Consider the following 45,963-nt stretch of genomic DNA (forward strand, 5'->3'; position numbering starts at 1 on the left):
CCCTGGGCAGCAACCCGGCCTCCAGCAATGGGCGCAGCAGCCCTATCGCCCCCGTGGGATAGCAACCGGGATTGCTGACCCGCCGTGCCGTGGCGATGCGTTGGGCCTGCTGCGAGTTCATCTCCGCGAAACCATAGGTCCAGTCTAGATGGGTGCGGTGCGCCGAACTCGCATCGATCACCCGAACGGCGGGGTTTTCGATGCTCGCTACAGCGTCGCGTGCGGCTTGGTCGGGCAAGCAGAGAATCGCGATGTCGCAGGCGTTGATGATTTCGGCGCGACGTTGCGGATCCTTGCGATGTTCGGGGCTGAGCGTGATAAGCCGCAGATCGGTCCGGTCGCGTAGACGTTGATGGATTTGCAACCCGGTGGTGCCTTGGTCGCCGTCGATGAATATAAGAGGACTTGCCATGGAATGCTCTCGGACATAGGAAATCAGGAGTTCCAATCTTCAGTGAGGGGCTAAGATAGGAAAAGTTGAATTTCTAAACGATGAAATTCAGCTTTTCTGAACAAGGAGTGACTCATGCGCGAAATCAGCCTGGACCGTCTGCGCACGTTGGTGGCCATTGCCGACCTGGGTTCGTTTGCCGAGGCGGCCCGTGTGCTGCACCTCGCGCCACCCACGGTCAGTTTGCATATTGCCGACCTGGAGTCGCGGGTTGGCGGAAAGCTGTTGTCGCGCACACGTGGGCGCATTCAGCCTTCGGCGATTGGAGAAACGCTGGTGGAGCGCGCGCGGCGCCTGTTGGCGGATGCGGAGCAGGCGCTTGAGGACGTGGAGCGTCAGGTGCAGGGCTTGGCCGGGCGTGTGCGGCTGGGTGCCTCCACAGGGGCCATCGCACAGTTGATGCCGCAAGCTTTGGAGACGTTGGGCCAACGCCACCCCGCTATCGATGTGCAGGTCGCGGTGCTCACGTCGCAGGAAACTTTGAAGAAGCTTGCCGAGGGCTCTTTGGAGATCGGTCTGGTCGCGCTGCCACAGACCCCGGTGAAGGAATTGCGGATCGAGCCATGGCGGCGGGACCCGGTCATGGCCTTCTTGCCGGCTCGCTGGGAATGCCCGGATGTTGTGACCCCCGGTTGGCTGGCCGCCCAGCCATTAATTCTGAATGACAAAACTACTCGGCTTTCGCGCTTGACCTCGGAGTGGTTCGCCAGTGATGGACGGCAGCCCACGCCGCGTATTCAACTGAACTACAACGATGCGATCAAAAGCCTAGTGGCGGCCGGTTATGGTGCGACGTTGTTGCCGCATGAAGCCTCCACGCCATTGCCCGATACCAGGATCGTCATGCGGCCATTACAGCCCTTATTGTGGCGTCAACTTGGTATTGCCCACCGTGGTGGGGACGTCGAGCGGCCTACGCAACATGTGCTGGATGTGTTGTGGGGGTTGAGTGCGGGCTAGGGCGATGTTGTCAGAGAAAGGACCGCTTTCGACCCGGTCATACGGTGATTGAGGTCCCAGGCGTCAGCTACCGCACCTGAAGCCGTCGTTCATCGCTCCAAAGCCGGTGCCTGTCTCCGTTCGCCCAGGCCAGGGTGTCGTAGTACTTGTGCAGCAGCTCGGTAATGGCGGCGGTGTCGTCGGTCATGGGGTTTCCTTGGGGTTGGCGGTGAGGACTGCCTGGACGCGTGCTTGCAGCGCGGGCAGCACGTCTTGTTGGAACCAGGGGTTGCGCACCAGCCAGCGATTGTTGCGCGGGCTAGGGTGAGGCAGGGGGAACGCTTGCGGCCAGTGCTCGCGCCAGGCTTCGACCACCCGGGTGAGCGGCGTCTTGCCAGTACCGAGGTGGTAGTCCATGGCGTAGCTGCCCAGCACGATGACCAGCGACAGGCGCTCGAAACGCTGCATGAAGGCTTCGCGCCAGGCGGGGGGCGCACTCCGGGCGTAGCGGCAGGTCACCGCTTTTGCCGGTGCCCGGATAACAGAAGCCCATGGGCAGAATGGCGATGCGGGTAGGGTCGTAGAAGGTGTCGCGGTCCACGCCCAGCCAGGCGCGCAGACGCGCGCCGCTGGCGTCGTCGAAGGGCACGCCTGAGGCATGGACCCGGGCCCCCGGTGCTTGGCCGGCGATGAGGATGGGCGCACTCGGGTGAAACTGGAAGACCGGCTGCACGCCGTGTGGCAGATGCGGTGCGCAGCGCGTGCAGGCGCGGACGTCGGTCAGAAAGGCGTCGAGTGTCGGCATGGCGCGCTTCCGGAAAGGGTGGCTCGCGCAGGACGGAGGTGCCATCCTGCGCGAAGCGTAACCCGGCAGCAAGTCAGTGCTGGGTCAGTGTCGGATAGCCCTGGATGAATACGCGGTCGGTCTTGGCCGCCGGCACATGGCAGCCCATGCAGTCGGCTTCGTAGCTGACGGCGACATTCTTGGCGGGGGCGTCGGCCTTGAACAGCGCCCAGCCCCAGCCGTCGCCCCACAAGGGGTTGCTGGCGAAACGGCCTTTGGCGTCCTAGACCATCACGAACCACACGGCCGCATCGGAACCCCAGACCACAGGGTTGCCAGTGGTCATGGCGCTGGTTTCGAGCTTGCGGATCTCTTTCACCAGCGTGGCGCCGTCCAAGAACTTGCCGGTCTTGCGGTAGTGCTCGGCCGAGGCCTTTTCGGTGTACACATCGTGCAAGCCGCGAGAGGCGGATTTTTCGTCCAACACCGCATATGAGCCCAGGTGGACGAAGTTTGTGCGGAAGTCTGTGGGGCGGCTGATGCCGCCCTGGCTGTCCACATAGGGCGAAAAGTCGCCGGCCGTGACGGCCAGTGGCAGGACGAGGGCGCTGGCGAGCAGAGCGCCGGTGAGTGCGATTTTCATCGTGTTCTCCTTATATGCCTATGGAGATCAGACGGCGACCACGGGGAAATCCACCGTGGTGTCGGCGATGTGGTTGGTGTAGTTGGTGAGCGTGTTCAGCGCGACGTTGGCGATCACTTCCAGTATCAGGCCGTCGTCGAGCCCCGCGCGGCGGTAGTTGGCCATGGCGTCGGCCGACACCACGCCGCGTTGCTCGACCAGCGCGCGGGCAAAGCCGGCGATTGCATCGTCAAGTGCGTTGGCCGCCTGGCCGGTGCGGGCCGCGGCGATGGCCTCTGCCGACAGTCCGGCACCTTTGCCGATCAGGGTGTGTGCGCTCAGGCAATACTGGCAGCGATTGGCTTGACCGGCAGCGAGCGCAACGATCTCGCGCTGGGAGGCATTCAGGCGGCCGGTGCCCAGCGTTTCGGACAAGCCGAGGTAGCCATTGAGCGCCGCCGGCGCGTGGGCCAGCGTGGCGAACAGGTTCGGCACCATGCCAAGCTTGGCTTTGACGGCCTTGAGTGTGGCAGCGGTAGCGGCGTCAGCGGTGTCGATGGTCAGGGGGGCGATTTGGGTCATGTCTATCTCCGTAGTGGGTGAGGTGCAAGAGCACGTGGGCATGATCGCCCTTTGTTTGGTACGATATGGCACGTAAAGTATCAAATACGTAACCTATCGTCTTATATGGAGAGTGGAATGGCGGATCGACTGGCCGGCTTGCTCCGGCACTACTCGCTTTCGGCGCGCGTTTTTCACAGCGGCGCCTTCTGTGGGCAGCATCATTACGCGGCGCCGCATGGCTATATCCATCTGGTGCGGCGCGGCCCGATTACGGTGCGTTCGCCCGTGCATGAAGATCTGCTGGTTACCGAGCCGAGCCTGCTGTTTTATCCGCGCGTGGCGTCGCATCGTTTTGTCGCCGCCCCCGGCGATACCGCTGAGCGGTTGTGTGCGGAGGTCGACCTGGGCGCTTCGACGGGCAATCCGTTGGCCATGGCCTTGCCGTCGATGCTGCTGATTCCGTTGGCGGACTTGCCCGGCCTCGGGCCGACGCTAGAGTTGCTGTTTGCCGAAGCCGAGCGCGACCAGTGCGGTCGGCAGGCCGCCATCGACCGCTTGTGCGAGTTGCTACTGATCCAGTTGCTGCGTTATCTGATGGATGGGCGGCTTGGCGCCACCGGACTGCTGGCGGGCCTGGCCGACCCGAAACTCGCGCGCGCCATAACCGCCATGCACGATGCGCCGCAGACCGCGTGGTCGCTCGAGGCGCTGGCGGCGAAGGCGGGCATGTCACGCGCGCGCTTCGCCGCCGCGTTCAAGGACGCGGTGGGCGTCACGCCGGGCGACTATCTGGCCGACTGGCGGATGAACGTCAGTTGCACCCTGCTCAAGCAGGGGCGGCCGGTGGCGGTGGTGGCCGACCGCGTCGGCTACGGCAGCCCGAACGCTCTGGCGCGCGCCTTCCGCGTGCGCATGGGCTGCGCCCCGCGCGACTGGCTGGCGCAGCAGCGCGGTGACGCGGCGCTCAGCGGTTCGTGAGTTTGAGTTCGATTCGCCGGTTCTTGGCGTAGGCGGCGCCGGTGTTGCGCTCGTCGAGCGGGTGAAATTCGCATCACGCCGGAACAACTGGCGGAACTCCAGGTGGCGATCCGTCAACGGCTGGTCAGTCTGTTCGTGCGGCGCGGCCGGCTGGACAAGGCTGAGTCAGTGGCGCAGGTAGCTGGATGACGCTGTCCCGCCCTGAGCCGACGCTCACAGGCGGGGATTTCCAGTGTCGTCATTGTCGGCTATTGGCCGGCAGCAGCCCGTCGTTGCCTGATGGATCCAACCCCTCCGCTGCTATAGTGCAGTCGGCTTCTGACGTTCAGTGCAGCCGTCTTCTGAAAACGACAGGTTGAACGCCAAAGAGGGGGCGGGAGCGCTGCAACCGGAGCAGCGTCAGAGCCTCCAGAATCGCCCACACAACGCGGAAGCTGTCAGTCAGGGGGCAAGCCTACCTTGGCACCAGAAACGCGCCCAGGAGGCCGCAGGGGGCGATTTTGGCCGCTGCAACTGTCCAACCTTGGCCGGGCCTCGCCGGGCCGAGTGGGGCGGCCTTCGACCAGGGCGGGCCGGCGACCGTCCGTCGGGCATGGAGGGGACGATAGAGAAAACGGACAAAATCGTACGCTAAGCGTGCGGCCTGTCAGGTTGAGGCCCTAGAGGTTGCAGGCGAGTCGTCAGAAAATGCTGGAATCGGCCCTATTCTGACACTGCCCAAGGTTCCGGCCTGACGCCCAGTTAGGGCATAGCTCAATATGACACATGGCTGCAAATCGCTAATTTACCAACTATAAAGAGCTATGCTCTCAAGAAGCGGTTGCGCTAACCGATACAGTATAAATTAGGCCCCAAGTATTATTTTATTTGCGCAAAGGTAATGATTATGTTTTTCAATAAAAACAAACAACTGCTGGACACAGAAAATAAGCTCTCAGAACTACAGTGGCAGCTTGATTCAATAAATCGAAATGTCGCGGAAATCAGATTCAGGCCAGACGGGAGCGTAATCTATGCGAGCAATATCTTTCTAGAGATGCTTGGTTACAAACTCGAAGAAATAGCAGGGCAGCACCACAGAATTTTCTGCGAAAAGAATTATGCTAGCACAGCTGATTATTCGCGCTTCTGGCAGAAATTGGCTGACGGCCATCCTCAATCAGGTTTATTTAGGCGGCTGCGCAAAGACGGTAACTTAATATTGATTGAGGCTACTTATATTCCAGTTCAAAATCAAGATGGAAAAGTTATTGAAATCATTAAGATTGGCTCAGATGTCACTCAGAGAGAAAACGAGTTACTCTCACTAAGAGCCGTCCATGCAGCCATCTCCCGCTCGATGGCGGAGATCGAGTTCACACCTAACGGTGACATTCTGCATGCAAATGAGAATTTCCTCCGTGCTATGGGTTATCGCCTCAGCGATATCAAGGGTCGACACCACCGAATGTTCTGTTTCGATAATTTTTATCAAGAAAATACAAATTTTTGGCAGAGTTTAAAGGGAGGAACTTTTCTCAGCGGGCAATTTGAGCGCAAGACCGCATCGGGAGAGACCATCTATCTTGAGGCCACCTACAACCCCGTCGTTGATGAAGCCGGCCAGGTTGTGAAAGTGTTAAAATTTGCCACCGACGTCAGCTCGCAGAAGCATAAGGCTGATGAAATCCGTCAAGCCGCAGAGCTTTCCTTCACCACCGCCGAGGAGACATCTCAAATTTCCGTGCGGGGCATGGAGTCCCTTGCTAGTTCAATTGAATTATCTCAGAGCACACTTAATTTAATAAACGGTGCGGTTATTTTGATTACACAGCTAAATGCTCAGGCTAAAGATATCGAGAAAATTGTTACCACCATCCAAGGCGTGGCAGAACAAACTAACTTACTAGCACTTAACGCCGCAATTGAAGCTGCCCGAGCGGGTGAAATGGGCCGAGGCTTTGCTGTAGTAGCCGACGAGGTTCGTCAGTTGGCAGCTCGAACTAGCAGTGCCACCGTGGAAATCCAGAATGTGGTAACTGCTAACGGAAAGCTTACTCAGCAACTGAATATAGATATGAACAGCATCGCTAGAAGCGCCGAAGAAAACAACGATCAGATCGCAACTGTAACAACTATTATGCGTGAAATCAGTGACGGTGCAGACCATGTTGCCCGTACCGTATCGACGTTGTTCAAAGACAATAGCTAGTGTCCAGTTTTAGGCAAAATCAGGATCGGAACTTCGAGCCGCAGCGCTACAGAGCCAGAAGCCCAAACTTGGTGACGGCCATCGTGCTATGGAACACGATGTATCTGGAGCGCATCACTTGGGGCTGGTCGAGGCAAGTCGGTGGACGGCGAGCTGCTGCAATACCTGTTGCCGCTGGGCTGGGAGCACATCAACCTGACTGGCGATTACGTCTGGCGGCAGAGCCGCAGGCTGGAGGTCGGGAAGTTCAGGCCGCTACGATTGCCCGGAAAACCTTAGCGTACGATTTTTTCCGAATTCAGCGGGCACCCCTAGAGGGTTCTGGGAATGGAGGTAGGTGCAGGTGGAGGCAACAGCGTGATGATCAAGCTAATCGTCGCAACGGCCAGCATGAGCAGTTGAATGATTCGGTCGTACATGTGAAGGCACTCCTGGGCCTGGAAGATGACTGGAAGCTTGCCGTCACGACCGATTCGAAATCCTCTTGGGTTTTTTCCGCTCGAATCTGATTCGTCACGACGCTGGCCAGGTCAATCATCACCCGCCCAAGAACCCACACATTCCACAAGGTTTCCGATTAACCACGCTCTCCGTGATAGAGGCAGCAACCTGGCAATCCCTGACACATGCCAGCTCAAAGACCATCCAGAAATAAAGAGGGCGCTCTACGCTGCAATCTGAGCCATTCGTAAGGGTGAGATGCACCAGATTCCACGTAGGAGCACGCCCATTAACAAGAGCGGCACCGCACCTAACGGAGATATTTAAGGATGGGATGAAGGTGGCACGGAGGAGAGCAGGTTATGTAGTGCAGGCTGGAGGATCAGTGTGTCGAATCACTCCCCATGAACACCCACCATCTGAATAACTAATCAGGCAACGGCGGAAGCAAAGCAGCCCCGGTAGGGGCAGGTACCTGATATACAGCATCCTTTACACCAGGTTTAATTGGCTCAGCCCCATGGTTTGGACCGGCTGGTTGTGCTGCTGGGGTGGTCTGGGGCGGCTGCTTAGGGCGAAGGGGAACAACCGACGGCGACTGTGCTTCTGTGATGACCGCCTTGTACTTGGCCACCGTTTGGCGAGAGACGCCTGCAGTCAGGGCGATAGCCGTGTAGGTAAGATGAGCCCCTTTAGCGATCAACTGCCGGCAAGCCCCACGGATCTTGTTTGCGGTCTGGTTTTGCCTGACTGCATGGGTCCGTTTGGCGGCGAGGCTCTGGCGCTCCTCGAGTGGCAGCGATCGATCAAGCTCCATCACACCACGATGATAGTCACCACTTCCGCGGTAATGGGACCAGGTCCATCGGGCAATCGATTTAGCCGTGGCGCGCACTGATGACAAGGGCAGGTCGTTGCAACGCTCTCGCGTGCGAAAACGGTTGTCGTTGTGACATTGCGCAAGGACCCGAGAGTAAAACGACTCGAAGTAACCTCCAGCTCGCTCAGCATTGACGATGCTGTATGCGTAGAAACGGACACGTTCGAACAAGGTGCAATGCCTGGAGTGGGACACTGCATCCATGTCGGGTCCTTTGGACCACAAAGGCATCGGCCTGGCCAAGTCGAGTTCTTCAGCCAGATCGCCCAAGTCGTAGACATGATTGTGCAGCTCGGTGGTGATCCACCAAGGATGACCTGGTGTCTTGGCAACTGGACCACTGTGGTAATCGGGGTCAGCCTTGAGCAGTGCGGCCATGCTGTCGTAGACAGCCTTCATGTACAGGATCGGCTTTTCACGGGCTCGCTCGGTGGTACACACCGGAGCAATCGCATAATAGAGGTGCGAGTTGCCTGAGTTTCGGTTACGGACAATGAAGTTGGGGGGGGGAAGCCCATGCTCCTCCCAAATCAGGGAGTTGGTATGGTCGAGATCGAAAACGAGCCATGACACACGGCCAGGACGATTCACCTGCATGTAGGGGTAGCGGATCGCGTATTCACGCGGCCGTACTCTCATCGCCGTTTTATTGTCACTGCAGCGTGCGAGATAAGAAGCCTCTTCGAGGATACGGCTCATCGCTGACGCCGGCTGGTAATAACCCGGGTGCGCAGGCGCCGTCGAAGCTGCCGTGATGAGGTTGCTCACCAGCAGGCCTCAATGAAGAAGCTGACAAATTCAGGGCGAATTAACCCGTGCCGCGTATTGCGCAGCAGAGTGCAGGTGTCCATACTCGAATTACCTGAAAGGGGCCCTCACGTCATCGATCTGCCAGGACCAGATGTGTGGGCTCTTTTTTTTTGCCCGGCAACGGTGGCCGGATCCCTCTTTTAATCGCTCGACCTTTCGATAAAACCTTCCTAAAAAGTGGCATTCGTTGAGCAAGTTTTGGCGAAGGCTAGAGGCTCAGTTTCGCCCCGTCAACCCGCTGAAACCCGCGTATTTACTGGGTTCCCTCCAAATTTCAGAACCGTTTTTCTAATTAGAATGGGCTGCGTTGTCTAAGCGGGTAGCCGCATTGATCCCGAACCCCCTCCCCACGACTGCCCTTGTATGTCGGGGGATCCGAACGCTTCGTACGTCGGTGAAATACGAAATTTCGCATCGGCGATATACGACGTAACTGTCGGTGATGTACGAACCGAAAAATCGGCGATATACGAGCCACAGCAAGTGAAAAAAAACAGCATCGGCGATATACGACTGGCATCGGTGATGTACGAATGCAGGCCACTGCCCCAGGGCGGGTTTTGATCACCCGAAATTTGACCTGCAAGCCCCTGTTTTGGGGGGGTTGAAGGCCAAATCCTGCGCACATTTCATCGGTGAAATACGACCCATACCAGAAAATATCGGTGAAGTACGAGTCGTAATGAAATCACAATGCCATTACTGGCAATTTCGTATTGTAGGTATGCCGTAAACCTAGAAAGCATGCGGCCCCCGTTATTACGGGTCAGGCAAAAGGTTTTTTTGTGTTGACCGATTCCGCATCATGGTTAGAATACGGAAAACGGAGGGCCAGACATGACCAACATCAGGGACGCAGCAGCGCCGCATCTCGAACATCCTGGATCGAGGGAGGATCTCGGACGTGCAGCATACGAACAAGAGCTGATAGAAATCGCTGAAAAACTGCATCAAAACCAGGATGCAGTCGATCCAGTTGCACGTGATCTGGAAGATCGCAAGCAGTTGGCCAGCCATACGTCCAGCATCGTCAAATCAAACCTGGTCCTGTCTTGGGGACTTGCAATTTCGATAGGCCTGAACTGTGTGTTCGGCTGGTTTGTGATGCACCCACACTACGTGTACTTCGCAGCCGACGGCCTCCGGATCGTCAGGCTGGTTCCTCTTGAAGAGCCGTACATCACCGACGCCGAGGCGATTCAATTCGCACGGGATGCGCTGAACCGCTCGATGACGATCAACTTCACCGACTACAGGCAACAGCTTGAAGACGTACGTGGCGATTGGACCAAGCGCGGGTTTGCACAGTATTTGGAGCAGCTGCAGTCAGCAGGCTACCTGGACCTCGTTAAATCCAAGCGCATGAACATGACGGTTACCACTGAAACCGGCGTGCTAGTGAAATCCGAGATTGTTGACGGTGTTTTCGTCCGCCATATCGAAGTTCCGATCGAGATCAAGCTGGTCGGCCAAACCACCGACCTTCAACCCAAGCGATTCATCGCCAAAGTGCCTGTCGCACGTATTCCCACACTGGATTCCATCGTGGGCGTAGGGCTGGACGGCATTGTCACCACGCCCCGGTAAGGAGGAACCCATGATGATGAAATCAGTCTTCGTCGCGTCAGTCTTGACGCTAGCGATCGGCACGGCTCAGGCAGAGCAACAAGGCAATGGTGCGCAAGCCCAACCTCAAGGCCAACCCACGCAAGGCCAACAGCAACCCATTCAAGCGCCGAACGGGGGGCAATGGGTCCGGGTTGAAGGTCCTAGCAGGCAGTCGGGCTTTCCCGCCGCGCCAGGTGCTCCACAGCCTGGCGTGAATCCTCAGATGCAGAGTGCTTTCCCACAGACCAACTACGGGCCAGCAAATTACGCCGTGGCAGGGCAACCCGCTGGAGATCCTCAACAGCAAAACGGTACAGCTCCACTGCCTCCCCTGAACCCGCCTGAAAATGATCATTTCGACGAGGCGATGGAGGTCGCTCAGCCATTCACCCCTGAGCAAATCAAGCAAATGCGACAGGCGTTGGAGAACACGCGAAAGGCGAAGGCCTGGCAGCCAGTACGGGGAATCCCCCGTATTTCCAGCGTATCGGTTGATTTGAGTCCTGGCGCATCGATGCCTGTGTTGCGCGTGGTTCCCGGTGAGCTGTCCAACCTCATCGTGCTGGACTCAACGGGAGCTCCGTGGCCGCTGGCCGCTACGCCTCGTGTTTCCAACCCCGATCTCTATAGCGCGGAATGGCTGCAGGGTACCCATACAGTGGTGGTGTCGACTCCATCGGCTTACGAGACCGGCAGCCTAGCTCTGTACTTGGAAGGGGCTACAACACCGGTGATCGTCAAAATCGTCAGTGGCGAACCCGATGGGAAGAAGGACCGAGCCCGTGTGTATGACGCTCGGCTTGATCTGCGTGTTCCAGGCCGTGGCCCGCTGGCCAAGGCGGCTGTGATGGGCCCGGGGAAGATTGCCCTCTACGACGACCTCCTGCAGGCCTTTCTGGATGGGATTCCACCAAAAGACGCCAAACAGGTGAAGGCGCAAGGCGCAGTGCCTTCGCATACCCAGATCTGGCAATACGACGGGAATCTCTACGTCCGTACTCGCCAGGATTTTCAAACTGCATTCGATAACACCCTCGCTGCCGGCGACGGTACTCGTGTGTACCGCTTACCCGTGACTCCCTTCATCACCCTCTCCCAGATGGGTCAAAAAGTCACCCTCCAACTCGACATTTACTGAGGTAGCGCATGAGCACTCAAGCTGACATTGGAAGGCAGACCAAGGTAACCATCCTCGCGGCAGTAATTGCTGTCGCAGCCCTCGGCTATGCCGGTTACACCTGGCTCAATAGCCGCCATCAAACCAGCTCCAACCTCGGGGTAATCAACGGTGATGGCAAGGGGGGCACCACTGAAGAGAGTGAGGCCTATCGCCGGGTCTTGGAGAAATACAACCACAACAACGCCAAGCAGGCAGAGTCGAACGGGCAGTCCTACATGTCCGTCATGTCAACCGCCCAAGCGAACCCTGCGGGAACTGCGGATAAGGCAGGTTCGGGCCAGCAGCAACAGCCTCAGGTCAACTATTACTACCAAGCCGCGGCACAGCCCCAACAGCCCGTCGAGCGCAACAAAGAAATGGACAAGCTTGTCGCGAATCAGGTGGGTGCCTTCATGACCGGCTGGACGGTGAAAACCCATGGGACCGGCACCACGACCCAGGAACAGGCGTACTCGCAGTCTATCAAACCCGCGTCCCTGACTAGCGCAGGAGGTGCTGCTGGTACCGCGAGTACTGCGCAATCTACGAACTCGCGTGCTGGCAAGGCACAGGACCAGGTTGTCGTGGACGGTTTCTTCCTAACGCCTGCGCTGCTTAAAACCGAGCTCGACACTGACGAAAACTCGATGGTTACAGCTGAGATCCCAGGTGGCCGACTCGCAGGCGCCAGGGTGTTCGCGATGGGCTACAAGCGCCTCAACGAAACCATTGATATGACCTTTACCTACATGGAGTGGAAGGGCCGTAGCTACAAGATCACAGCCAAAGCGGTTGATCCTGAAAGCATGCGTACGGCGCTGTCGGGTGATGTGAACAACCGCTACTTCAGCCGAATCATTCTACCTGCCCTGGCTCTGGCGATCGGCAAAACTGGTCAGCTGTACGAGCGCTCCGCCTCGGAGAACATCATCACGAGCGAAGGCGCCGTGATTCAGACATATCCAACGACGCCTAGTGGGAAAGCCGTCGCGGGCACCTTTGCCGGCGGTATCGGCCAACAGGCCGGGCAGGTGCTGGCCAATGACGCCGCCAACATGCCGCAGAAACAAGTGATCCGTCCAATCAACTCCACGATCGGTGTTCAGTTCGTTGGACCAGTGCTGGCCAGTGACCAGTTGGAAAAGGACGCGCTGATGGCGAACCAGAAAGCTGAGCTGAATACCCTCGGCCAACCAGGTGGCCAGCCTCAGCAACAGTATCGCCTCTCACCAAATGCCGCAGGTGCAACCAACTCAAACGGGTTCGGTGGGTACCAGGGTGTCTCGCCAGGATATGGCCAGCAGTACATGGGCCAGCCAACCATCATCGATCCAACTCGCTACTGAGTTAGGGCAGGGGACTTTCACATGACTACACAAGCAGCGGAAGAGTTGGACATTTTCAAAACTGGCGCTCAGTCGGGTAAACCGGTTGAGGCGCCGAAAGCCGAAGAGCAACAGTCCAAGAAAACATCTCCGGCTAACGCGATCCAGGGCGACCGTAAGAAGCGTATCGTCAATTTCGTCAACCGGATTGAAGCCTGGCATTTCTTGGTACTGGCGGTAGTGCTGGCAGTCCTCTTCGTGATGGTGCCCAAGCTGTTTCCGAAACATCAAACCAGCGCGCAACAGCAGCCCACTCCAGTGCAACAAGACGCTGTGAACAACGTTTTGACGGCCCCTGAACCGGAGCCTCAAGAGGCAGTGGTACCGGCAGCGAGTCCGGAACAGTCCGCTCTATCTGCCGAACAGCTGAAAGGCCTCAATGAGCAAGTGGGGAGCCTGAGCGGAGTAGTGGTCGGTCTGCAAAAAACCATCAGCGAATTAGAAGCAAAGGTCGCTCTTCTCGAATCGGACAAAGCGGATGTGGGCAAGAAAGTTGTCCATTCGCCCGCTGTACGCCGTCAAGCTCAGGTGAGCCAACCATCGGCAATGGCTGGCTACACCCTGAATACCGTTTATTCAGACCAAGCCTGGATTCAGCACGGAGAAAAAACTTTCGTAGTCCAGGTGGGCGATCTCGTAGACGGCGTGAAGATCACGGGGATTGACCCTGTGGCACGTCGAGTCACCACTACTCATGGCGTGATCCGCTAAGGAACCGAATATGGATCTGGCAAGCATGATCATCTCAGCGGCCAACTCATTGGTCGCCGTACTGTGGGGGTTGCTCTGGTCCTTGAGCGCTCTCGCTGGGATGGTTTACGCGGGAACCGTGCTGCGTCGGATGCAGCTTGCCACCATTGAACCTGGCCACCGTCCTATCACGCTCGGCAGCACATTCGCGGTGCTCGTGATTGGCGCTGCTCTGTTCAACATGTCCGGGATGATCAGTACAACCTGGACGAGCTTTGGTAGCGGCTCTACCACCTACGGGGCCATTTCCTACAGCGGAGCCGATAGCTTTGGCAGGTTCAAGGATGCTGTAAACGCGGTGCTGACCCTTGCTTCATTTGCAGGCGGTTGCTTCTTCTTCAAAGGGTTGCTGCTGATGAAGAAAGCTGCACTAGAGGGAGAAAGTTCACAGGGGGGCGACGACGCCATTTGGCGTGGCCTCACCCACATGATTTTCGGCGCTGCGTTGACACATGTCGACAAGGTGATCGAGGCCTTCCAGGCCACCTTCCAACTCTACTGGTAACAAAACAAGGAGCGTCATCATGAAATTTAACCCTATCGAGTTTGCTGTTGATGCTGTGCGTCGTGGCCATATCCGCCTGGTGACCAAAGCTGAGGAATACAAAGCCAACCCCATGCAGCGGGGCCTCATGTTCATGACTGCTGGCATCACCATGTCCACGTTGCTGGTCACCAAAACCGCTTATGCAGACGGTCTCGCCGGTATGGCTCAGAAGGGCAGTGAACAGGGCGACGACATCAAAGAAAGCCTTGGTCCAATTTTCCTGGCGCTTGGGTTCGCCGGCGCTGCCTTCGGTGGCATGAACATGTGGAAGAAAACCAACGACGAGAACTCGCGTATTACTGGCAAGCAGATCTGGGGCCCGATGCTCGCCGGGGCAGCGCTGGGCGGCACTGGTTTCATGATGACCACTGCCGGCGAGACCGTGGGTATCAGCGGTAGCGAATTCGGCAAAGTTCCTAACTGATCAAGACCACTTGGCAGCCCGAAACATGGCTGCCTTGGAGACTGCATGAGCGACGTGAAACAGGTTCAGACAGTACCGGAATCGGGGCTTGGCCAAAACTTCGAGAAACCCGTTCTTCCGCTGATGGCCATGGCCACGAAAGCGCGGGTTTGGGGGGATGCCACTCCAAACGCGATCGAGCCCAACCCGGAGCAACTGACGGCCGAAATGCGGGCGACCATTACCCGTCAGGCGCAGGGGCAGTGCTATTTCTGCGGTGTACGCGCTCGTGCCGGTCATGTTCACAACATTAACCATAACCATCAGGATCTGCGGCCGGAAAATCTCCGGCTTGTAGATCCGCTGTGTCATGGGTGGCAGCACCTGGGTGAAATCGACGACGGCCAAGCCTTCATCGCCTACCTCCCGGGCTTGTCTCCCCAGGATGCGAATCATCTGCAGCGAGCCACCATGATCGCCTTGGAAACCGGGGACGAACAAACGAAGGCGGACGCGAAGAAAATCCTCAACTGGATGGCTTCCCATCGGGAATACACCGAAAAGGCCTGGGGCACTCACTCGCCCAAAATTTTCGCTGAGGCGATGACTCGCCTCGGCAAGGTTGACGCCGATGTTAACTCCCTCGTTTTCCAAGGGTTGAGCGTCATTTTCAATCCCGCTCAGTTCAGCCAGGTCGTTAAGGGTTGGGCACAGGATGCGTATGGCGCAGCTCCCACTTCTACGTGGGCCCAAGTACATCACGATGTGATGAACGCGCCGAGCTAAGGAGGCAGCATGGGACTTCTCGATAAGTGCGTAGACGCACTGGAAGGTACCTTGGAGTACCTCGCAAAACACTTCATTCACAAGGACATGACCAGTTACTGCGAACTGGCCACTGCTGTGGGGCTGACCGATGCTGATATCGAGAAATCCCCGGATCTGAAGGATCCCTACACCTTGGTCAACAGTGACTACTCGCTGCTGACAGTATTCGATCTGCAGGGCACGTACCAGATGCTTTCTGAAGCTGAGTTTTCAGAGATGCTGGAGTCCCTGCGCATCCGCATGACCGGATATATGCGTGAAAAGGGCCATAGCCTGACGTTCAGCTTCGAGCGTGATCCTGAGCGTGCTACCGATGAGCTTATGCGCCTCGCCGAACCCTTGTTGAATACCGCCCGACGAATCGGCCTCAAAAGCGAGGACATCATTCTTGATCGAGTGAAGCGAAACGCTCCGCATTGTGCGTGGGAGCAAAACCTGCTGGTCGTCTACACGCACCTCACGTCCTTGAGCAAGGAAGAACAGGATCGCGAACTCGGCGAGCTGGCTAAGAAAGCCTCGAAGCACAAGCTTCCGCGCCTCACCTATGGGCAAAATCCCGCATTTGCCCTTGCTGCTCTCAAGTACCGCCATGACACGATGATTGATCGACTCATGGACGACTTCATCTCATGTGGGGTCGAGGGCAAAAAGGGCATCATGATGAAGCCTTTGAGCGCCCACGAGGCAATCAAGCGCATCAGGATCATGTTGAATCGGGAAGGGACGTCGCAGAAGTTCCGACCCCAGATCGTCGGCGATCGCTTCATGCTTCGCGGCTCGGCTGACGCCAAAGACTATTCGGAGCTTGTACCCCCGCGCCTCAGCTACCAAATCTGCAGCAACGACGTTGAGCCCATGGGTAACTACGTCAAGACCGACAGCCTGTGGCACGGATCGCTTGCAATGGAGCTTGGCCCACAAGACGTCGTTCACTTCGCAAAGCTGTTCGACGCAGTGGGCAAAAAGGATCCGTGGCGGATTCGTTTCGATATCTCGCCGGGCGGCCTTTCAATGATGCGAGCGCGCAAATTGATGGTCGGCTTTGTCGGCGTGTTGCCTGATAACAGGGCGATCCGTGATTCTTTCAAGGACTTAGAGGCCATATCGAAAGATCAGGCGGTCATGTCGATGAAAGTGATGGCCTCTTCCTGGAGCAGTACCAAAACAGATCTCGAAACCCGGCTTTCACGCCTGGAGAAGGCAATCCAGTCCTGGGGCACCTGTCAGGTGCAGAAAACCCATGGTGACCCCATGGCCGCTCTCGCGTCTTCGATCCCAGGCTTCACCACCAAAAACACCGCTAACCGTCTTCTACCACCGTTGAAAGAGGCCATGAAAATGTTGCCTTTGCAGCGGCCGGCGACGCCGTGGCCCGATAATGGTTCGTGGATCACTCGGACTCCAGACGGAAAGATTTTTCCGATTGGGCTCGGCAGCTCGATCCAGGACACGTGGATTGAGCTTGTCTCTGGTATTCCTGGCTCGGGTAAATCGGTCGCCGCAAACTGCATGCACAACGCGACGTTGCATCGTCCAGGTGCGACCCAGCTCCCATTGCTAACGATCGTGGATGTTGGGCCATCCTCCTCAGGTCTGATTCAAATGATCCAGGATTCGCTTCCTGATCATCGGAAGTCCGAGGCGGCGTACCTCAGACTGCAGAACAATCGCGACTTCGCATCGAATCCGTTCGACCCCCAGCTTGGGGCGCGTCAGCCCACTCGCCGCGAGCGCGAATATTGCGTCGACTTCTTGAACTTGCTCTGTGCCAGCGTCGCCACTGATGGCCAAGGCGGGGCAAAAGCTCGCACACCATCCGACTGTGCCGCAGTCAACGAAATGTTGATGACCCTTGTATATGACGACAAAGCGGGGCGGGGGGCGAATCAGTATGAGCCGGATGTAGTGCCTGCGGTTGACAAGGTACTAGCCGAGTCGGGAATCAGCGCTGAGCATGATGAAAAGTGGTGGAGCGCTGCAACCTGGTACGAAGTGACTGACATGCTGTTCGCTGCAGGCTATGTGCGTGAAGCAACCTACGCTCACCGCCAGGCTTCCCCTGTCCTGCCGGACTTCACTGCCATGCTGAACAACGAAGGCGTGCGTCAAACCTTCGGTGAAATCAAAACCGCCGCCGGCGAACCGCTGCTGAAATACATGGGCCGTTGCTTCACATTGGCATCGACGACCTATGCCGTTTTTTCCGGTCGTACACGATTTGAAGTCGACTCGACGACACGAGTCATTTCGGTGGACCTCAATGACGTGATTGGGTCGAAGACGCCTGAGGGCTCGATCAAAACGTCCTGCATGTACATGTTTGCCCGCCACCTGGGGGCTAAGAACTATTTCTTGCGCGAGGAAGACATCCGCCTCGTAGCTCCGCCGCTGTACCTCGATTACCACCTTAAACGTGCTGAGGATGTGGCTTCGCAGCAGAAGACCATTGCCTATGACGAATGGCACAACACCGAGGGCATGGATACCCCAGTGCAAACGCTGGTGAAGGACGGTCGTGAAGGCCGAAAATGGGGTATCCGTATCATGGTTATTTCCCAGTACCTGCGCGACTTCCCACTTGCTCTGCTCAACGCGGCCACTTCGGTCTACGTGTTGCGAGGCGGCAACGTGGATGACGAAAACGTGCTGCGCGAAACCTTCAAGGTATCTCACGAAACAATCCAACAACTGCACCTGCAGTGCACAGGTCCAGGGCGCAATGGCGCGAACATGCTCGCCCTGTTCAAGACGAACCAAGGCACGATCACCCAGATTTTGACCAACACAACTGGTCCGCTTGAGCTCTGGGCAATGTCCACCACCCAACAGGATACGGCGCTGCGAACCGAGTTGTACAAGCGGATCGGTCCTATGGCTGCTCGCCAGGTTCTCGCCAAACGCTTCCCTCTTGGCACTGCCAAGTCACACATCGAAGCACTCGAATACGCGTCCACGTCCAACGCCAAGCTGAGTGTTGTGAAGCAATTGGCAGAGGATCTGGTTACCGCGTATTACGCCGAACAAAGCCCCCGAGGAGAACACGTATGAAGACCATATTCCGCATTACTCCTCTTGCCGTGGCTCTCCTGATCGGCTCCGCAGCTTCAACCCCCGCCTACGCGCTTTGCGACGGCTGCGTCGTAGGCGCGATCGGAACCTCAACGGTCACTCTGACCGGGGCGATCGCCGCTACAACAGCCTCAGTGAACGCCATGAACTTGTCGGTTAGCCAGCTGCTTTACCAGGTGGGTACCGCGACTACCCAAGGCGCAAGCAAGGTTGCTAATACCATTGAAACTGCTGCTCGGGTTCAACGGGAGTTTGACGCGAATCAGGAGCGTAGCCGTCGCTACGAGAATGCCCGCCAGAACTACTACGTGCCCAACTCGATCTGCAGCGAATCCGGTTCGGGCGGTTTCAATGAAGTCAGGGCGGGGGTTGCAGCAGTAAAAGCCTCTATCCGCACAGGTGGAGGGGGGAAAGCTGCCAGCACCAAAATCAACCAGGCTCTTACTGCTCCAGCCCAGCCGCCCTCGATCGATGCCATGCGCTCGGCAAGCATCCATGCTGACTACTGCGATACCGATGATTACGCTGCATATGGTGGAGCAACAGCCTGCCCAGCCGTTTCGACTACCATGCCCGGGGCCGACAAACGCCTCGACTCGTTGACTATCGGCGCCGGCAAGGATGGCAAGGACCAGGACCTCACCTTTACTCAGGCGCAAACCGACGCAGCCAGGATGTACACGCAGAACTCCGCGCGGCGTTCAGTGGCTCCCCAGCTCAAGAAGGGGCAGGCCGAATCTGACGCTGGTGTCCAGTACATCGGCCTGATGAACCAGTACAACTCGATCATCTCCGCTGCGACGGATCCTCAAGATCAAATGATCGCCGCAAGCCAACCACTGGACTCAACTAAAGATCTGCTTAAAGAGGCACGGTCCTCAAAATCGGCTGAGTCTTACTACCAAAAGATTGCCTCGGCAGAAGCTAAGCGCACGGGAACCATGTCGGCCCGCGAATTCGAGTATTTCGAGGTGGGGCGTCGCTACGCAAACACAGAGTACCAGGCTGATCTGCAGAACATGACAGGCGATAACCTGGTGCGTGAGCAGATCCGCGTCCAAACGCAGACCAACTGGTTGCTACTCGAACTGCGCAACGATGTGACCCGCGGGAACATCATCAACGGTCTGAACCTGGCCAGCTCTGCACGCCAGGAATTCGAGCCTGTCTTGGGTGAAAAATACCGGGCTGTTAACGGTCGCATGGGGGGGGCCAACTGATGAGTGAAGAAAAGCTGCAGTCTTCCAAGGTCCGTCGGGGGCTGTCCATCGGGCTCCACCTAGTAATTCCGTTCTGGGCCATGCGTCAGACTTATCGACTGGCCAAAAACGAAGTCTCCAGGTCCAAGGAGCATTTAGAGGTCATTCGGCAATTGTCGGCCGAAGCAAAGGAAACACTGCGCGACCGTCGTGAGAAGGCTGATAGTGAGCAGCTGTCATTCAGCGAGGCGATGAAAAATCGCAAGCCTGGAGCCATGTCCATTCCTGAGCTCTATCGCTACTTTCTGTCTCGCAAGCGGGCCTGCCAGCTGGCAGCCTTGGTCTTGGGACTCTTCGCAGTGCTCGGCATTTTGCTTGGAGTCCATTTCGACTCGTCGAAAGGGGTGGTCCAGGGCTTGCTCTCGATCGCCACGGCAATGCCTCTACTCTTCGCAATGGCTCTGAGCGCCCAGCTGCGGCTATGGCAGCTCAAGACGCAGCGCCTTTCAAAGGAGGAAAAAGGTGGCTTGAAGGACTTCATTCGGGAGAACCGGAACTGGTTCCGGCAGCTGCTCGATCCTGAATACGGCCACGGGAAAGGAGGCCGGCCATGAGAATTCAGCACAAAGCATTTGCCGTGATTGCTGCCATGCTCTGCAGCACCTTGGCTTGGGCTGACAGCACCACACTGGGCGAAATCTCGGAAGCGGCCAAGCGCAGCGGCGATAAATCGCGTGAAGCGCTTGTCTCCATCTATGGCCAGGTCGTGAACAACCCGTTGGCCTCGGCCGGCGGAAGTGGCGACACCATCCTCGCGAATATCTTCCAGGTGTTTAACAGCGCATTGCTTGTCGTGGGTGCGATGTGGGCCTGCTATATCGTATTCCGCAAGCTGACGCGCACTGCCCACGATGGATCGATCTTCGACCGTCAGCAGTCCTCGTCGTGGGGACCTGTGCGACTTGTGTGGGGTGTCGTGTCGCTGGTCCCTACTGCCAACGGTTGGTCGCTCTCGCAGCTGTTGATGCTGTGGTCGGCGTCAGTAATGGGGGTTGGTGTGGCCAACCTCGGCGTCGATGCTGCGATCTCCAGTTTTGAAGATGGCCAATCGATGGTCGTGCAGCCAGTAATGCCCTCAACTGCCGCTCTGGCGCACAGTGTGTATGAAGCCAACCTTTGCTTGCACGGTATCAATGCCGGCATCGCTCAAGCCCAAGCGAGCGGTGGCCTGGTCATTCCGGGCGGCTACATTCAACAGACCGCTACTAACAAAGGGTTCATCCTCAAAAACAACAGCTTTGTCTGTGGTGGAGCGGACATCAGTGGCGACCTCACAGCACAGCCGGCCTCCACGAACATTATCAGCGGCACGATCGATGTAGCCGATATCAGGCAGGCGCACCTGGATGCGCTGAAGGCTATGCAGGCGTCCCTGAGCCAGTCGGCCCAGTCGTTTGTGAATGCCTCTGTCCAACGAGCCAGTGGGTCTAAAACGGCTCTGCCCGACAGCGAGTACGCCATCCAGATCGCAGCGCAGACCTATGAAAACTCGGTGAACAAGGTCGCCGGTACTAAGCAAGGGGACATCAAGCGACTTGCTCAGGAACTCAGCTCAAACATCAGCAAATCGGGATGGTGGGTATTGGGTGCCTGGTATCAGACTTTCGCTCAAGCGAACACCAAACTTTCTGACGCCATGGCCGCAAAAGCAACTGTGTTCGGTATGTCGACCAGCGGAGATCCCTCAGTCGTATCCGTATACGACGAAGCCTACGCGGCCTATAAGGCCCAGCAGGAAACAACCTCCTACACCCCTACGGCAGGCACCAGTGCTACCGGCGACTACTCCAAAGGCGTCGTAGGCGCGGATGCGGGCAACATCATCGGGAGTATGTTCGCTGCGCCTGGCCAGCGAATCGTGAACTACCTGATCGACGTGAATGCCGGCGGCGAAGGGCTGGGTCAGCTCAACCCCCTGATCAAGATGAAGAACCTGGGCGACTTCACGATGGTTGCGGCAGAAACGGCCATGGGCGCCTATGTGACCGCGAAGGCCATCGAGAAGGTCAAGGATGGCTGGAGTGTTGCCGGCGTATTCGCCAAGGTGGCAAACGCCGTGACATCGGTTGGAGATGCTTTGAGCGGCGTGCTTGAAGGTGTATCACCATTCATCATTGGCCTCGTCCTGGCGATGTTCATTCTGGGCGGTACGCTCTCGACATATCTCCCCATGGTTCCATTCATCATCTGGTTCGGGGCCGCGGTCAACTGGCTGGTAGTGGTTGGCGAAGCAATCATTGCGGCGCCACTGTGGGCCTTTACGCATTTGGGTAGCGAAGGGGAGGGCATGGGCCACAAAACCTCCCATGGCTATATTTTCCTGCTGAACGTGATGATCCGCCCTGCACTGATGGTCGTCGGGTTCTTCTTAGGCGGGGCTGCACTGATCGCAGGAGGCACGTTGCTCAACCAGTGCTTCGGGATTGCCCTGGCCAACGCCCAGTTCGACTCTGTGACGGGATTGTTCTCGATCATCTTCTACTTGGCGATCTACTGCAGCATGTGTTTGACCTTGGTCCACAGCTGCTTCAACCTGATCCTGATCGTTCCCGACCAGGTCATTAACTGGGTCGGTGGTCACGCCGCAGCATCGGTGGGCCGTGAGGACAATGAACGGATGCGTAACGCGATGAACATCTTCGGTAGCCGCCTCGAGCACTTGGCGCCCAAAGGGGGAGCAGGGGGCGACAACAGACGCACTAAGGGTGGCGATGGGATCAAGGGATGATCAAATTGGGGGCCTTCGGGCCCCTTATCAATTGAGGATTGACCTGTCAATGGGTCATGGTAGAATGAACCTAACCTAATTCCGTATTGTGTATCTCATACGGACTTTTGAGGGGATCGATATGAACATTATCTGGTGGGTCCTTCGTCCTTTTTATTGGCTCGGTCTGTTGCCAGTAATTGCAGTATTCCTGATCGCTTGTGCCCACTTCTCCAGGGACACAGAGGTATCGCTAGGGATCATGGCCATCGCGCTGGTCTATTTCGGGCTCGGCTACCTGCTGTTCTCGGTGGCTCCACGTTATTTCAAATCGCGCCTCGATCGCATGGTCGAGAAGGTCAAGCTGACGGGCTTCAGCCCGAGCCATGAAGCCGTCTCGGTGATGTTCAACCGCTACGTCGGCTTTGATGCCGCAGCAAAGAAGGCGTTGTATGTAGACGTCAACTTGAACAGCGCGACCTTGATTGACTTTGATCAGGTGTCCAGCTGGGAGCTGGTACCCGATAAAAGCCCGCTCTTGCTGTTTAAGTTAGTCACTCGCGTTCCGAACCTGCATGAAATCGGGGTACGCATAAAGGCGAACCAGTTCGGGGCCTGGAAGTCGGATATGCACACTTTGTTCGGCTGACCAAAAAATTCAACGGAATTGATGCTTTATGAACCTGAAAATGACTGCTGCAGCATGTGTTGTGATGGGGCTCCTGACTGGATGCAATGACAAGGAAGCACCTGCACCAGTATCCACCCCCAAGCAGAGCCAGAGCACACAGACGCCGCCCGCGGCACCGGAAAAGCCTGCACAAGTGATCGACACTTCTGTACCGCTGAACCAGTACCAGGACTTGGCGAGTAACAACGGCAAGCCACTCACGTTCCTGGTGCTTGCTAAGGCGCCTGGGGCCACGACGGAGGACAAGATGGGCTACCTCTCCGCCGACTACCTGGCCACCAGCGACGCCTTCAAGCGCAAGGACATTGAGTCAGCCCAGTGGCCGGCATTCGAGGCCTCGCTGAAATCCTATGCTGCCAATGATTACTACTCACTGCCGATCTCCGGGTTTGGGGTGTCGAGCGTGTTGAGCATGCAGAACGTTTCTGTCGGTCCATACGATTTCAATACGCATTCGTTCCCACTCACCAGCTACGGGCAGTACTGCTGGGCAAATCCTGTTCGCAACGCTCAAGGAATGAACCTGCAGGTTAAGCCATCGGCGTTCCCATGCAGCCTGCAAGTCAATGACCCTGCCCAAGCTCGGATCATCGAAGAAGCCCGGGCAAAAGGCAGCCTTGACCTTCGAGGCACCTTGTACCTGTACATCCCGGAAGCTGATGGCAACACCGCAGTCGGTCAGGTCGTGCGCGGCTCGATCGACCTGGTCGACCAACAAACTAATCAGGTTATGGCGAACTTCACCATGTGACGATCCAAAGCGAAGGAGGTGGCCTATGAAGCATTTAGTGACTCGCGAGCCGTGGTGGGCTCAACCGCCCAAACCTGGGCAAAGTGACAAAGACTGCACATGGGGCTACCTCGAACGCTACGACGATGGATCGTTTTCGTTCGACCAGGCCAATCGCCCAAGCGATGAAGAAATTCAAAACCGAAAGGGATGCCGGGTGCCGCCGCACTCTACGTCGCCCTCGACCGGGATTTTACAAGGCAAGGAGACTTCGATGAGTGCGAGCTCGATTCAAGAATGGCAAGGCGTCCTGCAGGACATTGCTGAACAAAAACGGCATCGCCTGACGGGCAGCGAATACAAAGAGGTCATCGCCGCGATCGAGGCGCAGCCCAAGGACATTGAAAGCCAGCACATAGCGCGTCAGTTGGTGGCCAAGCTGGCTCAGCACCAAGGGCACGAATCCGAAGCTCCCTTTCGCGATCAAGGCCTGAATCGGGTGTTCAACGTTGAAAAGTTGCCGGCAGCGCCTGCAGAGGGCGACGAACGCCTGCGGGAACGCGTCATCGCCGGTACCACCATTTTCAAGTCACGTGAATTCGATCATACGTCCGAGCCTTCAAAGCTCAACGAACGCGGGGAGCCTGGCCGGCTGGTCCACGGAAAACGCCTCGACGTCTTCCACAATACCGAAGGCCCGGGCGACAAGTTCGAAGTGTTCCAGGTGCGAACCTCCACGCACATTCCGTACAGCACTGGAATCCCAGGCAAACCAGTGGATGGTGAGCGCAAGCCTCAAGGAGTGTTCCATAGCTTTGAAGAGGCTGGGAAGAGCATCGACAAGACAGTGGGGGTGATGAGGCATTCTGAGCTGATCAGACAGCGCCAGGCCGAGCATGGCATTCACTGGAAGGAAGCCCCACCAGCGCCGAAAGCCCGGGCTCCACGGCCAGCATAACCATCCAGAGAGGGCTACGGCCCTCTCGTTCATTTGGAGCAAGCATGTGATTCTACAATTCAAGTTTTTCAACACCGAACAACAAGAAACCGCTCTCTTCCAGACCGAAATTGATCTGAACGGGTTGGTTGCTGTTTCAGAGTCAAAACGCGAAATGATTCGGGAAAAAGGGAAGTCTTTTGCGCAGAGTGCAGTTCCGTTCTGGGCCAGCGAACTGGTCAAAGCAATGGAAGAAAATGATGAGCAGGCCATGGGGCGTCACGCCATTCAAGCCGCTATGGCCGCGTGGTTGGCTGACTCGGTGTTCGACGGAGCTACAAAGGCTGATTACGAGTCGAGCTACCTGGAGTTCAACGTTCACCCGACGGGAATGGTCGTACTGAACAGACACCCAATGGCGAGGTACAAGGCGCCCAAAGGGGCGCCTTCCCCTTAAAGGATGATGAAAGGGCAGGCCGCGCTGTGGCAGATGGTTTTGCCCTTTGCTTGCACCGGTTCTGCTCGGTCGATGTCAATGAGACCTTGACCCAGCGGGACTTTACAGACCACTCCGTCGACCATGATCAACGCGCTTGATTGGCAAGCTTGGTCCGAGCGGGCCTGAAGCAGATGTGCATAGGCATTCTTGATGTCCTGAACGCCCTGCAATAAAACGCAACGATGAGTATTCATGATTTTCTCCTCACGCTGCGCCGGCAATTTCTGCCGCACGCCGGGTAACGATGATCACCGGAATGGGAAGGGACAGCTCGTCCCGTACGATCAGGGCTTTGCTCTGGCTGTACATCGCGCTGGCCAGCTGACGGCGGGCGAGCATTGACCCGATGCTCGACTGAGTTGATTGGGTAGTTTTGCCATTACATGGTACGACCAGAGATTCACCAGGCTTCAACTCAGCCAGTGCTTGGGAAACATTGCCGCATGAGATTTTGAGTTCCATCGCTTGCTCCTAGAGAGGGGTAGCCGCCCCGTTTGAATGTTGCATGTACGTACGTACGTACGTACTTATAATAGATCTTGTTGCACGACTTGTCAGCCAAAAGAGAGAAATCTCTAGAACCAATTGGCATCACCGCTCACGGAAGGAGAAGGGAATGAAACAAGCAATCTCGGTAGGGGGAGGATTGGTGCTGTTGCTACTAGCAACAGTCAGCGCTGCAGCAGAGGAGAGCGGACCGGCGCCTATCGCAGCGAACCTTACCGCACAGTTCTATGACGTTGCCGAGGAGGTCGTGGAAGTAAATGTACTGCAGCAAACAGCGCTGACTGCGACAGTCGTTGCATCGGCGCCTGGGGGTCATACCTGTACATTTCAAATGGTGCCGGCCCCTGCAGAAACAGCGGCTCCACATGGCTGGCTGATCGCACACACCAGCTGCAAGTCCTAAGCTTGGAGGAGGGCAAAGAACGTGAGTACCCGATTAACCGAAACAGCTACCCACGATGACTGGCAGGAATTTGAGCACGGTGGCCAGCGCTGGTCGTTCAACGCTGATGAGCTCGCCCAGCTCGATGTGGAAGACGGGTTCTTCCACTTCGTGGACTACCACCGACTGAGCAAACCGACAGTGGAACGTGTAGCGGCATTCATCGACAGCATGTGAACCATCAGCCCGCCCAGCGCGGGTTGAACTCGACCAGTGAGCAAGTCAGTTAAGGCTGGTGTGGATCGGCAGTGATGCGGATGGTTTGCTCTCTGGCCAATACGCGCTCGATACGTTGAAACAATCCCTGATTCTTTGCCTTGGCTGCTGGGCGCAGCCGATCGGCCTCCTCGATCACAGCCTGCAGTGCTTTTGCTGGATCGGGTTGCTTGCTCGAATAGCCCAACCGTTGCCCAAGGTCGTACCGCAAGTTCTGCGCAGCGCCGTTTACCGCCTGAGTAAGTGTCTCCTCGCCACTCTCGAAACGGTCAAAATCCCTCCCAAATTGCGAGGAAAGCCCCCCCTCGTAATAGTCTTCCAGGTAGTTGCAGTCGAATAAGGCCAGATGAAGCTCCATGATCTCCAGCAATTGCTCATCTCGCCCCGGGAGTCTCATCGGTGACTGATGGGAAGCGATTCGCGATCAGCCCGCTGATTGCTACCAAATAGGCTTTACGCGCCTTGTCTTCTCGTTTTTCGAGTTCAACCCGCACCTCTTTTGCCCGCTCAACGTGACGGTTGAGGTCGCGCAGGAGAACTGCAGCCCGCTTTAGCAGGTCGCAGTCGTCCATATCCAGGAGCTCGCTAAGGCCGATACTGGGAGTACTGAGCTGCTCCAGCTGATTGCAGGTAGCAGTGAGCTGGGCCTGCTGGGTTTTGAGGTCACTACCGCTGCTGTATTTGAGAACTTCGAGGACCTGCGCAGAGGTAATACGTCCGTAGAGCGGGTTCGATTTGGTAGCCATACTTGGCCTCAGATAACCTTGTATGAAGCATCGGCCCAGTCTCGGAAATGGAGAGCGGCTGGGCCAGCTGGGGGGCAAGCAGAACACCAGCTTACCATGCGAAGGTTCTAGCAAACCGGGCTGCAGAGCCGGCGCGAAGTCAGGTCGCAAGCTTCTTCGCGCGGCTGAGGTCCTGAACTCGTGAGGCCGAGATGCCTGCGAGTTTGGCCAACAACGAATGGGGGATAACACCCAACAGGTGGTTGTATCTCGCAGCTCTGGATACGCGCTCATAAGGCTTCACGCCCAGAAAATCACGGCGCTTTTCGATGATGCTGAAAGGCACCCCTACGATGCGGCTGATCTTGGCGATCGACATGCTGTGCAATAGGGACTCGTAACCCAGCAAAGGACCATGGAAGTCCTGCAGAGGGGCTATTTCGATGGGCTGGAGTAGAGGAGCGACTGGCCCGAACCCGAGCGACTCTCTCGCTTGCTGTACGGCATCGAGCGGAACGTCGGACACTCGAGCTATATCTTGATCACTCACGAAGCCGAAAAGGGGCTTGTAGGCTCTCAGAGGGTGTCCAAGGGGTAGGCTTTGCTGCCGCGGTTTGGGCCTAAAGACCGGCAGAATTTTTTGGGACTCCCTGTAGGCTTTCACCATGTGGGACGAGACGCCGCATCGAGCTGCAACAGAACGATCCGAGATAACCCCCAGCAAGTGCGTATATGGAGCGATAGCTTGCGCTACGGTGTAGGGCGGCAGTCCGTACGCTTCTCTACGTCGTTTGATGGCATGCCTCGAAGTGCCCACCTGCAGGGACAGATGGAGATCCTTCATAGTGCCCAGTAGGTGGTCATAGTCCCGTGGTTTACCGACCGCAGCCGGATTTACGATCCTCGGTAGGCTTGCTTCCATTCAATGCTCCAACACTTGCTAAACGCCGCCGGCGTTCCGGTAAAACTCAACTCAGTTGCGCGGCAAAAGGAACATGGTAACAGCCCTCCAACAGAGAATTCATGCCACCCTTTGGGCGGACGCAGTGATCTTTCTGACAATCCAGCACTCCACTCTAAAGGGAAATCTCAGATAGCGAGGTCGCGGATCGTGCAACCACCCAAGGCACCGAATCCGGGTTGGATCGCTCCACAACTGGTGACTTTGACAACTCGGCCTCCGCAAGGTGAATGGAGGTACGAGCTAAAGTACGACGGGTATCGCCTATTGGTCCGGATCGATGGTAACCAGGTGCAGCTTTTCACCAAGAACGGTTTTGACTGGACCGATCGTATGCCACTGCTTGCCAAAGGCCTTAAACGCCTGGCCGTGCATTCGGCCTGGCTCGATGGTGAGGTCGTGATTCAGGAGGACGACGGTCGACCTGCCTTCCAAGCCCTGCAGTCTGCGTTCGCCTCGAAGGCCACTGATGACCTGGTCTATGTGGCCTTTGACTTGCTGTACCTCAATGGTGCGGATCTTCGGGGTGAAGCCGTCGAGCTAAGGAGACAGGTGCTCGAGGCGCTTCTCGAACATTGTCCGATGGAGCGAGTGCGGTTCTCCGCAACCTTGGATGCTGACCCGATGCAATTGCTTGCCAATGCCTGCAGGATGAACCTGGAGGGCATCGTCGGGAAGCGAGACGGTAGCCGATACAGCAGCGCGCGGGACGGTGCCTGGGTGAAGCTCAAGTGTGGCAATCGGCAAGAATTCGTCATAGCCGGCTACACCCGGGCTGCAGGCGGCATTGGCTCGCTATTGCTGGGCCTGCATAACGACGAAGGACACCTGGTTTACGCAGGAAGGGTTGGTTCCGGGTTCAGCGAGCGTACCCTGCAGGCTTTGCTGGTAGCTCTCGCGCCGCTTGCCCAGGATCGCCCCCCTCTGATCGACCCGCCTCGTTTGGAGCGCGCAGGGGTTGTGTGGCTAGCCCCGCAGCAGGTGTGTGAAGTGAAGTTCGCGGAGATAACCCCGGCCGGCAAGGTCCGGCACGCAGTGTTCGTCGGTCTACGCGACGATAAGCCGGCCGACGTCATCAGCCTGGAAAGCGACAGTGAGCCGGTTTGAGTGAACGTCTTGCCATCAAATCGTGCGTGCTTAAAAAAGCCCCGGGGTAGGGGGCTCTGATGGTTATTTTTGTCGCTTGCTGATGATCTCTCGAAGATAGACCTGCCGAAATCTGCTGACCTGGTCTTTTACAGAAAGCGCAGCCTGCTCTTGCAGATATGGGGGTGAGCCCTGCAGTACGCTGTTCACGTAGCTGGTCCACTTGAGGTATGCCTCATCAGATGCTGATTTCACTGGCTCAGATGGCTCGTATGAAACATATTCCTTGTAGTAGTAGCTGCTTACAATCCGGCTCGTAGAGGCGGCGCATTGCGAGAGCTTTCTTTCAGTCTTCCTTGTGTAGTCGTCCGTGATTCTGATTTTCAAGCTGCTGCGCTGTAGGTCACAGTGGAAAAGGCTGCTGTTGATCATGTCGACCAGGTTTTCAGCAGGATTTGAGACAGCGCTTGGCTTAATACTGTCCTTTAGTTGGTCTTCATACGATAGCTTCGAGTACGCGATAGTCGTGTCTATTTGCTGTTGTGAAGCTCCCCTGGCTCTCATGTCGCTGACTGTTTTGTCTAGAGCTTCTTGGGCGATCTGCTCGTCAGATTTTGGTGTGTATGCTGACTGAGAAACGCAACCAGTGAGCAATGCCACGCTGAATGCCAAACTACTCCATGTAAATCGCATGTTGCTGTTCTTCCTTTGTGTGTGTTGGTATTTCTATGCTTTTCGGCAGCTTACGATCGATCCACTGCTTCTTTTCGTTGATGCTTCCTCTCTTCCCATTGCTTCTGCTGAATCTGCTCACCTTGTTTTTCTAACCACTCCACGAACACTGATACTTGGTCAATCGCGTATAAGAATTTCTCTGACGTAACGTTAATGCTTGGTCGGCATAACCACTGCCTCGTTTCGCCATCGTTCTCTTCTATCAACGCACTCTCTCGATCACTGACAAAAAACGGGCTTCGCATTTTTGCGAGCGCGTCATCCGAGTATCGTGGCGTGTCGAACACTAGGGAATCAGGGTGCTGGGTGCTGTTCCGTGCCAAGACAAGCTCTTCGATCAAGCTAAAGTCAAAAGGGCCTTCTTCAAAGGGAGTTGCGCCATGAGCGGCGTAAAAAGCCCTGTAGCCATTTGGCCATCCCTGATTTTTGAAAATCTGCTTCAACGACGGCCCTGGCGGCGTGCCCAGCCTTCGATGCCATTCAGTGAGGTAGAGATGCAGAGATGCTGAAACCATAGATAAGCATGCTCCGCCAAGAACTTCGATCGAGGAGTCAGCTTCCAGCCATTCTGTCAGAAAGGCAGGCTCAACATCTTCCGAATAGGGCGGTATGAAAGGAGCTTCCTCTGCATCAATCTTCCGAATGCGCTCAATGAAGGGGGCGGTTCCATTGATGTAGAGCTGCTTGATGAATGAGAGTCGTTGTTCGAGGAAAAAGCGAATGTCCATTTCTATGCCCTGGCAGGTGATTGGCCAATGCCCGCTCGGTGCAGGCATCGCGGGCAGCTCGAACATATCATGCCAAGGGTTGAGTGAAGAACGTCCTAATCTCATTTTGACATGGGAAGCCGGCACTCACTAGCATGACCCTGGCGTGGACGATCGCGGACCTGCAAGCCCGCTAAGGTAGATTAAAAATGAATTTGCTTGAACTGAGCGATTTGGCCTTTCTCAAGCATACGGACGGCACCGCTGGTTTGCGGGCGTAGGTATTTTAGATCTTTCACATCGATCTTGAGCTTGCGGGCAGCCTCATCCCAATCTGCAGTGGCCAGGTTCAAAAGCAGCAAGGTGCCGGCATTCTTGATGAAGTCAGAGCTGAAATGTGCCGGGGACTGACCAGCCAAAAGAATCGACAACCCAAACTTCCGCATTTCAGTGACGATGATGTTAATTGGATTACTGACATCCTCATCGTTAAACTTCTTGGATTCATCCAGCACAACAAGTCGCCGCAGCTTTCCGCCAGACTCACCTCGTTGCATCATCTCGCGGATGATTGACCGGAGGCGGAAGCGCACGAACATTTTTAATTCGTCCTCAGACTGAGCCAAGGGTTTCAAATTGTAGCGCCGCACCCTTGCATTGCCAAACGGGGGAGGGTTTGGGTTGAAAACGCCAGTAGCGTGAAGATTCTCAAGTCGAGTGATCACACTCAATACAACATCTTTACTGTGGTACTTGATGACATCCTCGAACTCATGGCCAGTCTCAATATTATTAAGGAAGGTCATATGCGCCTCGGCTGCCTTCTCTTTCGCCGTGTTGAGCCGTTTCTGCTGTGCCTCCATTTCCGAGTCGTCGCCTCGCGCATTTGCCTTTGCGAGTTCAGTACGCCGTTTATTCACCGCCGACATGCAGCGGCAATATTCCTCAAAACAGCTCAAGGCTTTTTTTCCATCGCCACTGTCGTCCACACCCATCCATAGTGAACGGAGCTTACGCTTCGCAAGCCGGATCACATCAGGTAGCGTTGGGTAAACACCACGGAGCTCATTCCACTGCTTTGTCTGAATTATGTGGCGAATTTCTTCTTCGGTCGCTTCACGCCGTACCCAGGTTCGAGGATCACCAGGCAGTATGCCGCGGGCGGTGTACGCATCTGTTAGCAAATGCCGAAGCACACCTTCCTGATTACCCCCAAGCTTTCTTGAGGTCGAATTGATCGACTCGATGACGTCATTCACAGCGCGGCGAACACCGCCATAATGCGGATCAGTGTTTAGAATGAGCGGGTTGAACCCGTAGCGTGATGACTCACTAAACATGACGGTCTCTGCGCCAGGGATCTCGATATCACCGTGATAGTCAAAGATGTCGATTTCGACCTCTTCATTCATGTTGGTTACAAACTCGCGAATCCAATGCGTTTTACCAGCACCTGAAGTCCCGGCCACACCAACATGGTGATTAGAAACTCGATCCTCTGACCAAACAACAGGTAACTCAATGTTATCTTTTTTGAGTTTCCAGTAGTCGTTCCCCAATCTGATAGCTGTGGACATAAAAACTCCTTAGTCGTCGAAGGCTTCTTCGGGTATCTCTAGATCATCCCCTTCATCACCCAGCAACTCCTCGAATTCGTCTTCATCACGAATCTGGTGGTAATAGCCGGAGAGACCTTTTGCCTCTGCAGCGTGTACAGCTTTTCGAGCAGCTTGGAACAACACAATGCCGCGTTGTTCTGGGGTCACTTCAAACCGGGTAATACTGTCCATGTGAGCTGCCGTTGCCACAACTTCTTCGAGAACCGGATCATCCAGCTTTGGATAGTAGGCGGATTCGACTCTGCGCAACTGGGCAGTTACGTAATCGACTGAATGGTGATCGGTTGTGCTGATCTTTTCGGCGCTATGCGGGAGCCGCGAATATTCTGGTCGCTCAATTTGAAGGAACCGGTTGATACGTGCCGAAAGTTTGCTAGTTTTTTTGTGCTCATCCGGGATGTAGAAGCTGGAGCTCGGAACAACGCTATCTTTGAAGATGACCATGCCTTCGCCGGCTTGGAGCTTTTTCAAGTCAGGCAGCTCGATCTTGTTACGTTTCTCAATATTGGCTCCCGCTTGAGCGCGGAAAGAGGACTGCATGGCACCGGAGCTTTCATCGTAGCCACCCAAGACACTGTAATACCCTTCACCGCCAGCCTTGCGGATGAAGTCGTAGGTGTCCTCAGGGTCTTCCAATGCGAGCACCCACTTAACCTTGGTATTGGCCAGCATCGAAGCAGCTTCGTCAGCTGCCTCGCCACGTTTCAGACCTTGCATGTCTTGAACTGCAGCAACCATCATGAAGCCCAGACTACGAGCCTGTGCGAACATGACAGCGATCCCTGCAGCAAAGTAGTAAGCCAGCTCATCACTGATGATGAGGTAGGGGTTGGGCGCATTGGTCGCTTTTGTGTCGAGCACCTGCTCTTTCGTCCCCTCCAGTTTGTAGCCGAGGTTTTGAGCCATCATCAACCGAATGGACGAGATGTAGAGCTTGCCCAGCGATGCCGCTTCGGAGGCTGATTTCTCCAGGCTCGGGATCATCACCACAAGCAGCCTATCGTTAAGCAATACATCCATCATGTCGATTTCCGGATACTTGTCGCTGAACACGTGCGAGTAGGTATCCATCATCATCGAGAAAATGCGAGAGAATTGACCAGTCAAATAGCCATGCTGGTTAAATACCTCCGCGTCCCATTTAGAGGGATCGTCCACCAAGTCGGGGTTGAAGCCCGGCAGGCCGGTCTCAAAGTACGCTTTGATAGGCAGGTAGGCAGTCTCGGGAATCAGACCCTGCTGGCCTTCTTTGTATAGCTCGACCAGATTCTTCAGCGCGAGATAATGCCGGAAGGTAGCAACGGAAATTTCAATCTCGCCCCTGGCGCGTTTGTAGCAGAGCGTCCTGATCACTGCGTCGACCATGTTGATCGCTTTTTCTTGCCACTTCGCACCATCGCCACTGGCCGCAGGCAGCAGCGACGCCAAGAGCTGCAGCAAAAAGTCGGCAGCACCGTCACCAAAGGGATTCAGCGAGTTCGACTGCGCTCTAAAGTCCGAGGTCCACTCTTTTCCATTCTCGCGGGCCACCATGCTATCGAATGGGTCCATACCCCCGGTCAAATAGTTGAGGATCAAGAAGTCATCTTCACGGCCTAGGCGCCTGGCAAGAGACCACAGGCAAAATGCTAGGTTGGAGTCAGCTTTGCCGTCTGCGTAGCAAGCTCCCGATCCCCAGCAAAGTGCGTTGAAGAACAGCGCCATGAGCGTTTCACTTTTTCCACTGCCGGTGGTTCCAGGAATCCACATATGCGTACGGCAGTCGGAGTTGTTGAGCCAAAGTTCTCGACCTTCGTCCTCACTCCTTGCAATGCCCTCGGCGTTTGGCGTACGCAAATACCCCAGATACATGATGCCACCAGCAGCAAGGAGCTTGCGAAACGTTCGAGAGCTTTTAAATAAGCCCCACAAGGTTTTTTGTTCGACCAGTTCTTCGTAATAATCAGTTCGATCTTTACCACCGATGTCTTTTGGCATCCGCAATGGCATTCGAAAACGCTGATCATTGAAGGACATAACCATCATGCACATGATCAGTATCCAAACAGGCCACGCGGCAGGTTGATAGACCATCAACCCAATAAGTGCGAGCATCGCCAGCTTGAAGTTATTTGGCCGATGAAGCGAGACCATGAATCGGGTCCAAGCTGACCGGGTGTCTCTGGACAAGCGTCCAGCTTGGATCTCGTGTTGAGAATCGATAGCCATTAATCGTCTCCTACGCGCTCAAGGAAATGCCGATAGCGCGCTCAAATTGCAAGCTAAGCGCTTTTTTGAAGAGAGCCGCATCGCGAATACGGGCTATGACAGCCCGACCGCGTTCCGCTGCTTTAACCTGGGATTCGGGGATCTCGATATCCAGACGGTGCTTAACAAAATCGGTCAGGAAACGGCTGAGCGGTTGCGCTTGATTCAGCATTTCTATCCAATATTCGAGACCGTTTTCTCGCAGGATACTGTCCGGGTCGGTACCTTCTGGAAGAAACAAGAATTGCGCATTTTTCCCGTCGCACATTTCTTCCAATACAACTGCAGAGGATCTCAAAGCCGCTTTTCGTCCCGCTTTATCGCCATCGAAGGCGAATGTAACGGTATCTGCATTTTGAAAGAGCCTACGCATTTGCACATTGGTAAGGGACGTTCCCATGGGAGCAACTGCCCGCGAATCACCAGCCTGGTGGAGGCTTAACACATCGAAAAAGCCTTCGACCACCACTGCATGTCTGTCAGCCCGGATGAATTGGCGGGCGACGTTGAAGGCATACAGCTCCTCGCCTTTATGAAAAAGTTTCGTCTCTGGCGAGTTAATGTATTTAGGCGTTCGGTCAGGGCTCTCAATAACAGATCGGCCTGCAAAGCCAACTAGGGCCCCGCCGTGGTCGTGAATCGGGATCATTATCCGACTTCGGAATCTGTCAAATAAACGGCCATCCTCGGCTTCACATACCAGACCACAATCAATCAGGATCTGCCGGTCGTGGCGCTTCAGCAGGAGGTCTGCAATACCAGTACCTACGGTGCCTAAACCGTACTTACCGATCGTGTCGGAGCTCAACCTTCGCTGTTGAGTCAGGTAGCCATATGACTTTGCATTCCTCTGGATGCCGCCTACATAGAGGGCTTGGGCGTCCTTGAGGGCGCGGTACATGGCTGCCAACTCCGCATTCCGCGCTTGATCAGCAGCTGTATCCAGGCTGGGCTCCGGGAGTTGGATGCCCGAAAATTCGGCAACCGCTGCAACGGCATCAGGGAAGGGCAGGTGGTGATGGTCCATCATCCACGTGATAGCGTCACCCTTCGCGCCACATCCATAGCAGCGGTAGAAATTACGCTCTGGGGAAACACTAAACGACGGCGTTTTTTCCTTGTGGAAGGGGCAGCAAGCGCTAAAGCTTTTGCCCGATTTCTTCAGTGTAATGTCACGCGATATCAACCCCACCAAATCCGCTGCTTGGCGGACTCGATCGAGAAACTCGTCACTGTATCTAACGTACTTCCCCATGAGCGATCCCTACTGAGCTTGCGTCTGTTCCAGCCACTGGGCAATGGCTGCCGCTTGGTTGGGAAGGGCGAGCGGCGTCTGCGCGCCCTGCTGGTTGATCACCGTTGGGGTGCCCAGGAACTGCAGTTTTCTGAAGACTTGGTCATTGGCCCGAACATGGGTAAGGCCTTCCTCGCATACAGGCCCATCGATCGGCCGCCCCTTGGCGATGGCTTTCCACATCGAGGCGCGCTGCTCGATCGGGGCGCAAAGCATCTGTGCGATAGGCTTGGCTGAGCCTTCACCTCCGATCACCGATACAGGGAAGATCTCAACGGTATGATCCGCGGCGAGCTGCTCGAGCTCAGGCTCGAATTTCTGGCAGTGAGGGCAAGAAGGATCAGAGAAGACGTAGACAGTCCCTTTAGCCCCTTCGGATAGCTTCACTGAATACTTGCCGGTAGCCACCCCGGCCTTGATCGCCTCGCGGACAATTTTCGGGTCTGTTGGTTTGGGAAGGCCGGGGATGTTAGAGAGGTCTGGGGCAGGCTGTTGGAATGTCTGTGGGTTCTGTGGGGCAAATGCCGGGGTAGGGGCCTGTGGTGCCTGGAGACCGCTTCCCGACCCATACTGCGCCTCGGTAGGCGCCTGCAGCCCGGTCAGTTTTGCCGCAAACATGTTCAAGCCGAGGGCAAAAATGATTGCGAAAGCGGGGATAACTCCCCACTTTACGATCCCTTTGGCCCGGGAGGTCCAGCGCCGGCGCAACCCATGCGAAACAATAGCGCTCTGGAGTGCTTCAAAGGCGTCAGTAGCCAGTTGTTCGGTGCCAAAGGACTCGAGAACGACCTGCTCCAGCTTCCCACCAAATGCGCTGGTCACGAGGATCTGCTTACCCTCACGCTTCAGAGACAGCCCGCGCTCCAAGGGCAACAACGATACACTCCGTTCTTCACCAGTCGAGCCGAAGTGAATGTGAAGGGTGTTGTCGTAATGACGAATCTTGTCTCGGTTTTTCATTAAATATCTCCAGTATTGAGATCGACGAGACCAAGCTTGGCCAAATACTTTTCAACCCCGTCGATTGCATCTTCGATAAATGGCTCGGTCAACCTATAACCCGTGTCATCGGCGTAACTTTCCCAGTGGGTCTGCGTGTAAACTGCTCCCGCTTCCATAAGCGGAGCTTTACGCTTACCTAAGTTCAGCGCGTAGAACAAAGGGCGGTCCATCCCTTTCAACCAACGAAACTGAGACGATGGCAGTTTTCCCAAGTTACTAGCTTGCTGGTGCATGGCATAAAGCATTGTTCTGGGGTAGGGGTGTTTATTAAGCCAGGTTTGAGCTTCCGGGTGCGCGGCATACTTCTTGAACGTATCGTCAGCCAAGCTCAAATCGGGATAGCCCTTTTTTCCCTCAAAGGTGTTGTGGTGGCATGAACGATTCAGAGCGTCCAGCAGCTCCTGGGCCTTCTTCATATCGCGCCCATCCGATAACAGCCTGGCGCCGAACACTGCAAACAGGGCTCGCTCGGTAGGACTCAGCTCATTCAGGCTTTTGATCCGGCTACCCAAGTCTTTTACCAGCAGCTCCCGGCAGCGCTCCCGGTCGAGCCGTCGGTTGACGATGAGGCCATGCTGCAGAGCCCATTCTTCGGGATGGATCGCGCTGCGGTGCTCCTCAGGATCTTCATTCAAAAGCAGCGTGTGCGGATCGCCGTAATACAAGGATGGGATGATTGCGGGTGAATGGTTAGACATCACCCATGGCAGCGTTTCTACTGTGATAACTCGGCGGGTTTTGTTAGCCGCGTGCCGATGCGCCGCACGGAACCCACGTAGCGCTAATATGACGGGGATGAAAATGAAAAAGTACCCTGAAATATTGAGCAGACGCAGCAAGTCAGCAAACTTTACTTGCGAGGGGTTCATCGCAAGCTGGGCCGCTTCGTATCGCCACAGTCGAATTTGATCTGGCATAAATGACCAATCAAATACACCAAGTTGATGCCAAGCCCACTTCAACCCCCAGTAGCTGATCGTGCCGTGCCAGCGCGACCAGCACATCCAGCCAAACACAACAGGAAGTGCTATCATCACCAACCACACAACTCCCATACCATCAGACTCACCCTGGTTATGGCGCGCCATATTCCCTCCTAGAATCTCAATGAGTTGTTATATACGCGCTGTATATAGGGATATTTGAATTTCGGTGTTCTTGAGTGGTAGTGCCCAACACCGTCCCAAAAACTCCCACCGGCATGATTAATTTCGTACCGCAGGATGTAAGCGCCGGCCCTTGCCGCCCAGCAGAAATCGCTCGTGATGAGCTCGGGCGGGACGCCGAACTCGCTTTGCAGGCGGTTTGCCCAAACCGTGTTGATCTGGAAGGGCCCGTGATCGACCGTCCCGTTCTTGTTCACGCTCTTCAACGGTTCACCGCTGCCGCTCTCGGTAAGCCATACAGCGATTAGGCCACGCAATGGCAGGCTGTAATCCCGAGCAGCTTGCACCATGCAGGCAGGTACCAGGTCTTGGGCGACATCAGGCGGTGGAGCGGGAATTGGAACCATTAGGCAATCCTTCCGTAATAACCCGTGATGGTTTATGCTTTTCCGTATGGTAGCTATTCTACGGAATCAAGGCAAGGCAAACCACACCGGTCGCTGGGTAGGTCCAGACGGCTCCAGACTCAAGGGTAAGGAGGGTTGATGGAAAAAATTCTTTGGATCGCTGAGAAAGAATCCCAGCTATCCCAGGGTGTATTCCCTGTGCTCAATGGACATACTTCTGATCGTGGGGCAGGCTGGACGAAACACGGTAACGACTGGTGCGTATGGCTGGATGGACATGCCTTCCAACAAGCGACGCCTGATGACTATTTGCCGGACGATCTGCCTACAACCGGCAAGGGTCGGAAAATTTGGCGGATGGAAGATCTGCCAATTATTCCACCAGAACAGCAATGGAAAATTCTGCCTGATCCTCGCAAACGGCCCCGGCTCAGCAAGCTGAAAGAGCTTCTGGCCTGGTGTGACGTTGTGTACCACCTTGGCGATCCGGACAGCGAGGGACAAAGCCTGGTCGACGAGGCGCTGGAGTACTACTGCTGCCGCAAGCCTGTTAAACGGGTGTTGATCAACGACTACAACCCCAGCAAGGTCCGCGAAGCACTCGCGAATATGCGTGACAACTCTGATCCGCTGTTCAGAGGATGGCGGTTGTGGGGGCTTGCTCGGAGCCGTTATGACTGGCTTTTGGGCATGAACGGTACACGGGCGATGACCCTTCGAGGGCGCGACATGGGCCACCAAGGATTGCTGCCCGTTGGTAGCGTGCAGAGCCCTTTGCTGTACGTCGTCCGCGAGCGGGACCGAGCGATCGAGTCTTTCAAACCTGTCCCTTATCAAGACATCAGTGCCGTTTTCACAGCCGAAGCGGGGATGTCAATCCGCGGCCGCTGGATGCCACAGGATGACCAGGCTGGCCTGGATGAATCCGGTCGCCTGGTCGACGAAGGGGTTGCGAAATCCCTCCTTGCACGCCTGCAGGATGGCGTGCCCGGGGAAGCCTCAGTCATCGAGCACTCGGTCACCGACAAGAAGAAGAAGCCCCCACTTCCCTTGTCCATGAACGAGCTTCAAATGGAAGGTTTCAGCCGCTTCGGTTATACCGGTGACGAGGTGATGGAGGCCGCGCAGAAGCTCTACGACACCTACAAGGTCATGACATATCCTCGTACCGATGTGCGCTTCCTTTCTGAAGCCCATCATGCCGAGGCGCCCGGTGTGATCGCAGGCATTATCCAACTGCGGCCAGATCTGCAGGCCATTGCTCGTGAGCTGGACCCACAGCGCAAATCAGCAGCCTTCAATGATGCGAAAATGCGTACTCCCACGGGTGAACCCACCCCGCATCACGGCATCATCCCTTCAACCCCGGAAAATCCAGTCGATGTGGCTGACTGGTCGGAACCTGAGCGGAACGTGTACGACATGGTGGTCCGGGCGTATCTTGCCCAGTTTGCTGCCGATTACCGGTATCGGTCGATGGTGTTGCGCATTCGTGTTCAGGTTGGTGAGGTTTTCGGCGCAACTGGTGTCTGCCCAACCGAGCAAGGTTGGAAAGCTGTTTACAAAGAGCCTCCACCGCTGGATGGTGCGCCCGGCGAAGATGAAGGGCCCGAGGGTGAACTGCCTGATGTGCAGATCGGCGATTTGCTCCAGTGGTTGGAGGTGAACGCCACAGGCAAGGTAACTACTCCGCCACCGCGCTTCGACGACAACATGCTCCTCGATGCAATGAAAAATCTGCATCGGTACGTGGACGATGTGGAGTTGAAAAAGCGGCTCAAAGAGGGTGAGGGGATAGGCACTACAGCCACCCGTGCAGGCATCATCGCCGACATGAAGCGACGTAGTCTGTTTGTGCCGGCGGGGGGAAAGGGCAAGAAACTCATGACCAGCCCTGAAGCCAGGAGTTTGATTGACGCTCTGCCCATGCGAGTTAAAGACCCCGCGCAAGCCGGTGCTTTCAAGCGTTCGCTGGATAAAGTCGCAGATGGAGCGATGAGCCTGAGCGACTTCATGCGCTACGCCGAGGAATTCGTTCGTGACGTTGTAGCCACTGCCAAGGACGCCTCTATCATGCCCCTCCCGCCCGCAGCCGGCGAAGGCGCTCCCTGTCCTAACTGCAAAAGCGCTTTGCAAAACCGGGGCAAACGAACCGTATGTTCCAACTGCGAGTTCGTACTTTGGCACGAGGTATCAGGAAAAACTCTCACTCCAGGCCAGATCGAACTGCTGTTGGTGAAGGGTGAAACACCTGTCATCAAGGGCTTCGTGAGTCGTCAAAAACAGTCCAAGTTTTCCGCGAAGCTGAAGCTGGACACCTGCACAGGGAAAACGACGTTTGTGTTCGACTCAGCGCCCAGCGCCCCGGAGCGTCCAGTTCCACCGGCGCCGGCGATGTCTTCAAGCAAGCTTGAGTGCCCACGCTGCTCAGGTGAGATTTCAGCGGTACCAGGTCACTTTGAATGCAAAGCGTGCCAGTTCAAAGTCGGTGCAGTGATCGCCAGTCGGCCGCTGAGTGCTTTGGAAGCGGATGCGCTGTTCACGAGCGGGAAGACGGAGAAGCTCTCTGGATTTCTCAACCGTGAAAAGCGCCCATTCACCGCATACCTCAAACTCAACCGGGATAGCTGGAAAGTCGAATTCGACTTCGGCAAGAAGGTGGGCTGAATGATCACCGATTTCCTTAACGAACATGACCGGCAGCTGCTGGCCCACGAAAAGGGTTTCCAGGATCTGGTGCTGCAGCACATGCGAGCGCTACCTGCGCTGGAGTGGATGAGGTTCAGAACCATCGCCCGGGACAATAGCGCTTGGGGAGATGCCGCCGCGCGAAGCCTCTACAAACACGAGGAGGTGCTGCACGCATCAATCAACCTGCCAACGTTGGGTTTGGGCGACTTGCCCAAATCCTATGCCGCCGGAGCCAGCGTCATAGGCCAGCTCGGGGGACAACCCGTGCTCTATTTTGAGGGCACTGGCTATTACGCATGGGCCTTGGCTCCCGAAACATCGTCAATCCTCGAGGCTTCAATCACTTATCCAGCCTACCCGCCAGGGTGGGCTGAAGGAGATCGTTCATGATTCGCCGCACATTGCCGATCCTGCTGCTGATCCTATTGGCTGGCTGCAACCAGGAGTCAGGGGCATCAAAAGAGCCTGGCGAACACAGGGAAGTTATCCAAGGGATGCACACCCAATTTATTAAAGTCACCGAGGGTCAGAATCAATGGTATGAGATGGCCATTTCGGTAGACGACAGCAACACGTTCCGCATGCCAGTGTTCTTTGCTGAGGACGGAAAATTGGTTCGCGTCGATGACAAGCAAGCTCGCAAGCTGTTTGATCGGTGGCTCAAAGATCGAGCCAAAGGGATAGCAGCGTTCAGTTCAGTAGACGAGCAGGTTGGCTTCAAAGGGCCATTCCTGGCACTCGACGTTAAACGGTAGGGAATCAAATGTTTAACGAGACTGAAATGAAGGTCGTCCCGGCCTACTTCGCCAAAAATCCTGCAGGAATGTCGGTGCCATTTATCGTCTCCCTGATGCTGGTGGATGCGGATCACAAACCTGCTTTGCCGCCGTCGGTTGAGACCTCCATCGATCGCACGGCAGGTATCACAGGCGCGGAGGGGGCGGCATTGGCGAACGTCTATGACACCGATGATTTACGTGCCTTGGCGGTCAACAGCATCAACCGAGCCCATGGCCTTAAAGAGTTGGCCATCGTGCTGTTCCGCTGCCAAAGCGCGCCTACTGCGGAACAACTGATGACCGTGTTGAATGACTGCTTCGAGCTGTCCTTGGTCAAAGACAGCGCCGCAAGGGGACACGATGAATAATCGAATCATGCGGTTATTTGTAGCTGCTTTGAGTGTCGTAGTGGGCCTGGCCATGGCGATCAACTCTCGACTCAATGAACCCAGTCCCACAGCCGAATGGCTTCAGTCTGCGTTATTTTTGATACTTGGCCTCGCCTTGATCACCAAGGCCTTCACACCAAAAAAGAAGGACAATGCCATGCCGGAACAGTGGACGGATCACCAGCTTGCGGCCTTTGAAGCCGCGATGGAAACCATTGGCAACATGATCGCCCTCAAAGCTCGCGACATCCACAACGAGCGCAGCAAGGACGATCCGAACCAGGCGCTGATTGATCAGCTGAGGGCCGAGCAAGCTGAGCTCGTAGTCGAGCGCTCCCGGCTTCGCATTGACGACAATGTGGCGGTAGCGCACGCAATAGAGCGCTACGGGCCGATTGTCAAAGCTTCGGTTTGAAGGGGATACCTCATGGCATCTCCCGATCACGTTGGCCTTACCGTTGCTCAGGCCCAGGCGATAGTGGATCGATTCATGGCCGAATATCGTGGTCACATAGGTGTGACTGCTATTATCAAGGCCACGCAGGAGGAAATTTATGGACCCGACGCCGCAAGAGAAAAAATCGGATACCGAATTGACGCAGCCTACCACCCAGCAAGAGCCATCTTTACCCTTGCCGCTTCCAATATGGGTGATGAAGGGGCCGTCCGACGAGCGCTGCGCCACGAGCTCCTCGGGCATTATGGGCTCAACACCTTCAATCCCGAAGAAAAGCGGGAATTCCTGGATCGCGTTCTTGAAACGCGCGGCGAACCTTCACTAGCCCATATTTGGGCGTACGTGGATCAGCACTACGCCAAACTCCCCGGCATCCATCGTGCAGAAGAGGTCTTCGCGTTTGTCGCGGAGGAGGAGCGTTCATTCCTCGGAAAAGCATGGGACCGCACCCGCAATGCCCTACAAGGCATGTTGAAGGCCGTCGGACTTTCAGACGGTAGGCTTACTATCAGCGAGCTGCGCATTGAAGCTCAGGCAATCGCTGCTGGTATCAAGGAAGGACACCGACAGCAAATGACGTTTCCCAAGGACGACCAGTCGCAATTCCGACTGTCCCCCGAAGACCACGATGCCATTTTTGACGACATCGCCCTCCTGGCGCTCTCCACTACCAAACCTGTCAACCATCCAACCGCCGTTCTTCTCGGGGGACAACCTGGTGCAGGCAAGGCCGGACTCAGCAGCAAAGCACTGGATGAGTTCGGTGGTAACACCATCAAGGTTGATGCTGATGAGCTGCGCAAGCACCATCCGCAATACCTGCAGCTGATGCGGCAGAACGATCGATTGGCCGCCGATCGTACTCATCCGGACGCCGGCGCATGGTCGGTAAAGCTCACCAATTTGGCGATCAAGAATCGGCGGAATCTCTTGATCGACGGGACCATGCGGGATCCCGATAGTCTCGCCAGGCTGTGCTCTCGCCTTCACACCGCTGGCTATCGGGTCGAAGCCCGTGTATTGGCAGTAGATCCCCTCGTCAGCCGCATGAGCATTCATATGCGCTACGAGCTGCAGCGAGAAGCCAACGGATTTGGTCGTTGGTCGAATCGAGATAAGCATGATCAGGCCTACGCAGGCCTGCCTGTAACCGTCGAACGGCTAGAATCAGATAACCTAGTCGATACGCTGCAGGTGTTTAGCCGCAACGGTACCGAGTTGTATGCGCGTCGCCTCTCTGAGGTGGATTGCACTCCAGCAGCTGGCCGACTGCGCATCACTCAAGAACGCGAGCGCGTCTGGACTCCCGAGGAGATTCGCGGTTTCAGTTACAACCTGGAAGTGATCGAGGGAAAGATGCTTGTACGGCGAGCTGCCCCGAGCGAGCATGCTGAGCTGGATGGCATCCGATCGGAGTACCGTCACAAGTACCCGACCGATCTTAGCCAGGGAGATTTCCTGAAAAGGCCGAAGCCGGGCTACTAACAGTACCTTTTAAAAACAGTGAGTTAGAAACGCACATTGTCGTGTCTTCAGTAGTTTGTATAATGACTATTATACAAACTGGAATAGGAGGCGACGGCAATGCCTAGAAAACGGCGGCAGACCCCAGAGAATCAGGGGCAGATGACATTCGATTTCGCTTTTCAAGAGACGGTAAATACCATCGAGGACCTGCAAGCCGGCCTCGATTCCGACGAAGACCAAGGAGACCGCCATTATGATCACCAACCAAACACAGCCCCTGGAAATCTCCGCACGAGTCCTGAGCCAACAGACACTCGCATCGATCCGCCAGTCGCCGTCGTTCAGTCTCCAAGGCTGGAAGATTCTGGATCGCTGGGCGCTGAACAGCCCGGAACGCCTCAAGGCGATGGAGCTTCAGGGCGAGCTGCAACTGCTCAGCCGGCTATTGGAGCAGCAAGCCCTGGAATTGACGGCCATCAACAGCCTGCCAGCGGACAGCAAGCAGGGTCTGACCGAGCACGAGATCTTGCAAATGTTGGAGATCAAAACGGACCTGTAGCCCCCTCTGACTATGCGATTACCGGTGCTGATTCACTGGGCTCTGGCGGTCCAAAATCGAAATTCCGCGATAACGTCGCTGCCATTCAACTGCTGCAGGTGCTGCACAAGGAAGGCCGTGGCGCCACCCCAGACGAACAATCCACGCTGGTCAGATATGTAGGATGGGGTGGACTGCCGCAGGCTTTCGATCATCGAAATGATGCTTGGCGTGCCGAGTACCAGGAACTGGCCTCACTGCTCAGCCAAGATGAGTACGAGAGGGCCAGGCGCTCCACCCAGGACGCGCACTACACCTCAACCACCGTAATCGACGGCATTTACGAGGGTCTGGAGCGACTAGGGTTCAAAGGTGGCAAGGTTCTGGAACCAGCTGCCGGCATTGGCAATTTCATCGGCCTGATGCCGACAGAAATGCGGAGCAACAGTCGCATCACCGCCATCGAGCTTGACCCTCTGACAGCGCAGATCGGCGCTCATCTTTATCCATCATCCACCTTCATCAATCGCGGTCTGCAGGATGTGGCTATCCCAAGCGCATACTTCGATGCCTGCGTGGCGAACCCGCCCTTCGGTTCGCAATCGTTGTATGACCCGCATCACCGCGAATTGGCTGGTTTCTCGATCCACAACTACTTCCTGGCTAAATCGCTCAATACGCTCAAACCTGGTGGTGTGATGGGAGCCGTGGTCAGTCGGTATTTCCTCGATGCCGCCAATAGCAAGGCGCGTGAACATATCGCAGATACGGCCCACTTCCTGGGCGCTATTCGTCTACCCAACACGGCGTTCAAAGAGAATGCCCTGACCGAAGTAACGACGGATATCGTGTTCTTCCAGAAGGCACTCCCCGGAGACCAACCGGAGCGCCGCTGGGTAGATGTCGGTGAAATACGAGATCGCGAATCGGGTGAGCCAATCACGATCAACCAGTATTTCATCGACAATCCCGAGCAGATGGCCGGCCGGATGGCCCTCACCGGGAAGATGCGCCGCGATGCCGCTGATTTGATGGCGGAGCCAGGCCAGGACCTGAGCGCGGCGATCAGCGCCCGACTTCAAGCGTTGCCTGCAGGTGTTATCCGCACCTTCACAGGCGAGCCTCTTGATCATGAAACTGATGGCCAATTAGGTAAACCCGAGGTCGACCTGCCAGCGAATACCAAAGTGGGTTCCTACTTTGTGACCGCTGACGACCATTTGGCCCGTCGCTTGCCAGATCAGCTTGCAGCCCACGACTACCAGTTCATTACCCCGAAAACCGAGCGGGCAGGCCAACGAATTCGCGGCATGATTGAGGTACGTGACGCTCTGCGCGCGTTGATGAATGCTGAGC

At 56.1% G+C, this 45,963-nt stretch carries 46 protein-coding genes and 4 pseudogenes; 31 read left to right on the forward strand and 19 right to left on the reverse strand.

Translation table 11 applies throughout. From position 1 onward, the window contains the following. Positions 1–412: pseudogene (locus APH34_RS24725) on the reverse strand (N-acetyl-gamma-glutamyl-phosphate reductase); the annotation flags it as partial. Between the two features lie 114 nt (positions 413–526). On the opposite strand from APH34_RS24725, the gene APH34_RS24730 reads away from it, so the two are divergent. Then, the gene (locus APH34_RS24730) at positions 527–1,411 is read left to right on the forward strand and encodes a LysR family transcriptional regulator (protein ID WP_003465017.1); all 885 of its coding nucleotides are present in this window, start codon (positions 527–529) and stop codon (positions 1,409–1,411) included. Between the two features lie 183 nt (positions 1,412–1,594). Here the strand turns inward: APH34_RS24730 and APH34_RS29795 are convergent, their stop codons facing one another. From APH34_RS29795 to APH34_RS24745, 4 genes and pseudogenes are all read right to left on the reverse strand, one after another. After that, positions 1,595–1,807, reverse strand: a complete 213-nt coding sequence (locus APH34_RS29795; RefSeq protein ID WP_223866296.1) for a hypothetical protein — start codon at positions 1,805–1,807, stop codon at positions 1,595–1,597. Beyond that, complete coding sequence (locus APH34_RS30090) at positions 1,710–2,240, reverse strand: uracil-DNA glycosylase family protein (RefSeq protein ID WP_077203601.1); 531 nt, start codon at positions 2,238–2,240, stop codon at positions 1,710–1,712. Before APH34_RS30090 ends, APH34_RS29795 begins: the two co-directional genes overlap by 98 nt. A gap of 28 nt (positions 2,241–2,268) precedes the next feature. Beyond that, positions 2,269–2,817: pseudogene (locus APH34_RS24740) on the reverse strand (cytochrome P460 family protein). A gap of 27 nt (positions 2,818–2,844) precedes the next feature. Beyond that, on the reverse strand, positions 2,845–3,378 hold the full coding sequence (locus tag APH34_RS24745; RefSeq protein ID WP_020309197.1) for a carboxymuconolactone decarboxylase family protein: 534 nt from the start codon (positions 3,376–3,378) through the stop codon (positions 2,845–2,847). A 117-nt stretch (positions 3,379–3,495) separates the two neighbouring features. Here APH34_RS24745 and APH34_RS24750 point away from each other — a divergent pair, with 117 nt between their 5' ends. The 4 genes and pseudogenes from APH34_RS24750 to APH34_RS24760 all read left to right on the forward strand — a co-directional run. Then, on the forward strand, positions 3,496–4,338 hold the full coding sequence (locus APH34_RS24750; RefSeq protein WP_049275859.1) for an AraC family transcriptional regulator: 843 nt from the start codon (positions 3,496–3,498) through the stop codon (positions 4,336–4,338). Between the two features lie 886 nt (positions 4,339–5,224). Next, positions 5,225–5,983, forward strand: a pseudogene (locus tag APH34_RS30450) (PAS domain-containing protein); the annotation flags it as partial. Positions 5,984–6,070: 87 nt separating this feature from the next. Next, positions 6,071–6,529, forward strand: a complete 459-nt coding sequence (locus APH34_RS30455; RefSeq protein WP_255260238.1) for a methyl-accepting chemotaxis protein — start codon at positions 6,071–6,073, stop codon at positions 6,527–6,529. A 20-nt stretch (positions 6,530–6,549) separates the two neighbouring features. Then, positions 6,550–6,808: pseudogene (locus APH34_RS24760) on the forward strand (Tn3 family transposase); the annotation flags it as partial. A 589-nt stretch (positions 6,809–7,397) separates the two neighbouring features. On the opposite strand, the gene APH34_RS24765 reads toward APH34_RS24760, so the two are convergent. After that, on the reverse strand, positions 7,398–8,618 hold the full coding sequence (locus APH34_RS24765) for a replication initiation protein (RefSeq protein WP_054903364.1): 1,221 nt from the start codon (positions 8,616–8,618) through the stop codon (positions 7,398–7,400). Positions 8,619–9,497: 879 nt separating this feature from the next. On the opposite strand from APH34_RS24765, the gene APH34_RS24770 reads away from it, so the two are divergent. From APH34_RS24770 to APH34_RS24840, 15 genes are all read left to right on the forward strand, one after another. Then, positions 9,498–10,247 (forward strand): DotI/IcmL family type IV secretion protein, encoded by a 750-nt coding sequence (locus APH34_RS24770; protein WP_009682434.1) that lies wholly within the window; start codon positions 9,498–9,500, stop codon positions 10,245–10,247. 10 nt (positions 10,248–10,257) lie between these two features. After that, positions 10,258–11,406 (forward strand): DotH/IcmK family type IV secretion protein, encoded by a 1,149-nt coding sequence (locus APH34_RS24775; RefSeq protein WP_054903365.1) that lies wholly within the window; start codon positions 10,258–10,260, stop codon positions 11,404–11,406. A gap of 8 nt (positions 11,407–11,414) precedes the next feature. Then, positions 11,415–12,773, forward strand: a complete 1,359-nt coding sequence (traO, locus tag APH34_RS24780) for a conjugal transfer protein TraO (protein ID WP_054903366.1) — start codon at positions 11,415–11,417, stop codon at positions 12,771–12,773. Positions 12,774–12,794: 21 nt separating this feature from the next. Next, the gene (locus APH34_RS24785) at positions 12,795–13,523 is read left to right on the forward strand and encodes a hypothetical protein (protein ID WP_054903367.1); all 729 of its coding nucleotides are present in this window, start codon (positions 12,795–12,797) and stop codon (positions 13,521–13,523) included. A 10-nt stretch (positions 13,524–13,533) separates the two neighbouring features. Then, positions 13,534–14,067, forward strand: coding sequence for a conjugal transfer protein TraQ (gene traQ, locus APH34_RS24790; protein WP_009682438.1), 534 nt, complete (start codon positions 13,534–13,536; stop codon positions 14,065–14,067). 19 nt (positions 14,068–14,086) lie between these two features. After that, positions 14,087–14,533, forward strand: a complete 447-nt coding sequence (locus APH34_RS24795) for a DUF6750 family protein (protein ID WP_054903368.1) — start codon at positions 14,087–14,089, stop codon at positions 14,531–14,533. 45 nt (positions 14,534–14,578) lie between these two features. Then, positions 14,579–15,298: an HNH endonuclease gene (locus APH34_RS24800; protein ID WP_054903369.1), complete on the forward strand. Its 720-nt coding sequence runs from the start codon at positions 14,579–14,581 to the stop codon at positions 15,296–15,298. Positions 15,299–15,307: 9 nt separating this feature from the next. Next, positions 15,308–18,388 (forward strand): conjugal transfer protein TraU, encoded by a 3,081-nt coding sequence (locus tag APH34_RS24805; RefSeq protein ID WP_054903370.1) that lies wholly within the window; start codon positions 15,308–15,310, stop codon positions 18,386–18,388. Then, positions 18,385–19,629 (forward strand): conjugal transfer protein TraW, encoded by a 1,245-nt coding sequence (gene traW / locus APH34_RS24810; RefSeq protein WP_054903371.1) that lies wholly within the window; start codon positions 18,385–18,387, stop codon positions 19,627–19,629. The genes APH34_RS24805 and traW overlap by 4 nt, the downstream gene beginning before the upstream one ends. Beyond that, positions 19,629–20,222: a hypothetical protein gene (locus APH34_RS24815; RefSeq protein WP_009682444.1), complete on the forward strand. Its 594-nt coding sequence runs from the start codon at positions 19,629–19,631 to the stop codon at positions 20,220–20,222. Before traW ends, APH34_RS24815 begins: the two co-directional genes overlap by 1 nt. Then, complete coding sequence (locus APH34_RS24820; protein ID WP_054903372.1) at positions 20,219–22,396, forward strand: DotA/TraY family protein; 2,178 nt, start codon at positions 20,219–20,221, stop codon at positions 22,394–22,396. The genes APH34_RS24815 and APH34_RS24820 overlap by 4 nt, the downstream gene beginning before the upstream one ends. 121 nt (positions 22,397–22,517) lie before the next feature. Continuing rightward, complete coding sequence (locus tag APH34_RS24825; RefSeq protein WP_054903373.1) at positions 22,518–23,024, forward strand: hypothetical protein; 507 nt, start codon at positions 22,518–22,520, stop codon at positions 23,022–23,024. Between the two features lie 28 nt (positions 23,025–23,052). Next, the gene (locus tag APH34_RS24830; protein ID WP_232895390.1) at positions 23,053–23,817 is read left to right on the forward strand and encodes a hypothetical protein; all 765 of its coding nucleotides are present in this window, start codon (positions 23,053–23,055) and stop codon (positions 23,815–23,817) included. A gap of 25 nt (positions 23,818–23,842) precedes the next feature. Further along, entirely contained in the window at positions 23,843–24,754 is a 912-nt protein-coding gene (locus APH34_RS30105; protein WP_177337052.1) for a hypothetical protein, read from the forward strand. Positions 24,755–24,800: 46 nt separating this feature from the next. Next, positions 24,801–25,190 carry a hypothetical protein gene (locus APH34_RS24840; protein ID WP_054903375.1) on the forward strand — a complete coding sequence of 130 codons (390 nt, stop codon included), beginning with the start codon at positions 24,801–24,803 and terminating at the stop codon, positions 25,188–25,190. Here the strand turns inward: APH34_RS24840 and APH34_RS24845 are convergent. Together APH34_RS24845 and APH34_RS24850 are read right to left on the reverse strand one after the other, a co-directional pair. Next, positions 25,187–25,426 (reverse strand): hypothetical protein, encoded by a 240-nt coding sequence (locus APH34_RS24845; RefSeq protein WP_054903376.1) that lies wholly within the window; start codon positions 25,424–25,426, stop codon positions 25,187–25,189. The genes APH34_RS24840 and APH34_RS24845 overlap by 4 nt on opposite strands. A gap of 10 nt (positions 25,427–25,436) precedes the next feature. Then, the gene (locus APH34_RS24850; protein WP_014003952.1) at positions 25,437–25,694 is read right to left on the reverse strand and encodes a hypothetical protein; all 258 of its coding nucleotides are present in this window, start codon (positions 25,692–25,694) and stop codon (positions 25,437–25,439) included. A 154-nt stretch (positions 25,695–25,848) separates the two neighbouring features. Between APH34_RS24850 and APH34_RS24855 the strand changes: the two genes are divergently transcribed. Next, positions 25,849–26,142, forward strand: a complete 294-nt coding sequence (locus tag APH34_RS24855; RefSeq protein WP_054903377.1) for a hypothetical protein — start codon at positions 25,849–25,851, stop codon at positions 26,140–26,142. Between the two features lie 21 nt (positions 26,143–26,163). Further along, complete coding sequence (locus APH34_RS24860; RefSeq protein WP_054903378.1) at positions 26,164–26,358, forward strand: hypothetical protein; 195 nt, start codon at positions 26,164–26,166, stop codon at positions 26,356–26,358. Between the two features lie 49 nt (positions 26,359–26,407). Here APH34_RS24860 and APH34_RS24865 read toward each other — a convergent pair whose 3' ends face one another. From APH34_RS24865 to APH34_RS30110, 3 genes are all read right to left on the reverse strand, one after another. After that, on the reverse strand, positions 26,408–26,755 hold the full coding sequence (locus tag APH34_RS24865; RefSeq protein WP_124180115.1) for a hypothetical protein: 348 nt from the start codon (positions 26,753–26,755) through the stop codon (positions 26,408–26,410). 16 nt (positions 26,756–26,771) lie between these two features. Further along, on the reverse strand, positions 26,772–27,143 hold the full coding sequence (locus APH34_RS24870) for a hypothetical protein (protein ID WP_054903380.1): 372 nt from the start codon (positions 27,141–27,143) through the stop codon (positions 26,772–26,774). 139 nt (positions 27,144–27,282) lie between these two features. Next, positions 27,283–27,648, reverse strand: coding sequence for a hypothetical protein (locus APH34_RS30110; protein ID WP_232895391.1), 366 nt, complete (start codon positions 27,646–27,648; stop codon positions 27,283–27,285). Positions 27,649–28,047: 399 nt separating this feature from the next. Here APH34_RS30110 and ligD point away from each other — a divergent pair, with 399 nt between their 5' ends. Beyond that, positions 28,048–29,190, forward strand: a complete 1,143-nt coding sequence (gene ligD, locus APH34_RS24880; RefSeq protein WP_082422885.1) for a non-homologous end-joining DNA ligase — start codon at positions 28,048–28,050, stop codon at positions 29,188–29,190. A 63-nt stretch (positions 29,191–29,253) separates the two neighbouring features. Here the strand turns inward: ligD and APH34_RS24885 are convergent, their stop codons facing one another. The 8 genes from APH34_RS24885 to APH34_RS24920 form a co-directional block, all read right to left on the reverse strand. Further along, positions 29,254–29,862 (reverse strand): hypothetical protein, encoded by a 609-nt coding sequence (locus APH34_RS24885; protein WP_054903382.1) that lies wholly within the window; start codon positions 29,860–29,862, stop codon positions 29,254–29,256. A 50-nt stretch (positions 29,863–29,912) separates the two neighbouring features. After that, a complete protein-coding gene (locus APH34_RS24890) occupies positions 29,913–30,698 on the reverse strand; it encodes a hypothetical protein (RefSeq protein ID WP_054903383.1) in 786 nt (261 codons plus the stop codon). Positions 30,699–30,814: 116 nt separating this feature from the next. Beyond that, positions 30,815–32,188 carry a hypothetical protein gene (locus APH34_RS24895; RefSeq protein WP_054903384.1) on the reverse strand — a complete coding sequence of 458 codons (1,374 nt, stop codon included), beginning with the start codon at positions 32,186–32,188 and terminating at the stop codon, positions 30,815–30,817. A 9-nt stretch (positions 32,189–32,197) separates the two neighbouring features. Continuing rightward, positions 32,198–34,438, reverse strand: coding sequence for a hypothetical protein (locus APH34_RS24900; protein WP_054903385.1), 2,241 nt, complete (start codon positions 34,436–34,438; stop codon positions 32,198–32,200). 10 nt (positions 34,439–34,448) lie between these two features. Further along, complete coding sequence (gene dnaG / locus APH34_RS24905; RefSeq protein WP_054903386.1) at positions 34,449–35,732, reverse strand: DNA primase; 1,284 nt, start codon at positions 35,730–35,732, stop codon at positions 34,449–34,451. Between the two features lie 9 nt (positions 35,733–35,741). Beyond that, on the reverse strand, positions 35,742–36,731 hold the full coding sequence (locus tag APH34_RS24910) for a DsbC family protein (RefSeq protein ID WP_054903387.1): 990 nt from the start codon (positions 36,729–36,731) through the stop codon (positions 35,742–35,744). Beyond that, positions 36,731–37,861 (reverse strand): hypothetical protein, encoded by a 1,131-nt coding sequence (locus APH34_RS24915; RefSeq protein WP_054903388.1) that lies wholly within the window; start codon positions 37,859–37,861, stop codon positions 36,731–36,733. The genes APH34_RS24910 and APH34_RS24915 overlap by 1 nt, the downstream gene beginning before the upstream one ends. A gap of 8 nt (positions 37,862–37,869) precedes the next feature. Next, a complete protein-coding gene (locus APH34_RS24920) occupies positions 37,870–38,286 on the reverse strand; it encodes a lytic transglycosylase domain-containing protein (RefSeq protein WP_054903389.1) in 417 nt (138 codons plus the stop codon). Between the two features lie 138 nt (positions 38,287–38,424). On the opposite strand from APH34_RS24920, the gene APH34_RS24925 reads away from it, so the two are divergent. From APH34_RS24925 to APH34_RS24960, 8 genes are all read left to right on the forward strand, one after another. Continuing rightward, a complete protein-coding gene (locus APH34_RS24925; protein ID WP_054903390.1) occupies positions 38,425–40,953 on the forward strand; it encodes a type IA DNA topoisomerase in 2,529 nt (842 codons plus the stop codon). Next, on the forward strand, positions 40,954–41,367 hold the full coding sequence (locus APH34_RS24930; RefSeq protein WP_054903391.1) for a hypothetical protein: 414 nt from the start codon (positions 40,954–40,956) through the stop codon (positions 41,365–41,367). Continuing rightward, the gene (locus APH34_RS24935; RefSeq protein WP_054903392.1) at positions 41,364–41,732 is read left to right on the forward strand and encodes a hypothetical protein; all 369 of its coding nucleotides are present in this window, start codon (positions 41,364–41,366) and stop codon (positions 41,730–41,732) included. The genes APH34_RS24930 and APH34_RS24935 overlap by 4 nt, the downstream gene beginning before the upstream one ends. Before the next feature lie 26 nt (positions 41,733–41,758). Then, positions 41,759–42,124, forward strand: a complete 366-nt coding sequence (locus APH34_RS24940) for a hypothetical protein (RefSeq protein WP_198752940.1) — start codon at positions 41,759–41,761, stop codon at positions 42,122–42,124. Further along, a complete protein-coding gene (locus tag APH34_RS29805; protein ID WP_198752939.1) occupies positions 42,117–42,560 on the forward strand; it encodes a hypothetical protein in 444 nt (147 codons plus the stop codon). The genes APH34_RS24940 and APH34_RS29805 overlap by 8 nt, the downstream gene beginning before the upstream one ends. Positions 42,561–42,572: 12 nt before the next feature. Next, positions 42,573–44,087 (forward strand): zeta toxin family protein, encoded by a 1,515-nt coding sequence (locus tag APH34_RS24950; protein WP_054903394.1) that lies wholly within the window; start codon positions 42,573–42,575, stop codon positions 44,085–44,087. A gap of 235 nt (positions 44,088–44,322) precedes the next feature. Next, complete coding sequence (locus APH34_RS24955; RefSeq protein ID WP_009682487.1) at positions 44,323–44,628, forward strand: hypothetical protein; 306 nt, start codon at positions 44,323–44,325, stop codon at positions 44,626–44,628. A 98-nt stretch (positions 44,629–44,726) separates the two neighbouring features. Further along, positions 44,727–45,963, forward strand: a 1,237-nt coding sequence (locus APH34_RS24960; RefSeq protein ID WP_156358123.1) for an Eco57I restriction-modification methylase domain-containing protein, incomplete at its 3' end; no start/stop codon positions are given.

The organism is Pseudomonas sp. NBRC 111131 (genome assembly GCF_001320525.1).
Taxonomy (GTDB): Bacteria; Pseudomonadota; Gammaproteobacteria; order Pseudomonadales; family Pseudomonadaceae; genus Aquipseudomonas; species Aquipseudomonas ceruminis.

Excerpts from the sequence above, each read along its gene's own strand:
- APH34_RS24730 (WP_003465017.1), top strand. The coding sequence starts at position 527 with ATGCGCGAAATCAGCCTGGACCGTCTGCGCACGTTGGTGGCCATTGCC.
- APH34_RS29795 (WP_223866296.1), bottom strand. The coding sequence starts at position 1,807 with ATGGACTACCACCTCGGTACTGGCAAGACGCCGCTCACCCGGGTGGTC.
- APH34_RS30090 (WP_077203601.1), bottom strand. The coding sequence starts at position 2,240 with ATGGCACCTCCGTCCTGCGCGAGCCACCCTTTCCGGAAGCGCGCCATG.
- APH34_RS24745 (WP_020309197.1), bottom strand. The coding sequence starts at position 3,378 with ATGACCCAAATCGCCCCCCTGACCATCGACACCGCTGACGCCGCTACC.
- APH34_RS24750 (WP_049275859.1), top strand. The coding sequence starts at position 3,496 with ATGGCGGATCGACTGGCCGGCTTGCTCCGGCACTACTCGCTTTCGGCG.
- APH34_RS30455 (WP_255260238.1), top strand. The coding sequence starts at position 6,071 with ATGGAGTCCCTTGCTAGTTCAATTGAATTATCTCAGAGCACACTTAAT.
- APH34_RS24770 (WP_009682434.1), top strand. The coding sequence starts at position 9,498 with ATGACCAACATCAGGGACGCAGCAGCGCCGCATCTCGAACATCCTGGA.
- APH34_RS24775 (WP_054903365.1), top strand. The coding sequence starts at position 10,258 with ATGATGATGAAATCAGTCTTCGTCGCGTCAGTCTTGACGCTAGCGATC.
- traO (WP_054903366.1), top strand. The coding sequence starts at position 11,415 with ATGAGCACTCAAGCTGACATTGGAAGGCAGACCAAGGTAACCATCCTC.
- APH34_RS24785 (WP_054903367.1), top strand. The coding sequence starts at position 12,795 with ATGACTACACAAGCAGCGGAAGAGTTGGACATTTTCAAAACTGGCGCT.
- traQ (WP_009682438.1), top strand. The coding sequence starts at position 13,534 with ATGGATCTGGCAAGCATGATCATCTCAGCGGCCAACTCATTGGTCGCC.
- APH34_RS24795 (WP_054903368.1), top strand. The coding sequence starts at position 14,087 with ATGAAATTTAACCCTATCGAGTTTGCTGTTGATGCTGTGCGTCGTGGC.
- APH34_RS24800 (WP_054903369.1), top strand. The coding sequence starts at position 14,579 with ATGAGCGACGTGAAACAGGTTCAGACAGTACCGGAATCGGGGCTTGGC.
- APH34_RS24805 (WP_054903370.1), top strand. The coding sequence starts at position 15,308 with ATGGGACTTCTCGATAAGTGCGTAGACGCACTGGAAGGTACCTTGGAG.
- traW (WP_054903371.1), top strand. The coding sequence starts at position 18,385 with ATGAAGACCATATTCCGCATTACTCCTCTTGCCGTGGCTCTCCTGATC.
- APH34_RS24815 (WP_009682444.1), top strand. The coding sequence starts at position 19,629 with ATGAGTGAAGAAAAGCTGCAGTCTTCCAAGGTCCGTCGGGGGCTGTCC.
- APH34_RS24820 (WP_054903372.1), top strand. The coding sequence starts at position 20,219 with ATGAGAATTCAGCACAAAGCATTTGCCGTGATTGCTGCCATGCTCTGC.
- APH34_RS24825 (WP_054903373.1), top strand. The coding sequence starts at position 22,518 with ATGAACATTATCTGGTGGGTCCTTCGTCCTTTTTATTGGCTCGGTCTG.
- APH34_RS24830 (WP_232895390.1), top strand. The coding sequence starts at position 23,053 with ATGAACCTGAAAATGACTGCTGCAGCATGTGTTGTGATGGGGCTCCTG.
- APH34_RS30105 (WP_177337052.1), top strand. The coding sequence starts at position 23,843 with ATGAAGCATTTAGTGACTCGCGAGCCGTGGTGGGCTCAACCGCCCAAA.
- APH34_RS24845 (WP_054903376.1), bottom strand. The coding sequence starts at position 25,426 with ATGAATACTCATCGTTGCGTTTTATTGCAGGGCGTTCAGGACATCAAG.
- APH34_RS24850 (WP_014003952.1), bottom strand. The coding sequence starts at position 25,694 with ATGGAACTCAAAATCTCATGCGGCAATGTTTCCCAAGCACTGGCTGAG.
- APH34_RS24855 (WP_054903377.1), top strand. The coding sequence starts at position 25,849 with ATGAAACAAGCAATCTCGGTAGGGGGAGGATTGGTGCTGTTGCTACTA.
- APH34_RS24865 (WP_124180115.1), bottom strand. The coding sequence starts at position 26,755 with ATGGAGCTTCATCTGGCCTTATTCGACTGCAACTACCTGGAAGACTAT.
- APH34_RS24870 (WP_054903380.1), bottom strand. The coding sequence starts at position 27,143 with ATGGCTACCAAATCGAACCCGCTCTACGGACGTATTACCTCTGCGCAG.
- ligD (WP_082422885.1), top strand. The coding sequence starts at position 28,048 with ATGCTCCAACACTTGCTAAACGCCGCCGGCGTTCCGGTAAAACTCAAC.
- APH34_RS24885 (WP_054903382.1), bottom strand. The coding sequence starts at position 29,862 with ATGCGATTTACATGGAGTAGTTTGGCATTCAGCGTGGCATTGCTCACT.
- APH34_RS24890 (WP_054903383.1), bottom strand. The coding sequence starts at position 30,698 with ATGTTCGAGCTGCCCGCGATGCCTGCACCGAGCGGGCATTGGCCAATC.
- APH34_RS24895 (WP_054903384.1), bottom strand. The coding sequence starts at position 32,188 with ATGTCCACAGCTATCAGATTGGGGAACGACTACTGGAAACTCAAAAAA.
- APH34_RS24900 (WP_054903385.1), bottom strand. The coding sequence starts at position 34,438 with ATGGCTATCGATTCTCAACACGAGATCCAAGCTGGACGCTTGTCCAGA.
- dnaG (WP_054903386.1), bottom strand. The coding sequence starts at position 35,732 with ATGGGGAAGTACGTTAGATACAGTGACGAGTTTCTCGATCGAGTCCGC.
- APH34_RS24910 (WP_054903387.1), bottom strand. The coding sequence starts at position 36,731 with ATGAAAAACCGAGACAAGATTCGTCATTACGACAACACCCTTCACATT.
- APH34_RS24915 (WP_054903388.1), bottom strand. The coding sequence starts at position 37,861 with ATGGCGCGCCATAACCAGGGTGAGTCTGATGGTATGGGAGTTGTGTGG.
- APH34_RS24920 (WP_054903389.1), bottom strand. The coding sequence starts at position 38,286 with ATGGTTCCAATTCCCGCTCCACCGCCTGATGTCGCCCAAGACCTGGTA.
- APH34_RS24925 (WP_054903390.1), top strand. The coding sequence starts at position 38,425 with ATGGAAAAAATTCTTTGGATCGCTGAGAAAGAATCCCAGCTATCCCAG.
- APH34_RS24930 (WP_054903391.1), top strand. The coding sequence starts at position 40,954 with ATGATCACCGATTTCCTTAACGAACATGACCGGCAGCTGCTGGCCCAC.
- APH34_RS24935 (WP_054903392.1), top strand. The coding sequence starts at position 41,364 with ATGATTCGCCGCACATTGCCGATCCTGCTGCTGATCCTATTGGCTGGC.
- APH34_RS24940 (WP_198752940.1), top strand. The coding sequence starts at position 41,759 with ATGAAGGTCGTCCCGGCCTACTTCGCCAAAAATCCTGCAGGAATGTCG.
- APH34_RS29805 (WP_198752939.1), top strand. The coding sequence starts at position 42,117 with ATGAATAATCGAATCATGCGGTTATTTGTAGCTGCTTTGAGTGTCGTA.
- APH34_RS24950 (WP_054903394.1), top strand. The coding sequence starts at position 42,573 with ATGGCATCTCCCGATCACGTTGGCCTTACCGTTGCTCAGGCCCAGGCG.
- APH34_RS24955 (WP_009682487.1), top strand. The coding sequence starts at position 44,323 with ATGATCACCAACCAAACACAGCCCCTGGAAATCTCCGCACGAGTCCTG.